This window comes from Vibrio sp. YT-19(2023) (assembly GCF_033337395.1).
This window is the reverse complement of record NZ_JAWOQN010000028.1, coordinates 1-56,465: the sequence shown is the minus strand read 5'-3', so window position 1 is coordinate 56,465 and position 56,465 is coordinate 1. Positions and strand designations below refer to the sequence as shown.

General features: G+C 46.5%; 57 protein-coding genes, 3 pseudogenes and 1 riboswitch (1 of these 61 running past the window's edge). Of the genes and pseudogenes, 36 read left to right on the top strand and 24 right to left on the bottom strand.

All coding sequences use genetic code 11. The features are described from left to right. Both R7E78_RS18620 and R7E78_RS18615 read right to left on the bottom strand, forming a co-directional pair. Positions 1-1,125 carry the 5' portion of a TldD/PmbA family protein gene (locus tag R7E78_RS18620; protein WP_318058128.1) on the bottom strand. It extends 219 nt beyond the left edge of the window, so only the first 1,125 of its 1,344 coding nucleotides appear in the window; its start codon is at positions 1,123-1,125; its stop codon lies off the left edge, out of view. Continuing rightward, on the bottom strand, positions 1,125-2,510 hold the full coding sequence (locus R7E78_RS18615; RefSeq protein WP_054702131.1) for a TldD/PmbA family protein: 1,386 nt from the start codon (positions 2,508-2,510) through the stop codon (positions 1,125-1,127). The genes R7E78_RS18620 and R7E78_RS18615 overlap by 1 nt, the downstream gene beginning before the upstream one ends. A gap of 311 nt (positions 2,511-2,821) precedes the next feature. Beyond that, positions 2,822-2,929: riboswitch (TPP riboswitch) on the top strand. Between the two features lie 97 nt (positions 2,930-3,026). Here R7E78_RS18615 and thiD point away from each other — a divergent pair. The 8 genes from thiD to R7E78_RS18575 all read left to right on the top strand — a co-directional run bounded on the left by thiD (position 3,027) and on the right by R7E78_RS18575 (position 9,559). After that, entirely contained in the window at positions 3,027-3,884 is an 858-nt protein-coding gene (thiD, locus tag R7E78_RS18610; RefSeq protein ID WP_047102518.1) for a bifunctional hydroxymethylpyrimidine kinase/phosphomethylpyrimidine kinase, read from the top strand. Then, positions 3,874-4,629: an ABC transporter ATP-binding protein gene (locus tag R7E78_RS18605; protein ID WP_017634350.1), complete on the top strand. Its 756-nt coding sequence runs from the start codon at positions 3,874-3,876 to the stop codon at positions 4,627-4,629. The genes thiD and R7E78_RS18605 overlap by 11 nt, the downstream gene beginning before the upstream one ends. Beyond that, on the top strand, positions 4,622-5,422 hold the full coding sequence (locus R7E78_RS18600) for an ABC transporter permease (RefSeq protein WP_047102517.1): 801 nt from the start codon (positions 4,622-4,624) through the stop codon (positions 5,420-5,422). The genes R7E78_RS18605 and R7E78_RS18600 overlap by 8 nt, the downstream gene beginning before the upstream one ends. Before the next feature lie 47 nt (positions 5,423-5,469). After that, positions 5,470-6,420 carry an ABC transporter substrate-binding protein gene (locus tag R7E78_RS18595; RefSeq protein ID WP_005374293.1) on the top strand — a complete coding sequence of 317 codons (951 nt, stop codon included), beginning with the start codon at positions 5,470-5,472 and terminating at the stop codon, positions 6,418-6,420. A gap of 54 nt (positions 6,421-6,474) precedes the next feature. Continuing rightward, complete coding sequence (gene tenA / locus R7E78_RS18590) at positions 6,475-7,143, top strand: thiaminase II (protein WP_053304011.1); 669 nt, start codon at positions 6,475-6,477, stop codon at positions 7,141-7,143. Positions 7,144-7,155: 12 nt separating this feature from the next. Next, positions 7,156-7,947 (top strand): hydroxyethylthiazole kinase, encoded by a 792-nt coding sequence (gene thiM / locus R7E78_RS18585; protein ID WP_005374295.1) that lies wholly within the window; start codon positions 7,156-7,158, stop codon positions 7,945-7,947. A 61-nt stretch (positions 7,948-8,008) separates the two neighbouring features. Continuing rightward, on the top strand, positions 8,009-8,623 hold the full coding sequence (gene thiE / locus R7E78_RS18580; protein ID WP_005374296.1) for a thiamine phosphate synthase: 615 nt from the start codon (positions 8,009-8,011) through the stop codon (positions 8,621-8,623). Between the two features lie 210 nt (positions 8,624-8,833). Beyond that, entirely contained in the window at positions 8,834-9,559 is a 726-nt protein-coding gene (locus tag R7E78_RS18575; protein ID WP_005374297.1) for a phosphatase PAP2 family protein, read from the top strand. Between the two features lie 70 nt (positions 9,560-9,629). On the opposite strand, the gene R7E78_RS18570 is transcribed toward R7E78_RS18575, so the two are convergent. Then, positions 9,630-12,077, bottom strand: a complete 2,448-nt coding sequence (locus tag R7E78_RS18570) for a trimethylamine-N-oxide reductase 2 (RefSeq protein ID WP_203345500.1) — start codon at positions 12,075-12,077, stop codon at positions 9,630-9,632. Positions 12,078-12,099: 22 nt separating this feature from the next. Then, positions 12,100-13,194, bottom strand: a complete 1,095-nt coding sequence (locus R7E78_RS18565) for a NapC/NirT family cytochrome c (protein WP_318058127.1) — start codon at positions 13,192-13,194, stop codon at positions 12,100-12,102. 270 nt (positions 13,195-13,464) lie between these two features. Here R7E78_RS18565 and R7E78_RS18560 point away from each other — a divergent pair. From R7E78_RS18560 to R7E78_RS18540, 5 genes and pseudogenes are all read left to right on the top strand, one after another. Next, positions 13,465-13,980 (top strand): annotated as a pseudogene (locus tag R7E78_RS18560) (GNAT family N-acetyltransferase). Positions 13,981-13,989: 9 nt separating this feature from the next. Beyond that, a complete protein-coding gene (locus R7E78_RS18555; protein WP_017821007.1) occupies positions 13,990-14,721 on the top strand; it encodes a glucose 1-dehydrogenase in 732 nt (243 codons plus the stop codon). Between the two features lies 1 nt (position 14,722). Then, complete coding sequence (locus R7E78_RS18550) at positions 14,723-15,193, top strand: GNAT family N-acetyltransferase (RefSeq protein WP_318058126.1); 471 nt, start codon at positions 14,723-14,725, stop codon at positions 15,191-15,193. Positions 15,194-15,312: 119 nt separating this feature from the next. Next, positions 15,313-15,780 (top strand): HAD family hydrolase, encoded by a 468-nt coding sequence (locus R7E78_RS18545; protein ID WP_017821009.1) that lies wholly within the window; start codon positions 15,313-15,315, stop codon positions 15,778-15,780. 33 nt (positions 15,781-15,813) lie between these two features. Next, on the top strand, positions 15,814-16,341 hold the full coding sequence (locus R7E78_RS18540; RefSeq protein WP_005374314.1) for a GNAT family N-acetyltransferase: 528 nt from the start codon (positions 15,814-15,816) through the stop codon (positions 16,339-16,341). Between the two features lie 37 nt (positions 16,342-16,378). Here R7E78_RS18540 and R7E78_RS18535 read toward each other — a convergent pair whose 3' ends face one another. From R7E78_RS18535 to R7E78_RS18525, 3 genes are all read right to left on the bottom strand, one after another. Next, positions 16,379-16,969 (bottom strand): prepilin-type N-terminal cleavage/methylation domain-containing protein, encoded by a 591-nt coding sequence (locus tag R7E78_RS18535; protein ID WP_318058125.1) that lies wholly within the window; start codon positions 16,967-16,969, stop codon positions 16,379-16,381. A gap of 153 nt (positions 16,970-17,122) precedes the next feature. Next, positions 17,123-17,410, bottom strand: a complete 288-nt coding sequence (locus R7E78_RS18530) for a hypothetical protein (RefSeq protein WP_005374318.1) — start codon at positions 17,408-17,410, stop codon at positions 17,123-17,125. Between the two features lie 66 nt (positions 17,411-17,476). Continuing rightward, positions 17,477-18,376 carry a DMT family transporter gene (locus tag R7E78_RS18525; RefSeq protein WP_017634359.1) on the bottom strand — a complete coding sequence of 300 codons (900 nt, stop codon included), beginning with the start codon at positions 18,374-18,376 and terminating at the stop codon, positions 17,477-17,479. A gap of 92 nt (positions 18,377-18,468) precedes the next feature. On the opposite strand from R7E78_RS18525, the gene R7E78_RS18520 reads away from it, so the two are divergent. After that, entirely contained in the window at positions 18,469-19,905 is a 1,437-nt protein-coding gene (locus R7E78_RS18520) for a PLP-dependent aminotransferase family protein (protein ID WP_213880280.1), read from the top strand. 95 nt (positions 19,906-20,000) lie between these two features. On the opposite strand, the gene R7E78_RS18515 is transcribed toward R7E78_RS18520, so the two are convergent. The 3 genes from R7E78_RS18515 to R7E78_RS18505 form a co-directional block, all read right to left on the bottom strand. Then, a complete protein-coding gene (locus R7E78_RS18515; protein WP_042522351.1) occupies positions 20,001-21,137 on the bottom strand; it encodes a glycerate kinase in 1,137 nt (378 codons plus the stop codon). 16 nt (positions 21,138-21,153) lie between these two features. Then, positions 21,154-22,506, bottom strand: a complete 1,353-nt coding sequence (locus tag R7E78_RS18510; RefSeq protein ID WP_262682319.1) for a GntP family permease — start codon at positions 22,504-22,506, stop codon at positions 21,154-21,156. 158 nt (positions 22,507-22,664) lie between these two features. Beyond that, positions 22,665-23,807, bottom strand: coding sequence for a sugar diacid recognition domain-containing protein (locus tag R7E78_RS18505; RefSeq protein WP_213880277.1), 1,143 nt, complete (start codon positions 23,805-23,807; stop codon positions 22,665-22,667). 234 nt (positions 23,808-24,041) lie between these two features. On the opposite strand from R7E78_RS18505, the gene R7E78_RS18500 reads away from it, so the two are divergent. Then, positions 24,042-24,215, top strand: a complete 174-nt coding sequence (locus R7E78_RS18500; protein WP_202600834.1) for a hypothetical protein — start codon at positions 24,042-24,044, stop codon at positions 24,213-24,215. Between the two features lie 70 nt (positions 24,216-24,285). Here R7E78_RS18500 and R7E78_RS18495 read toward each other — a convergent pair whose 3' ends face one another. Next, a complete protein-coding gene (locus tag R7E78_RS18495) occupies positions 24,286-24,648 on the bottom strand; it encodes a hypothetical protein (RefSeq protein WP_017634365.1) in 363 nt (120 codons plus the stop codon). A gap of 276 nt (positions 24,649-24,924) precedes the next feature. On the opposite strand from R7E78_RS18495, the gene R7E78_RS18490 reads away from it, so the two are divergent. From R7E78_RS18490 to R7E78_RS18470, 5 genes are all read left to right on the top strand, one after another. After that, on the top strand, positions 24,925-26,772 hold the full coding sequence (locus R7E78_RS18490) for a M3 family metallopeptidase (RefSeq protein ID WP_318058124.1): 1,848 nt from the start codon (positions 24,925-24,927) through the stop codon (positions 26,770-26,772). Positions 26,773-26,841: 69 nt separating this feature from the next. Beyond that, positions 26,842-27,378, top strand: a complete 537-nt coding sequence (locus tag R7E78_RS18485) for a DUF924 family protein (protein WP_033907197.1) — start codon at positions 26,842-26,844, stop codon at positions 27,376-27,378. A gap of 24 nt (positions 27,379-27,402) precedes the next feature. Beyond that, the gene (locus R7E78_RS18480) at positions 27,403-27,732 is read left to right on the top strand and encodes a DUF4144 domain-containing protein (protein WP_033907198.1); all 330 of its coding nucleotides are present in this window, start codon (positions 27,403-27,405) and stop codon (positions 27,730-27,732) included. A gap of 139 nt (positions 27,733-27,871) precedes the next feature. Beyond that, positions 27,872-28,357, top strand: coding sequence for a VOC family protein (locus R7E78_RS18475; RefSeq protein WP_025768760.1), 486 nt, complete (start codon positions 27,872-27,874; stop codon positions 28,355-28,357). Between the two features lie 174 nt (positions 28,358-28,531). After that, entirely contained in the window at positions 28,532-28,957 is a 426-nt protein-coding gene (locus tag R7E78_RS18470) for a VOC family protein (protein ID WP_017634369.1), read from the top strand. A gap of 77 nt (positions 28,958-29,034) precedes the next feature. On the opposite strand, the pseudogene R7E78_RS18465 reads toward R7E78_RS18470, so the two are convergent. Then, positions 29,035-30,170: pseudogene (locus R7E78_RS18465) on the bottom strand (MBL fold metallo-hydrolase). A gap of 180 nt (positions 30,171-30,350) precedes the next feature. On the opposite strand from R7E78_RS18465, the gene R7E78_RS18460 reads away from it, so the two are divergent. After that, positions 30,351-30,596 carry a Rho-binding antiterminator gene (locus R7E78_RS18460; protein WP_005460845.1) on the top strand — a complete coding sequence of 82 codons (246 nt, stop codon included), beginning with the start codon at positions 30,351-30,353 and terminating at the stop codon, positions 30,594-30,596. A 96-nt stretch (positions 30,597-30,692) separates the two neighbouring features. Here the strand turns inward: R7E78_RS18460 and R7E78_RS18455 are convergent, their stop codons facing one another. From R7E78_RS18455 to ompW, 3 genes are all read right to left on the bottom strand, one after another. Further along, a complete protein-coding gene (locus R7E78_RS18455; RefSeq protein ID WP_069543312.1) occupies positions 30,693-32,183 on the bottom strand; it encodes an MDR family MFS transporter in 1,491 nt (496 codons plus the stop codon). Beyond that, complete coding sequence (locus R7E78_RS18450) at positions 32,180-33,205, bottom strand: HlyD family secretion protein (protein ID WP_318058123.1); 1,026 nt, start codon at positions 33,203-33,205, stop codon at positions 32,180-32,182. Before R7E78_RS18450 ends, R7E78_RS18455 begins: the two co-directional genes overlap by 4 nt. Positions 33,206-33,419: 214 nt before the next feature. Next, positions 33,420-34,064 (bottom strand): outer membrane protein OmpW, encoded by a 645-nt coding sequence (ompW, locus tag R7E78_RS18445; protein ID WP_167427163.1) that lies wholly within the window; start codon positions 34,062-34,064, stop codon positions 33,420-33,422. A 496-nt stretch (positions 34,065-34,560) separates the two neighbouring features. On the opposite strand from ompW, the gene R7E78_RS18440 reads away from it, so the two are divergent. From R7E78_RS18440 to R7E78_RS18430, 3 genes are read left to right on the top strand one after another with little or no spacing between them, the layout of a single operon-like run. Beyond that, positions 34,561-35,211 carry a Qnr family pentapeptide repeat protein gene (locus R7E78_RS18440; RefSeq protein ID WP_085344443.1) on the top strand — a complete coding sequence of 217 codons (651 nt, stop codon included), beginning with the start codon at positions 34,561-34,563 and terminating at the stop codon, positions 35,209-35,211. 9 nt (positions 35,212-35,220) lie between these two features. Continuing rightward, the gene (locus R7E78_RS18435; protein WP_085344444.1) at positions 35,221-35,532 is read left to right on the top strand and encodes a cupin domain-containing protein; all 312 of its coding nucleotides are present in this window, start codon (positions 35,221-35,223) and stop codon (positions 35,530-35,532) included. Between the two features lie 38 nt (positions 35,533-35,570). Further along, positions 35,571-36,191, top strand: coding sequence for an HAD-IB family hydrolase (locus R7E78_RS18430; protein WP_046875594.1), 621 nt, complete (start codon positions 35,571-35,573; stop codon positions 36,189-36,191). Positions 36,192-36,307: 116 nt separating this feature from the next. Here R7E78_RS18430 and R7E78_RS18425 read toward each other — a convergent pair. After that, positions 36,308-37,486 (bottom strand): annotated as a pseudogene (locus R7E78_RS18425) (lytic polysaccharide monooxygenase). A gap of 213 nt (positions 37,487-37,699) precedes the next feature. After that, positions 37,700-38,140 carry an Lrp/AsnC family transcriptional regulator gene (locus tag R7E78_RS18420; protein WP_213965778.1) on the bottom strand — a complete coding sequence of 147 codons (441 nt, stop codon included), beginning with the start codon at positions 38,138-38,140 and terminating at the stop codon, positions 37,700-37,702. Between the two features lie 114 nt (positions 38,141-38,254). On the opposite strand from R7E78_RS18420, the gene R7E78_RS18415 reads away from it, so the two are divergent. Both R7E78_RS18415 and R7E78_RS18410 read left to right on the top strand, forming a co-directional pair. Further along, complete coding sequence (locus R7E78_RS18415; protein ID WP_318058122.1) at positions 38,255-38,839, top strand: LysE family translocator; 585 nt, start codon at positions 38,255-38,257, stop codon at positions 38,837-38,839. 179 nt (positions 38,840-39,018) lie between these two features. Then, the gene (locus tag R7E78_RS18410; protein ID WP_206957596.1) at positions 39,019-39,792 is read left to right on the top strand and encodes a siderophore-interacting protein; all 774 of its coding nucleotides are present in this window, start codon (positions 39,019-39,021) and stop codon (positions 39,790-39,792) included. A gap of 99 nt (positions 39,793-39,891) precedes the next feature. Here R7E78_RS18410 and R7E78_RS18405 read toward each other — a convergent pair whose 3' ends face one another. After that, positions 39,892-40,764 (bottom strand): LysR family transcriptional regulator, encoded by an 873-nt coding sequence (locus tag R7E78_RS18405; RefSeq protein ID WP_017633836.1) that lies wholly within the window; start codon positions 40,762-40,764, stop codon positions 39,892-39,894. Between the two features lie 80 nt (positions 40,765-40,844). Beyond that, complete coding sequence (locus R7E78_RS18400) at positions 40,845-41,651, bottom strand: arylamine N-acetyltransferase family protein (RefSeq protein WP_115386898.1); 807 nt, start codon at positions 41,649-41,651, stop codon at positions 40,845-40,847. Positions 41,652-41,944: 293 nt separating this feature from the next. On the opposite strand from R7E78_RS18400, the gene R7E78_RS18395 reads away from it, so the two are divergent. From R7E78_RS18395 to R7E78_RS18375, 5 genes are all read left to right on the top strand, one after another. Further along, positions 41,945-43,093, top strand: a complete 1,149-nt coding sequence (locus R7E78_RS18395; RefSeq protein ID WP_017821027.1) for an S-(hydroxymethyl)glutathione dehydrogenase/class III alcohol dehydrogenase — start codon at positions 41,945-41,947, stop codon at positions 43,091-43,093. 62 nt (positions 43,094-43,155) lie between these two features. Further along, positions 43,156-43,995, top strand: a complete 840-nt coding sequence (gene fghA / locus R7E78_RS18390; protein ID WP_005374382.1) for an S-formylglutathione hydrolase — start codon at positions 43,156-43,158, stop codon at positions 43,993-43,995. 444 nt (positions 43,996-44,439) lie between these two features. Next, entirely contained in the window at positions 44,440-44,895 is a 456-nt protein-coding gene (locus R7E78_RS18385; RefSeq protein ID WP_158173505.1) for an oxidoreductase, read from the top strand. A gap of 5 nt (positions 44,896-44,900) precedes the next feature. Then, the gene (locus R7E78_RS18380; protein ID WP_318058121.1) at positions 44,901-45,998 is read left to right on the top strand and encodes a GGDEF domain-containing protein; all 1,098 of its coding nucleotides are present in this window, start codon (positions 44,901-44,903) and stop codon (positions 45,996-45,998) included. Positions 45,999-46,022: 24 nt separating this feature from the next. Next, positions 46,023-46,412, top strand: a complete 390-nt coding sequence (locus tag R7E78_RS18375; protein WP_017633832.1) for a hypothetical protein — start codon at positions 46,023-46,025, stop codon at positions 46,410-46,412. Between the two features lie 92 nt (positions 46,413-46,504). Here the strand turns inward: R7E78_RS18375 and R7E78_RS18370 are convergent, their stop codons facing one another. Both R7E78_RS18370 and R7E78_RS18365 read right to left on the bottom strand, forming a co-directional pair. Continuing rightward, a complete protein-coding gene (locus R7E78_RS18370) occupies positions 46,505-47,308 on the bottom strand; it encodes a Cof-type HAD-IIB family hydrolase (protein ID WP_053303993.1) in 804 nt (267 codons plus the stop codon). Positions 47,309-47,402: 94 nt separating this feature from the next. Then, the gene (locus tag R7E78_RS18365) at positions 47,403-48,290 is read right to left on the bottom strand and encodes a LysR family transcriptional regulator (RefSeq protein ID WP_054702100.1); all 888 of its coding nucleotides are present in this window, start codon (positions 48,288-48,290) and stop codon (positions 47,403-47,405) included. A gap of 126 nt (positions 48,291-48,416) precedes the next feature. Here R7E78_RS18365 and R7E78_RS18360 point away from each other — a divergent pair, with 126 nt between their 5' ends. From R7E78_RS18360 to R7E78_RS18350, 3 genes are all read left to right on the top strand, one after another. Then, positions 48,417-49,283 (top strand): MBL fold metallo-hydrolase, encoded by an 867-nt coding sequence (locus R7E78_RS18360; RefSeq protein WP_006740944.1) that lies wholly within the window; start codon positions 48,417-48,419, stop codon positions 49,281-49,283. Continuing rightward, complete coding sequence (locus R7E78_RS18355; protein WP_132936195.1) at positions 49,277-49,897, top strand: DsbA family protein; 621 nt, start codon at positions 49,277-49,279, stop codon at positions 49,895-49,897. Before R7E78_RS18360 ends, R7E78_RS18355 begins: the two co-directional genes overlap by 7 nt. A gap of 117 nt (positions 49,898-50,014) precedes the next feature. Further along, entirely contained in the window at positions 50,015-51,694 is a 1,680-nt protein-coding gene (locus R7E78_RS18350) for an RluA family pseudouridine synthase (RefSeq protein WP_132936196.1), read from the top strand. Positions 51,695-51,791: 97 nt separating this feature from the next. Here R7E78_RS18350 and R7E78_RS18345 read toward each other — a convergent pair whose 3' ends face one another. Further along, a complete protein-coding gene (locus R7E78_RS18345) occupies positions 51,792-53,132 on the bottom strand; it encodes an MATE family efflux transporter (protein ID WP_318058120.1) in 1,341 nt (446 codons plus the stop codon). A gap of 506 nt (positions 53,133-53,638) precedes the next feature. Here R7E78_RS18345 and R7E78_RS18340 point away from each other — a divergent pair. After that, entirely contained in the window at positions 53,639-54,787 is a 1,149-nt protein-coding gene (locus R7E78_RS18340; RefSeq protein ID WP_054700526.1) for a GGDEF domain-containing protein, read from the top strand. 3 nt (positions 54,788-54,790) lie between these two features. Here R7E78_RS18340 and R7E78_RS18335 read toward each other — a convergent pair whose 3' ends face one another. Both R7E78_RS18335 and R7E78_RS18330 read right to left on the bottom strand, forming a co-directional pair. Further along, positions 54,791-55,072: a hypothetical protein gene (locus R7E78_RS18335; protein ID WP_005374405.1), complete on the bottom strand. Its 282-nt coding sequence runs from the start codon at positions 55,070-55,072 to the stop codon at positions 54,791-54,793. 132 nt (positions 55,073-55,204) lie between these two features. After that, positions 55,205-55,489, bottom strand: coding sequence for a pyrimidine/purine nucleoside phosphorylase (locus tag R7E78_RS18330; RefSeq protein ID WP_005383244.1), 285 nt, complete (start codon positions 55,487-55,489; stop codon positions 55,205-55,207). A 328-nt stretch (positions 55,490-55,817) separates the two neighbouring features. On the opposite strand from R7E78_RS18330, the gene R7E78_RS18325 reads away from it, so the two are divergent. Next, complete coding sequence (locus R7E78_RS18325; RefSeq protein ID WP_171344999.1) at positions 55,818-56,321, top strand: DUF2850 domain-containing protein; 504 nt, start codon at positions 55,818-55,820, stop codon at positions 56,319-56,321. Positions 56,322-56,465: the final 144 nt, after the last annotated feature.

Sequence of the window (56,465 nt, the reverse complement as noted above, 5' to 3'; positions counted from 1 at the left end):
ACCAGAATGGACACCTTGAAGTTCGACTAACTCTAGGTACTCACCCGCTTTTACTTCTGACGCACTGCTGTTACCCGTCGCAATCACTTTGTGATTCGCTGATACGTCTAGGCTCGATTTTGCACCGCGAGCGGCACTTGCTGTCGAGACTGCGCCCAAGTAACTTGCGGTCTGGCTGTTGTGTAGCAAGGTTTTCAACTCACCATTAGCAATCATGACATTATCTTGAGTAGCGAAGCCTTCACTATCAAAACTCGCGATTGCCATACCATTTGGCATGTAAGCCGTATCAGTAAAGGTAATTAAATCAGTCGCAACACGTTGACCAAGCTTGTCACCCAGTGGCGTAATGCCTTTCATCGCGCTTACGCCAGAGAAAGCACTGCCGAAAGCACCGAATAAACTTGCTAGCGCATTGATGTGGAAGATAGCAGGGTAGTTACCCGTCGCAACCGGTGCGCCTTCAAGAAGATCGCGAGCAAGGTTGTAGCCACCCTCGATACAGTAAGCTGGATTCAACTCATCAAAACGGCGACCCAGTGACATTCTACCCGCCATTGACTGTTTGCCGTCTTTTTCAAACAAGGTATACGCGTAACAAGTGAACGAGCGCTCGAAGTGTTGACACAATGTGCCTTGAGTATTGGCAATGATCAGTTGTGTTTCGCCATCGCTGTAACCATTGTAAGGTGCGCTAGAGGCGTGAGGCAGAGCCACTACGCCTTGCTCAAGAGCGAGAGACAGTTCGATTTTTTCGTCAACAGAAGTTGTATCTTCTTGCGCAATCTCAGCAACATCAGTCGCGATTTGACTGTTCACGCAACTAATCGTCTGATGTTCATCTTGCTTGGAAAAGCGAGCGCTTTGCAGTGCGTTGGTCAGCATCAAATCCAAGCTTGGTTGCTCTAACGACTCAGAATAGCTTGTTGCAACACGCGCATCTTTCACAACACGAACACCCAGAACTTGGCTTGAGCTTACTTTGTACTCATCCAGCTTTCCTTGGTTCGCTTTCAAAGAAAAGCTACTGTTACGGTTTACAATGACGTCCGCTTCTGCACCTTGGCGTTTTGCTTCTGATAGGACGTAATCAACCGCATTAAGAAGTTGTTGTTCTTGGCTCATTAGTTACCGCCTCCTACCAGAATGTTATCTACTTTCAGCGTTGGCTGACCGACAGTTGTTGGTACTGAACCACTCACGGAACCACACATGCCCGGCGCAAGCGCCATGTCTTTGCCGACCATGCTGATTTCTTTCAACACTTTTGGACCCGTGCTGATCAGCGTTGCTGTTTTCAGAGGCTTGGTGATTTTGCCATTTTCAATGAGGTAGGCTTCACGAACAGCAAAGTTAAACTCACCCGTACCCGGTTGAACAGAGCCACCGCCCATCTTCTTCGCATAGATACCACGTTCGATGCCTGCCAGCATGTCATTAAGTGAATGCTCGCCCTCTTCGATAAAGGTGTTACGCATGCGCGAGGTTGGTGCGAACTTGTAATTTTGACGACGACCAGAACCCGTAGGCTCATAACCTGTCTTCATGCCACCCATTTTATCGACCATGAAGCTGGTTAGCTTACCGTCTTTGATCAGTTGAGTGCGCTGAGTCTTCATACCTTCATCATCAATGTGAATCGAGCCCCATTCGTTGGTCATGGTGCCATCATCGACTGCATTCACTGCGGTGTGAGCAACCATTTCGCCCATCTTGTCGTGGAAGACTGATGCTTTCTTCGCAACTGAAGTGGTTTCTAGCAAGTGACCACATGCTTCATGGAAGATAACGCCGCCAAAGCCGTTACCAATCACCACCGGCATTTCACCCGATGGACAAGCATCCGCGCCAAGTTTTACTAACGCTTGCTGCGCGATAGTTTGACCTAGCTCTTTGGCATCAAGCTGTTCACTGAATTCCCAACCAGCAAGAGCGCCAGGACCTTCCATACCAGAAGACTGCTCATTACCTTTTTGCGCGACAGTGTTACCAGCAACACGAATGTAGTGGCGAGTATCGTCAACGTGTAGGCCTTCTGAGTTGAAGATAGACACTTGCTGTTCGCGCTGAAGCACGCTGCCAATAAACTGGCTGATATGTTCACTCTCTGCACGTGCTGCTTGGTCAACTTTCAATAGAAACGCGATTTTTGAATCTAGGTTAGCATCCTTACCTAGCGGCATGCGGCAACCATGTTGTATTGGGTAGCGGTTCAGATTGAGAGAACCTGCTGACGCGATTTGCTCACGCTTATCTTTTGCAGCAAGCAGTGAGGTTACGCGTTTAAGTTCAGTTTCATCTGTGCTGTTGGTGTAACCGTAAAGCACTTTATGACCGAAGAAGAGACGAATACCGATACCAAAATCGATACCCGAGTTAACCTTGTCCACCTCACCAGATGCGATCTGGACAGTGTTGGTTTGGTGATGTTCAACGAATAGTTCAGCGAAATCAGCCCCCAAAAAGAGCGCATGATCGATCACTGACTTCGCTGTTACAGAATTAAGCATGAAGTCTCCTTGCTCGATGATCGTCTTAGCCTTCCTAATTAACTGTGAAAAAGTTCAACAAAGTTAAATTGGCAACACGTTAAATTTTAACAGTTTTTTAACCTTGTTTTGTGCTAATCCTTGCTTAACGAGACCACGATTATTTATTAAATATTCCAGGTTCTGCTCATTCACCAGAGCGTTGCACTAGTAAATTCCACCCAGCAAACCATTTAGGTGCTTACTTTATCACTCACCTCGCATAATTGAATACTCATTATAATGACGCTCAAAAAACGTATCCCTTCCGCAATGGTCCTGCTATCATCCGAACGAAATAGTCGGGGGGCCACACGACAAGTGTTGGCTGAGATCGAAATTCGAGACCCGTTGAACCTGATTCAGTTAGCACTGACGTAGGGAACTATGCACACTTTGCCTTTCGTCGCCCCTCTTAGGTAAGCGATAGCGATCGAAAAATCGATCTATCTGCAATGGTCAAAGTCAGTTCCTATACGTCTTGTAGTAGGAGCGACCATGACGCAGCAATCACAACCTCATTCACATCAAACGCCAGCCTTGCCTACCCCTATCGTATTGACCATCGCGGGCTCAGACAGTGGTGGCGGTGCAGGTATTCAAGCTGACATCAAAGCGATGTCCGCAACTGGTAGCTTTGCCTGCTCAGTGATTACCGCCATCACCTCACAAAACACTCAAGGCGTCTCTGCGATTTTCCCAATTCCTCTCGACCATGTAGAGAGTCAACTCGATGCGGTATTCACCGACCTCAACATCGTTGCAGTAAAAGTGGGCATGCTGGCCGATTCCAACATCATCAAAGTCGTTGCTGACAAAATTAAACAATACCAGCCAAAACACCTCGTGATTGACCCTGTAATGGTGGCCACCAGCGGCGATCTATTACTGGAACAGTCGGCAATCAGCACTTTAAAAGAAGAATTGATTCCGCTCGCAGACATCATTACCCCTAACCTACCCGAAGGCGCAGCATTGACGGGTAAGCCAATGCCTCAATCAGAATCTGAAATGAACGATATGATTACCGACCTTCGTGCGCTTGGCGCCAAAGCTATTCTGCTCAAAGGCGGTCACCTTGAAGAAAATGAAAACAGCAACGATCTGCTTATCATGCAAGACAGTGCCGAGTTAATTAGCGCCAAGCGATTTCCAACCAAAAACACCCATGGCACAGGCTGTACACTTTCTTCCGCCATTGCGTCTTATCTTGGCCAAGGCAACAACCTACACAAAGCGGTGCACCTGGGTAAGCAGTACATCAGCCAAGCTATCGCGCACGCTGATGAATTGGATGTAGGTAAAGGCCATGGCCCTGTGAACCACTTTTTTGCGGGTCATACTTATGTTCGCTAACGCGATTGGCATTCAGCTTTCCGATGCTAGTCTGCGATACAAAGACAGCCAAACACCAACGCTAGCAGGGTTGAGTATGACTATTCCTGCTAATCAATGGACAGTGTTACTTGGTCGCAGTGGCTGCGGAAAAACGACGATCCTTCGTTATCTAGCGGGTTTGTTAGACGACAAAGTCGAATGGCATGGCGAGTTAACGACCACGGATGGCATCACCTTACACAAGCGTATTGCCTACATGGCGCAGCAAGACTTGTTGCTGCCGTGGTTGAATGTGTTAGACAACGTCTGCCTCAGTTCTCGATTTTCTCAAGAGCAAGCACCAGAACAAAATAAACAACGTGCACTGACTTTACTCAGCCAAGTGGGACTCGCCGATTACCCGGATGCTAAGCCAGCTCAGCTCTCTGGCGGCATGAGACAACGTGTTGCCCTTGCTCGCACTCTGATGCAAGACAAGCCTCTGGTTCTGATGGATGAGCCTTTCTCTGCGTTGGACGCGGTTACTCGCCATAAGTTGCAAACCTTGTCTGCCGAGTTACTGAAAGATAAAACCGTTGTTCTTATTACCCACGACCCACAAGAAGCGGTGCGATTAGCTCACCAACTCTATGTACTGCAAGGCACGCCTGCGCAAGCTCAGCACTTGGTTGTTCCGGATTCCAAGCCACCACGAGTTCTCGATGGAGAGTGCGCCGCGCTTCAACAAGCGATTTTGGATCAATTGGAGAAAGACTATGAGTGATATGACTCAGTACAACTCCGTTTCGGCACGTATTGGTAAAAAAGAACGCGTGACCCATCCAGCTCTGCGCTTGGTAATCAGCACTGCGGTGATCTTGGGATTGTGGCAGTTGGTTGTGGTGGTATTCGACATGCCAGGCTTCATCTTACCTTCACCAATTGAAGTGCTGGATAGATTGGTCACTCGTTACGATGTCTTGCTCAAACATACTTGGGTTACCGCGCAAGAGATCTTACTTGGCTTGGCGCTTGGATTATCGATGGGTTTGCTGTTCGCATTGCAAATGCTGATGTTCGAGCCGCTGAAGCGTTGGTTATTGCCTATTCTGATTGCTAGCCAAGCGATCCCTGTGTTCGCCATCGCGCCAGTGCTCATGCTTTGGCTGGGTTACGGTATTGCATCGAAAGTCGTCATGGCAGCGATCATCATCTTTTTCCCCATCACGACATGTTGCTATGACGGCTTACGCAATACACCAACAGGTTACCTCGATCTTGCCAAGACCATGGGCGCGTCTAAATGGCAGCTACTTCGTCATATTCAATTGCCAGCCGCCCTACCAACTTTAGCCTCAGGTATTCGTGTTGCCGTCGTTATTGCGCCAATTGGAGCAGTGGTCGGTGAGTGGGTAGGTTCAAGTGAAGGCTTGGGTTATCTGATGCTCCAAGCCAACGCTCGCATGATCATTGATGAGATGTTTGCGGCGCTGTTTATCCTAGCCGTGCTGTCTATCTCACTCTACTTCATCACCGATAAATTATTGAAAAAAGCCATCCCTTGGGAAAGCAAATAATTACAGAAAATAACCAAAGAAAATTGGGAAAGAAAAGGAAGAACCCCGTGAATAAAAACAAACTTATGAGCGCTGCTGCTCTACTCGCTTCAGTGGTATCAACCAATGTGCTTGCAGCAGAAAAAGAGATGACACTGATGTTGGATTGGTTCGTCAACCCAAATCATGGTCCTATCGTGATTGCCAAAGAGCGTGGTTACTTCAAAGAACAAGGTTTGAAGGTCAACATTCAAGAGCCGGCAGATCCAAGCACGCCACCTAAGTTGGTCGCGGCGGGTAAAGTCGACATGGCGATTTCTTACCAACCAAGCCTAACTATCGATGTCGCGGCGGGTTTGCCACTAATCCGCTCTGCGACTTTGATTGCTACGCCACTCAACACGTTGATGGTGCTGGATAACGGTAAGAATGAAAACCTTGGCGACTTGAAAGGCAAGAAGATCGGTATTGCGATCGCAGGCAACGAAGAAGCGACAATCGGCACCATGCTAGCGCAAGAAAACGTGAAGTTTTCTGACGTACAAATCATCAACGTAGGTTGGGCGCTGTCTTCGTCTCTTGCGTCTGGCAAGGTGGATGCGATTTGGGGCGGTCTACGTAACTTCGAAACCAACCAACTGGCACTAGAAGGTTATAAAGCTAAGGCCTTCTTCCCTGAAGAACACGGCGTGCCAGCGTATGACGAGTTAGTCTTCGTAGCCAATGCAAAAAACTACGACAAAGAAGCCATCAAGGCATTCAACAAAGCACTAGAGCAAGCGACCACTTACATCGTTAACCATCCAAAAGAGTCGTGGAAAGAGTTCGTGGCTTATTCACCAGACACGCTCAACAACGAGCTTAACCAACGCGCTTGGAACGACACGCTAACTCGTTTCGCTCTTCGTCCATCCGCAGTAGATCTGAAACGCTACGATGATTATGCGCAGTTCATGTATTCACAAAACATCATCGAAACACTGCCAAAAGCGAAAGATTACGTACCGAGCTTTGACTAATTCTACTGACCTTAGGACCTAAGCCTAGGGTCTTTTGATAACGAGATACTCATAATGAAATACCAAGATTTGATCGACGCTTGCCGCCAAGATTGGCAAGAATACACTGAGCATGCTTTCGTGCAGCAATTGGCGCAAGGCACTCTGGCTCAGCCTTGTTTTCTGCATTACCTAAAGCAGGATTTTCTTTTCCTAAAGCAGTACGCACGAGCTTACGCATTAGCGATCTACAAAGCACGTACTTTGGATGACATGCGCCGTGCCCTACCAAGCGTACACGCATTGCTCGATTCTGAAATCGCCCACCACGTGACTTACTGTGAGCAATGGGGACTGACAGAATCCGACTTAGAAAACGAGCCAGAAGATTTCGGCACTGTGGCTTACACCCGTTACGTATTAGATGCTGGCATGACGGGCGATCTTGTTGATCTATACGCGGCACTAGCACCATGCTCTATCGGTTATGCCGTAATCGGTAAGATGCTGATTGAAGACGAAAGCACTGTGCTCGAAGGTAACCCATACGCAAGTTGGATCAACCTCTACGGTGGTGAGGAATTCCAATCTGGTGTCGCAAAAGGTGCAGAACACTTTAATCAGTTATTGGCGGAAATCGATATCAATAGTCAGCGTGGTCAAAACCTGATTCAGGTATTCAAAACTGCAACGCGTATGGAAGTGGCATTCTGGCAACAAGGTCTAAACGCTCAGCAAGATTAATCGGAGAGTCTCATGTTAATTGAACAAATCACCCAAGCATTAACCGCAGTACGCCAGCAAAAGCCGTTAGTCGTCAACATCACTAACTACGTGGTGATGAATAACACAGCAAACGCACTATTAGCGATCGGCGCTTCTCCAATCATGGCGCACTCCAAACAAGAGATGGCAGAGATGATGTCGTTCGCTGGCGCACTGGTTATCAACATCGGTACCCTAGACAGCGTTTGGACACCGCGCATGAGCTATGCCGTAGAGCAAGCCAATGCCAACGGTAAAATCGTTGTACTCGACCCTGTCGGTTGCGGAGCAAGCTCACTACGTACCGAGACATCACGGGAGATCGCACGCCTTGCCGACAAGTTGATCATTCGTGGTAACGCCTCAGAAATCATCGGTCTCGCTGGCGAACAAGCACAAAGCAAAGGCGTCGATGCGTTAGACAGCAGCGACGCAGCACTTGGCGCAGCGAACTTCTTAGTTTCAGAGTATGGTGCAAGTGTGGTGATTTCTGGCGAGACTGATTACATCATCACGAAAGAGCAAACTGTGCAGCTAAACAACGGTCACGAGATGATGCCATACGTAACCGGAATGGGCTGCACACTAACGGCACTGACGGGTGCTTTCGCTGCTGTTGGTGATCACTCCGGACTTGCTGCCGCGGCGGTACTGGGCGTTGTGGGTGAAATTGCGGCTGAGCAAGCGCGAGGGCCAGGCAGTCTGCAAATGAACCTGTTGGATGAGCTTTACCAACTGGATGAAGAAACACTGGCAAAACGCCTAAAACTCCAAGTGAGTTAAGCTTTCTCTAACAAATACCGGCCTCTCACTCCCTGTAGATGAGAGGCCCAAAGGAAACAAAATGAACGCCTATCGTTTATATTTGGTCACCGATGACCAACAAGATTTAGCCACACTAAAGCGTGTTGTGAGAAAAGCCGTGGAAGGTGGCGTGACCATGGTACAAGTCCGCGAAAAACACGGCGATGTGCGTGCGTTTATCGAACGTGCTCAAGCCGTGAAAGACATCCTTAAAGATACCAATGTGCCTTTGATCATCAATGACCGCGTTGATGTTGCACTGGCAGTTGATGCCGATGGGGTTCACCTCGGGCAATCAGACATGCCCGCAACTATCGCTCGTGAGTTGATTGGACCAAACAAAATCCTCGGCTTATCCATCGAAAATGAAGAGCAGCTTGCAGAAGCGGACTCTCTTCCGATTGATTACATCGGCTTGAGCGCAATCTTCGCGACGCCGACCAAAACCAACACCAAGAAGTTCTGGGGTATTGATGGCTTGAAGATGGCGTTAGAGACGACTTCACTGCCGATTGTTGCCATTGGCGGCATTAACGAAAGTAACATTCCGCAACTCAGCGCCACTGGTGTTCATGGCTTAGCTTTGGTTTCAGCGATTTGCCACGCAGAAGATCCAAAAGCCGCATCGGAATATTTATTAGGGTTGATGAGCTAACCTTGCTCACGCCTGAACAAAGCGCTTATGGATGAGCGCGTTTGCCTTTCAGTACTTTCAACAACCTCTCCTTTCACAACGAAGAGCTGCAATGTCACTTTCACGCTCGAATTGACAGAGCGTTGATAAGTTTTTCACGCCAGATAACGTAAGATAAGCCCCTTATTTTCACGTGGTTGAATAACCCTCAATAAAAACAAAACGCTCTCAATGAAAACCAAAAAATATGGATTGATGATGCTCGCCTTGTTTGTTCTTGGCATCATCCCAATGTCGCTGTTTGGCTCTTATCACAATCTCACTTCACAGGTGCCGGAAAGTCTGGGTATTACTTTTACTTTGCTCACAGATTCTGCTGGTAGCAAAGGCTTTTTAATTACGTTAACACTGCTACTGCTTTCTTTATTTCGCTTTAAACCAAGTCGCATTGAGTGGATACAAAAACTCTCAATGTTAGGGTTGTTACTGGTGATTGGTTTTGCCAGCAAAACGGGGCTAAAACTGATGACAGAAAGCCCGCGTCCCTACACGGAATTGCTCGCAGCAGAACAATTGATTGAGCACCCAGACGCGTTTTATCAGTTGGATACAAAGCAGCAAGCCAACGTAATTAACCAGATTTCTGAACACGTCAGTGATTGGCGAACGCGCCATTGGCAAGGCGAGAAAGACTATTCTTTCCCATCCGGCCATACGATTTTCGTTTCGATTTGTTTGGCTTTCTTTGGCGGGTTGTTCTTACAGAACAAGTGCTATATCTCTGCACTGTCATTATGGATGTGGGGAATGAGCGTCGCATATAGCCGCTTATGGCTGGGGATGCATCGCCCTGAAGATTTAATAGGCTCAGTCTTGTTTGTCGCGATTGTATTTACTTTACTCCCGACATTTCAAATTAAGAAACAGATGCCATTTGTTTCTCTCGCTTCGCGCTAATGTGAACGATTACTAGATAAAAAAGAAGCCAGCGATTCGCTGGCTTCTTGCTTTAAAACGCTACTTTTTTCTAACCATTTCTTGGTGGTTCAAACGCTGTTAGTTCTAATTCTGGGCCAGTGTATTTTTCAATACGAACCAGTGCCGAGTTCGCCGCACAGCCGTTTGCAAGTCGAGAGGTCGGAATATCCAACGTTAACACGTTACAACCGCCGTTCTTACAAATGCCGGTTTTCGGATCCAGATCCGGCCAGCCGCCTTCATGAATACACACTGAACCTTGCTTGATTCGGTCAGTCACTTCTGCACCAACCAATACTTGGCCACGGTTGTTAAACGCACGAACTAAATCGCCCGTTTTAATACCACGCGCTTTCGCATCTTCAGGGTGAATCCAAATAGGTTCACGGTTTGCAATTGCGTACTCTTCGCGAATCTTCGCGTAGTTAAACTGGCTGTGTAGACGATGCGCTGCGTGCGCGGTCATTAGCTGCAACTCGCCGTCTTTTGCATTGCCAGTGTACTCGGTTGGTGCCATCCACGTTGGGTGTGGAGGACAGTCTTCCAACTGATAACCTTCAATGGTTTTCGAGAAGATTTCGATCTTACCACTTGGTGTACCGAGTGGATTCATGATCGGGTCTTCACGGAAATCTGCGTAACGAACAAACTGTGCGTTCTTCTCGTTCCACTTCATCTCGATCAGTTGGTTATCTTCCCAGAACTTGCTGAAGTTCGGCATTGCTACGCGAGAGCCACGGCCACCGTGTTGCGCCGCCTTGTAGAAGCCGTACAGCCATTCCATTTCAGTTTTGCCTTCGGTGTATACGTCACGGCCACCCGGAGCTAGCATCTCGGCCATGTCCGCGAATACATCGAAGTCATTACGCGCTTCACCTTGCGGCTCAACCACTTGCTTCATTGGCACCAAGTGTTGGTTACTGTAGTCACCCGTCATCGTTAAGTCGTTACGCTCGAACGATGTGGTGATTGGCAGAACAATGTCCGCGTGCTTCGCAGCCGCCGTCCAGTAAGGCTCTGAAATCACGATCAGCTCAGGCTTTTGCCACGCTTTGATCAGACGGTTGGTGTCTTGGTGGTGAGTAAAGTTCGCACCACCTGCCCACCAAATCATCTTGATGTCCGGGAACGTCAGTTCATGACCGTTATGATGGTAGGATTGACCTGGGTTTTCCAACGCCTCGACAATACGCGCCACAGGGAAGCTTTGCACCGCGCCAGACACCGCCCAGTCGTTCCCCGCAGAAGAGCCGCCACCCAGCGATGCCGAAATCGCAGGAAGTACGCCAGCATCACGAGCAGGGTTACCACCGTTTGAGTAGTGGTAAGAGAAACCAAAACCACCGCCCGGTAAACCGATTTGACCCAACATTGTTGCCAGTGTAACCAGCATCCAGTGACGCTGCTCACCGTATTGTTGGCGCTGCATGCCCCAACCAGCCATCAGCATGGTGCGGTTTTTACTGAAGATATCAGCCAGTAGCTCAAGTTGCTTCGCAGGTACGCCACAGATTTGTGATGCCCATTCTGCTGATTTTTCTACGCCGTCTTCTTCGCCCATCAGGTACGCTTCAAACTTGTCGTAACCTGCGGTGTATTTATCGAGGAAGGCTTTATCGTGCTTACCTTGTTTCACTAAGGTGTGTGCGATACCCATCATCATTGCCACGTCGGTCATTGGGTGAGGAGCAATCCACTCCGCATTCTCGCCAAAGAACTCGATGGTTTCAGAACGAATTGGGTCAATCGCAATGATCGTCTTGCCTGATTTTTTCAATTGATGGAAGAATTCAAGACCAGCACAGTCTGTTGAGCTCCACGCGATTTTTAGGGTGTTGATTGGGTTTAAGCCCCAAAGCACAACCACATCACTGTGCTCTAGTACCACTGGGTACGTGGTTTGTTGCTCGTACACTTCGATAGAGCCCACAACGTGCGGCATGATGATCTGCGCAGCACCCGTTGAGTAGTCACCCAAGTGGCCTGAATAACCGCCCGCCATGCTCATGTAACGTTGCAGCAAGGTTTGTGCTTTGTGCAGCACGCCACTTGAACGCCAGCCGTAAGAACCAGCAAACACAGAAGCCGGGCCATATTCTTTGCGAATTCGCATGTGCTGTTCGTGGATCAGCTTGTAAGCCTCATCCCAAGACACACGCACAAACTCATCACTACCGCGCACACCTTCTGGCGACGATGGGTTTGCCAAGTAACCTTTGCGAACCATTGGGTACTTAACACGCGCTTTAGTGTGCACTTGGTCAGGACCGGTGCTTTGTAGGCTGTTTGGTACCGTTTGTGGCAATGCGTTCGTGGTTGAAACCAGCTTACCGTCTTGCACTTCACACAGCATTGGGCCCATGCGGCCCGCCGTTAGAATGCCTTTGCCGCGAGCATTAGAAGAAGCAACAGACATAGGTGCAAATGAAGTGAATGCCATTGCACCAGCCGCCATACCAGTGCCTTTTAGAAATCCGCGACGGGTCATATTAGTCATAATCTTATCCTTCTATTTATCGTTAGTGACCAACCACATCTTTCGCGTGGTGCTGGAAGAACTTGGTTAGAATTTCTAGGTTCTCGGCTGAAATATCAGTTCGATCACCCATACTTTTCGCTACCGGTCCCCATGCATTCACTGTGAAGTGATTTGAAGGAATTTTCGCGTGACAAGTTGCACAGTAAACGTTGTCCAACTCTTCTGCGTATGACCATACTGGTTCAAGCGTGTCAACAACTGGAGAATCAATAGCGCCAGTTAGAGAAACCGCGCGCCATTCGTTGCCGTAAACATCTGCCTCAAATTCACCAGTTTCAAGCGCTTGTTGGCCTTGCTCTGTTAGCGTTGCAACGATGGCACGTTGACCTTCTCCCATGTAAAGCACTTGCTCTGCGCCTTTCATTTGGAATGCGTTCAACTTAACAGTGCGGTTGTCGCCTTCAGAGCTGATTACTTCCAACTTCGTCGTTGGGTTAATTTTACCCATCTCACCCATTGCGATTTCAGTCACAGGGTAAACAACCTTGGCATTAGGTGATGTTTTTGTGGTGAAGCTCATCAACGTTTCAAATGCCTTGCTGTCTAGCTCTGCTTCTGGTGCAAAGTGCGCCACACCTTTATGACAATCGATACACGTTTGATCGTTTGCTTTCGCGTAAGCGTGCATCTTCGCCGCATCACGTGATTGCTCAAACTCTTCCATTGCATCGAAATCATGACACGAACGACACGTCGCTGAATCATTTTCACGGAACTGAGCCCATACCGTTTCAGCCATATCTTTACGATGTGCTTTATATTTCTCTGGCGTATCGATCTTACCTGTCACAAATTCATGGTAGATGTCTTTCGACGCGCGAATTTTGGTGATCAGGTAATCCATTGGTTCTTGAGGAATATGACAGTCAGAACATTCCGCGCGAATGCCTTTCGCATTACTGAAGTGCACTGAGCCTTGGTACTCTTTGTAAGGGGTTTCCATAGAGTGGCACGAGAGACAAAATTCAGTATCTGAGGTGTAATGCATTACTGCCGCACTCCCCCCCAAAGTTAACCAGCCCACACCAATGCCGGCAGCAACCAGCAGTGCAACATATCGTTTTTTTATTGACATAATTAGCAACACTTCCAAATAAAATGTAATTATAGGTCGCAAATTACTACTTTATGGGTAGTTCTCTCTTGATCCACATCATTTCCGTGTTGCTCTGTATGCCTCAAGTATGAAATTTTGTTATTTGCATCTCAAAGATGAATATATGGCAATAATCCATTACCCAGCCAACTATTCACCACATAAATCACTTTTATGAATGCAACTATTTGATTAAACAGATAAGAGGATGAGAGACTGAATCTCCACATTGATGCAGTAAGGACACGCATGTCAGTTTACATCGAGACGCACAGAAGCCAATTAAGACCCATCAAAGCCAGTGACTGGGAACTCTTTCAACGATTACTTTCCGAACAAGAGGTTATTGCGCTCTGTTTCGAGCGTCCCAGCGAAACAGAAATAAGAGAAAAATTTGCTTCGCGATTATTACCATGGACCCCAAATTGCCAGCATTGACTTTGCCTTGTAATACTCGATAAGCAATCTGAACAACCCATCGGCATCACTGGCTTTGCTATTGAAAACGGTAAGGCAGAGGTAGGTTACTTACTTTTGCCGGAATTTCATGGCCAACAGTTTGGAACAGAAACTCTTCAAGCGCTTCTATACTGGGCAACCTCGACACATAACATCAACCACTTTTCCGCGACGGTCACTGAAGGCAATATTGCATCAGAGCGTGTCCTGATAAAATGTGGTTTCGAACTCATTGAGGTCATTCCAGACGCATACCAAATTGGTGGCAAACCCTACGCCGATAAAATCTACTCACTACATAAATAAGGACGTATTTTGAATAAAGTAGTCATCATTACCGGCGCAAGCCGAGGCATTGGAGCCGCAGCGGCAAAAAAGCTGGCCGAGCAAGGCTATCGCGTTTGCGTTAATTACCGCACTCAGCAAGAGGCCGCCGACCAAGTTGTGGCAGAAATACAAGCAAACGGTGGAAAAGCGATTGCCATCGCCGCAGACGTAGCCGATGAGAAGCAAGTGCTCTCCTTGTTTGATGAAACAGAACGTGAATTTGGTGCAGTGACGCACTTGGTCAACAACGTTGGCATCCTATTTACTCAATCGCCTTTGTCTGAAATCAGCTTGGAACGCTTTCAGAAAGTAATGAACACCAATGTGAATAGCTGTTTCCTCTGCTGTCGAGAAGCGGCGAGGCGATTCAGTGCAGGCGGTGCAATTGTGAATGTCTCCTCTGGAGCGTCGCGCTCAGGCGCGCCATTTGAGTATGTCGATTACGCCACATCAAAAGGCGCGATGGATACCTTAACTAAAGGGCTCTCGCTAGAGTTGGCAGAGCGCAATATTCGCGTCAATGGCGTTCGACCTGGTTTCATTTACACTGATATGCATGCCGACGGCGGAGAACCAAACCGAGTAGATAGACTCAGCCCTCAAATTCCTCTTAAACGCGGTGGCACGGTAGAAGAAGTGGCAAATGCGATCGCTTGGCTATTAAGTGACGAAGCCTCTTATGTCACGGGATCATTTATCGATATTGCAGGGGGCAGATAGAATGCAAGTCCATATCCGACAAGCAACTCCCGATGATTTAGACGAAATTTTTCAGCTTAATTTTCAAATTAATTCACTGCATTTTGCAAATGCGCCAGAAGCCTTTGTTGCGCCTTCAGAAGCTGACCGCGAATTTCTTGCACAAGCACTAGAGAACAAAGAGCGACTCTTTTTGATTGCCGAACGCGAACAGCAAATTCTCGGCTTCTTAACCGCGATGATCACCCAAAACGACACCGTCAGTTTTCTGATCAAAGACCCAATTTGTCGCGTGGGAAAAATTGTTGTCGATGAAGCGCAAAAGCAGCAAGGAATCGGCCGCCAACTGCTCCAAACCTGTGAGCAATGGGCGCGCGATGCCAATGCCACACAAGTTCGATTGGAAGTGATGGAATTCAATCAGCCAGCACAGCGCTTTTACGATAATCAAGGTTTTAAAACTAACTCACGCATTATGCTGAAACATTTGTAACGATAACGACAATTAAGCGCTTTTCACGACTAAACCCACCTAAATCGCATTTATCGATGCAATTTACCCCCCTGATTTTAGAAAAAGACGATATGATGTGCGGATAAGGAGATTCGAACATGATTTATCTTTTCGATTGGGGGAACACCTTGATGGTAGATTTCCCTCACGCACAAGGAAAAATGTGCGATTGGGAACACGTAGAAGCTGTTCCTCAAGCCAGAGAAACACTGGCAATACTTTCCCAAAATCATCCCATCTACATTGCGACCAGTGCATCTGATTCCAACATGGAAGAGGTTCAGCGTGCATTTGTTCGCGTCGACTTAGACCAATACTTAAATGGCTATTTTTGTTTTGCCAACCTCGGTATCGCTAAAAACCTACCTGAGTTTTATCTAGCCATCGCAAAACAGTTAGGGGTTAACGTGAGTGGAATAACCATGGTTGGCGATTTACCTCACAAAGATATTTACCCTGCGATGAAAGCGGGCGTAAACACAATTTGGTTTAACCCAACGGGCGCTGATGCACCAGCCGAAGCCATTCCTAACCAAATTCGTTGTTTATCTGAGCTTATCCCCTAACCGTTACTAACCTGCACTAATCAAGGAAGATGAATGCAAATCAGATCCATCAAGGTGAGCGATATCGCGCGCTTCACCGCGCTGTGGAATCGAGTGTACTCCGAAGGGGAATTTTTGATTTCTCCTGCACCCGATAACGCAACGCTTCGCAGAATCCTGCAACGTGTGGAAAACGAGTCCATCCCTCAGTTTGTCGCGTTTGACCGCCAAAAACTTATCGGTAGTGTTGAAATCTACCCAGCTGAGATGTGCGGTTACGAAAGAGGGCAACGCCTTCGCGTCGGTATTCTTGGTATTCACATCGACAAAAACTACCGAGGCAAAGGATTGGGGCGGAAACTATTGGCAGTCGCGATCGCACGTGGTTGGGAATTTGGTTACGACCAAATCGCACTCTACGTATACACAACCAACACACCAGCGATTGCTTTGTATGAACGGTTTGGATTTGAACATCAGGGGGAACTTGGGGAAGTGACCTTGCCAAATGGTAAAGTCTTGATGAGTCAAAAAATGGTATTGTATAAAGCGCAAAGCCCTTCGAAAAACCCCGATTTGTAGAGTCACGATAACCGTTGTTCGCAACACTTATTCGGGATTAACACCCTTGCGTCATATACCCTCGAACAATTGAATCGTTAGAGGCTTGATTCACGTAGTAGAAATAGCATGCCTCTTCTGCCAGTGTGTAACCTTGCGGCCAAATGTACACAACGCGATCAACTCCCGATTTATCTAAGAACTGATAATCAGGAATCGCGACAAAATGAGCACTGTTTGGGTGCTGCTGACCGATGATGCAAAAATCACTGCCTTTGCACGGCACGTCAATTTTCGAATAACCTCTGGCTGGTAGATCGATTTCTAACAAAGCTCGAATACTATCGGCACTCGCTTCTGGCATGCCTTTGCGTGTTTTGACATGTCGGTCAATGTAGTGAACGTGCTCTTGGCCGTAAGCGTTATCAATCACTGATTGAGCATGGAAGAACTTGAGAGCCGTACCCAAAGAAGACTGAGAACTGTGCAGCATCGCAGCGTATGCTTGGCGATGAATATCGAGTAGTACTGGTAAAGCAGCTAATGCGATGAAAGCCAAAGTGGTAAGCACTATGGTGATTTCCATCAGCGTAAATCCCTTTGATTTCACGTTTCTTATCTCAACTAGCCCAAGACAATAGCCCCACATCCATGTGAGACCGAGCCAATATATCGCCAATTTCTTACGATTAAAGGCTTAAGGGGTAAGAAGAGACAAACACCACGCAAACTTGAGAACAGCAGCCAAAGAGCAGTGTAACAAAACGACGCTATGTGTCAGATATTAGACGGTTTTTACTCTCTAGTTACTGAGTAAAGGCACATTATTTCGCACCAGACCACGACGAACATTCGTGCACATTTTGCCAAAACGACGAATCTCATCGAACTGCGGAACAATGCCGCGCTCCATGGCTGACTCCCAATAAGTGACTTCTGAATCGACCATTTCCAACAATTTCTTCGGACAGCCAATGCACTGCCCTTCTGGTCCACATACAAACGTTTCTGGTTCATAAATTGGTAGTTCCGCTTTTACTTGCTCGATGATGCTACGCATGGCGGTCATTCGATCTGGCTTTACCTTCATCATTCTGCTCCACGGATTAAGATGAAGCAGATTGTACCCACTGATACGCAAATGTCCCTAGCCAATTTAGGTATATTCTGTTTGAATCGATTTCTTTATCGTCAGATCCGGCTTTTTAACCACCAAATACACCGCCGTAGCTGCCAGTACGAAACCAGAAATCCCCATCCAATCAAATGACTCTCCAAACGCGAGCCAAGCCTGAATCGCCGTCGTTGGCGGCACTAGGTAGAATACAGAAGCTACGCTCGATGCAGCACCGTTCTTAACCATGTACAGCAGCAGTAAAATAGCTACACAAGAGAGCACGACGACCAACCACAACACAGTCAAAATAAACTCCAGTTCCCACTGCACTTGCATGGTTTCAAACTGCATCGCAACGGGCAGAAACATGACGAGCGCGGCCAAATATTGCACCGTCGCACCACCCACCATATCCACTTGTTGGCAATGTTTTTTCTGATACAGCGTCCCTAGCGTGATACCAACCAAAGCCAACAAACACAAACCAATGGCCAACACTTTATGCTGCTCGGATTGCCACTCCATTTTGCCCATCAACACCATAGCGATACCGACAAAACCAAGAGCCAAACCCAACCATTGCGAGGGTTTAAATTCCTCACGAACAAACGCCACCAGTAAAGCCGCGGTTAAAATCGGTTGAATACCCACCAGCAACGAACTCAACCCAGCAGGCATACCCAAGGCGATAGCGAAATAAGTACCGCCCAGATAGAAACCGTGGATCAACGCACCAACTACACAGCTGTGCCAAAAATCTTTTCCTGTCGGCAACCTTCTACGCAATACCGCCACAAGAACCAGAAACAATAAGACATTGAATGCCATACGGATAGAAAGTAGTGTCGCTGGCTCGGCATATTGCAAACCAAAACGCGCACCAACGAATCCAGAAGCCCAAAGGATGACAAATACAAAAGGGATGGCTCGGATTAACATGATCGCCTCACTCACGCTTGTTTTATGTTTTGAGATACTGCTAATGTAATTAGGTACAGTGTTTTCAAAAAGTGACAGATGGAAGTGTTTTTATGGGTACAGATTTATTGGAAAGCGGTGAAGGGAATAAGTACCTCGTGGTGGAAAAACACCTCAAACAAGCCATCAATGGTGGCGTTTATCAGGCGGATGATCGACTGCCCTCCATTCGCTCGTTGAGCCAAGAATTAAACGTCAGTAAAAATACCGTGATTCGTGCGTATCAAGAGCTGGAAGCACAAAACTTGGTGTACTCGGTTCCCAAATCGGGTTATCGAGTTAAAGTCGCTTTGCCGACCTCTCGCTCAATTCCGGATCCGACTCGCGTGGATTTGCTCTCGATCTGCAAAGAAATCCTTACTTATCCTGAATACCAAGAGCGTTTGCCTACCGGTTCTGCCCACCCAAACATTGACTCTCCCGCGATCAAAAGCTTGTACGCCGAGATCGGCCGCCACAGCCGCCAGCAAACGCATGTACCGAGCCATTACCAATTACCACCCGGTGATCACCTCTTAATCAAACAACTAGCGAAAATCACACAAGATTTGGGCACGCCAGCCAAGTTGGATGAGATCATGGTGACGCACGGCGCGCAACAAGCCATTAGCCTAGCGCTGCGCGCAACGACACAAAAAGGCGATATCGTCGCGGTGGAGTCCCCTTGCTATTTTGGCAACTTATTGATGCTAGAATCACTCGGCCTCAAAGTGGTGGAAATTCCGAGTTGCCCACGCGACGGTATGTGCCCCGAAGCCTTAGCAAAAGCAATGGCGACATGGGACATAAAAGCGATCATCGTAACGCCAAACTTCACCAATCCAACTGGTGCCATGATGCCGCTAGAAAAGCGTCAACAATTACTATTGGCGTCCGGCAATATTCCTATTATCGAAGACGATGTGTTTGGCGGGTTAAGTTATGATAAGCCGTTGCCAAGCTTGAGATTGCTCGATGACAAGCAACGCGTAATTTACGTGAATTCGTTATCCAAAACGCTCGATTCGCGTTTGAGAATTGGTTGGATGTTGGCGGGGCGATATCGAGACCAAATTGAACAATATCTACTGTGTGAGAACATGGGCAGTTTGAACCTGATGCAATCCGCCGTGGCAACGTTTCTAACGTCAGGCAAGTATCGAACGCATACTGCGCGAATGGGTCGGGTTTATCAAAACAACATGCGACGATTTATCCAGATGCTTCATCAATACTTGGATGAATACGAACCTCTAAAAAATCGATACCAGATCAACGCCGTACAAGGCTCGTTCTTACTTTGGTTGCGACTGCCCGAAGACACGGACAGCTATGCGTTGTATCAAGCATGCAATAAGCACAGAATCAGCCTACTTCCCGGAACCGTATTTGGCACTCAAGGGCAATATCGGCATTGCGTACGCCTCAGCGTGGCAAACTTTGGTCATGAAACCGATTGGAGTCAAGCGATGCAAACACTGGCAAAATTGATAGCAAAGCATGCCTGTTAACTCGCTCTTGCTAAATGAACTTATGCCTACACACGCAAACACGTAACAACAAAAAACTTCACGCAAAGGTGGAGTTTTTCATATCGTCATCGCCTTCAGTGCGACTTAATTTGCCACATTCTCGCGACGTTTTCGGCTAAGTTAGCAACGTTGACGTCGGCCTCTTTCATGGCCTCAGGTAAGCTCATCGCCCTTGGTACACAAGCAAACACCGCATCAATGCCGCACTCATAAACCGCCTGATAGTTGTCGCCCACACAGCCTGCTAATGCAATGACTGGTAAATTACACTGCTTGGCGACCTGAGCAACGCCCATCGGCGTTTTGCCATGTGCGGTTTGATGATCGATTCGACCCTCGCCTGTAAATACGATATCCGCATCCGCAACATGCTGAGCAAGTTTGACCGTTTCAAGCACAATCTCAATTCCCGGTTGCAAACGTGCTGGCGTGTACCCGAGCAAGGCCGCGCCCATACCACCAGCAGCACCCGCCCCTTCACGAGTCAGTACATGCTTACCCGTCGCTTGTTCCGTCAACTCGCCAAACTTGCGCAATGCGTTATCGAGCAGAGTAACGTCTGATACGGTCGCTCCCTTTTGCGGGCCAAAGATAGCCGACGCGCCTTTGTCACCACAGAGTGGGTTATCAACATCGCACGCTACCAACACTTCGCAAGTTGCTAAACGAGGGTCAAGACCAGAAATATCGATGGACGCAAGCGCCGCTAACCCGCCTCCATTTGGGGTAATTGCATGACCAGATTCATCAAGAAACGCCACCCCCAACGCGGTCAACATGCCCACGCCACCATCATTGGTAGCGCTGCCGCCCAAACCAATGATTAAGCGTTGAATACCTCTATCTAGCGCGTGTTTGATCAGCTGTCCAGTACCAATGCTACTGGTCAGTTTTGGGTCGCGAGCATCACTCGGCACAAGGTGCAGACCACTGGCCTCCGCCATTTCAATAACCGCGGTTTCGCCGTCGCCGAGGATGCCATAAAACGCTTCAACATCATTCCCTAATGGCGCGGTCACCGTTGTGAAGACTTGTTCGCCTTGAGTTGCATCTATCAAAGATTGAACCGTGCCTTCGCCACCGTCTGCGACCGGAACCGTAACAAACTCGGCATCATGCCATACGCGAGCAAGACCCGTTTTGATCGCCTCGCTCACTTGTTTGGCGGTTAAGCTTTCTTTAAATGAATCAGGTGCAATTACCACTTTCATACGTATTTCCAGAGACTTATAAGAGAACGAGGCTCAAAATGTACACTAATGCCATTGCCGTGACACCTTGAGCGAGCGTAGCCATGGTTTGCGCGCGGTACGCTAAGCCCACCGACATGCGGCTAAACTGCGAAACTACCCAGAAGAAACTGTCGTTTGCATGAGAAACCGTCATCGCACCAGCACCGATCGCCATCACCGTTAATACGCGGCCCATTTCTGAATCGAGCCCCAATTGCGTAAGCATAGGCGCAACCAAAGCCGATGTGGTCACCAATGCAACCGTTGATGAACCTTGCGCCGACTTTAGCGCAGCCGCAACGATAAATGGCATGAAAATACCCACGCCCAGCGCCGATAGCGTCGTACCTAAGTATTCACCTAGCGGCGTGGCTTTTAATACCGCGCCAAATGCGCCACCAGCACCAGTAATCAAAAGAATAGGCGCAGCAGCCGTAATACCTTGGCTGATTCGCTCGCCAAATTCTTCAATCTTGTTGTCTGATTTGAGTAGGCGAACAGAAAGGAACAGGCCAATCACCAATGCCGTTAGTGGCTGCCCTAAGAAAGTCAGAACATCAAACACAAAACCTTCGCCCAGCGGTAGGCTTGGGAATTTCGCGATAGAGCCAAAACAGATCAATAAGATAGGAACAAAAATAGGAGCGAATGCTTGGCTCGCCGTTGGCAATTTGCCGTAAGACGCTTTGAGTGCTTGCCAGTCTTGCTGAATTTCTTCTGCGGCTTCAATGCCATCTGGTTCAACATGTTGGAATCGGTTCGCCCACAACATCCCCGCTAACGCCGCAACCGCTGCAACAAACACACCCACACCAATCACTAAACCAAGGTTAGATTCCAGGCCTAAGTTACCCGCAGCGGCAATCGGGCCAGGAGTTGGCGGCACAAACGTGTGCGTTGCGTATAGGCCAGTTGCCAACGCCACACTCATCGCAACGCTTGAGGTTTTTAAACGCTTAGCGAGTGATTCTTTGAGCGAGTTCAGAATGACAAAGCCTGAATCACAAAATACTGGAACAGAAACGATGTAACCGATGATGCTCATGGTCAATGTTGGGAAACGCTCACCCAACACTTTGATGACCGTATCGGCCATGGTGATCGCCGCACCACTTTTTTCCAAAATAACACCAATGATGGTACCCAAAACGATAACCAAACCAATGTAACCAAGGATGCCGCCAAAGCCAGAAGCAATGGTTTTGGCAATGCTATCTGCCGGTAAGCCGTAAGCAAATGCCGCAAGGAACGCCGCGATGATCAGCGCTAAAAAGGGATGTAATTTGAGTTTGGTGGTCGTGAGCACAATAAATGCGATCACCCCAAGCAGGATTAATATAAGGTTCATGATAACTCCATTTATTCTTATTTTGCTGAGCGAGTCCGTGTTGGCTCACTCAACATGTAGGGACGCATGAATTATTAATCGTTTGCTTTCGAATTCCTTTAGGCGGAGTGACAAATGATGTGGTCAAAAAATAACGCGTATTGTGCAAATGCACAACATCACGACATTTTTGAGAGCCGAGTCGCAATATAAAGCTCCGCTAACCCCACAAAATTGGTAGTTGGTAGCCCTGTTATCTCGGTGATTTTCTCTAACCGATAGCGCAGAGTGTTCCGGTGAATAAACAGCATTTTAGAGCATTCTGTTACATTGCCATTGCATTCAAACAGTGCATCTAGGGTTTTCAATAATTGCCCAGATTTGTCTTTCTCTTTCAACCGTTTCACACCATCAATAATTTGTTCACCTTGCCAAATATCCGCCAACGGCGCTAACAAAACAGGCAAACGAAGTTCATCGAACAGGTACTTACGTTTCTCTGGGTAGAACTGCTTGCCAATGGCTAATACCTGCTTCGCGCTTTGGTATGACAACGCGACATCTTTAGGCTCATTAAACAGCTGCCCTAGCGCAATGTGAAACGTATGCGAATCGTGATCGCTTAAACGCGACATCAACTTATCAATGCGCTCACTTTCAACTTGGCTATCCCACTGCTTGGCGGAATGACACGGTTTCAACACCACAATTTCATTCACCGAGACAATCGCAACTAGGTTGTTACGCTCTGGGTATTCAAGCAGTTCAACAATATTGCGCACACTCTTCATGCTTTTTGAGGCCGACGGCGTCGAGACTTCAATCACCGTTGCCACCCGTGGTTGAGTCACATCGATAGAAAGACGCATCGCCCAATCTTTCAGCTCTTCATCGGTCAATTTGCCATTGATCCAAGCCAGAATAAACTCTTCGCGATGACGTCTGTCCCACTGAAATTTTTCCACCAGTGCAGCTTGCTCGATTGTCAATTCAGCGGTCATTTTGACCAGTTTGGCGAAATCTCGGATTTTCTCTGGCTCGCCTGTCACACCAACAATACCGACCACGTCACCATGCAATTTCAACAGCATATTGATTCCGGGTTTGACACCCTGCAACGTCAAACATTGCTGCTCATTCAGCTCTAGTGAATCGCCATGATTCAACGCCAATACCGCGCCATCATGCACTAGCCCAACGCGTTTGGGATCGCCACTGCCAATAATGATGCCTGCTGAGTTCATCACATTCACATTGTGACCAATGATGGACATGGTTCGATCAACAATTTGTTGTGCTAAAGCGTGGTCGAGAATCACCATTTCGAGTTTCCAAATTGACCGTTTAATCACTCAATAAATCACAAATGGCAAACTATCGCGATGCTGCGGTTCTAAATAACGGAAGCAGCTCAAAGCATTATCCAATTAACCATGTTTAAAAAGTGGATTAAACCTTCATTTTTAGCAGCGGGTTATATACTTAGAACAAAGGTTACCAATGCATTCTTCACTGTGCATTGATGCCACTCGTCTACCTACAGAGGAGAGATCAACATGGAGTTACGGAATAAATCGGGTGAAGTCGCAAAAATTGCAGATAACCTCACTTTGAAGGAAATCACAGAAATGGGCTACACCGTAGATTTATGCGATGAAGCATTTGCCCCTGGAGAGCATTGGAAAGCGGAAGGTAAAACGCAAGGTATGGGCGAGTATCCAGAGGAGTAAACGTCCTGACGAACCAGCGCAAAAAAGCGTTCCACAAACAGAAAAGCCGAGCGACTTAACGCTCGGTTTTTTACTTCTGAACTTCTTGAATAAACAAGCTCATCTCTTCTAGATAATTGCCGTTTGAGCATCCCCAGTCGGTGACCTCAATCAACTCTGTAACTAACTGTCCAGACTCATCATCTTGCACTCTCTGCACAAACGCTTCAAAACGTTCCAGTTGCGCCTGACTCTTAACGCCATGCACGGCATATTCTACAAGCAAGCCGTTGTACGTCTGCCAGCGCTGGTCGCCCGCAACATCATTGCTTAAAATCACAGAACACTTTTGTTGAATGCTTTCAACCGCATCATTTCTTGGTGGCGCGACTGTGGAACATCCAACTAAAATCGTACCTACCGCCAATAACGTAACTTTTGTCTTATTTATCATATCGTTTCCAACTGTATCGCAACGATATGGAAATCTTATTACACCTGATAAGGATCATCGATAGCGCACCGCAGATTAATTACTTAATAAACTGTAAACTCCATACCAGTCTTAACACTGCAAGCTCAGAACTCCTATTAACCCACCCAAATGTAAACAAATAGTAAAATCACCTTTACGCGATGCAAAATCGACAAATGAGATTAGCGTTCCTTTCTCGCGACCAAGCGTGCAATAATCAACTGTCTACATAACGAAACCATTTGAAGGATCAAAATGACCGCAACGGATTATCTCAACGACCTCAATCAACGTTACCTTGCGATTCACCGCACCAAAGAAGATTTCTTTTGGGAAACTTACATGGGGATCAGCGATGACCATGATGGCTCGACGCAAGCACAAACGGCATGGACAAGCTTTTTAAGCAACGCCGAGCAAATTACTGCCATCAAACAACAGCTTGAAGCCGCGGACTCAATTACCGACCCACAAGAGAAACAACAAACCATTACGGGTCTATCTGGTTGGCTGGCGATGTTTGAATCTCACGCTATCGAGGGCGAAAAAGCACAAGCGTTGAAAAATCAGCTCATTGCCTTTGAAGCTGAGCTCTTCGAGAAAAAACAGAACCACGTACAAACATTTACCGATGAGAACAGCGAGCAAGTAGAAGGTTCACTGCCCGTATTAAGCTCAACCATTCGCACCAGCAATCATGAAGAAGTTCGCCAATCGGCTCATCAAGCGTTGCTGAACCTTGAACAATGGCTACTGCAAAACGGTTTTATAGAGCTGATCAAACTGCGCAACCAGTTCGCTCGCTCACTGGGTTATGCGACTTTCTTTGATTACTCCGTGCAAAAAACGGAAAAGATGAGCTCTGAACAGCTATTCGAAATTTTGGAAGATTTCGAACAACGCACGCGAGATGCGCATCTAAACAGCTTAGAAAACTTGGCGAAAGAGAAAGGCGCAAGCGCACTAGCAAGCTACAACTTTGTTTACTCATTCGCGGGTGACGTTATGCGTGACCTTGACCCATATGTGCCGTTCTCAAAATCTCTGAGACGCTGGGTAGAATCATTTGGTCGCCTAAATATTGATTACTCTGGCGCGACGCTAACGCTGGATTTACTAGATCGCAAAGGTAAGTACCCGAATGGGTTCTGCCACGGCCCTATTCCTTCTTTCTATAACCAAGGCGAATGGGTCGCAGCGCAGGTGAACTTCACCAGTAATGCCAAACCAGACCAAGTGGGCAGCGGCTACGATGGCATTAACACGCTGTTCCACGAAGGTGGCCACGCAGCACACTTTGCGAACGTAAAAATGAACGCACCTTGTTTCTCGCAGGAGTTTGCGCCGACGTCAATGGCTTATGCTGAAACTCAGTCGATGTTCTGTGACAGCCTGTTAACCGATGCCGATTGGCTAAAACAATACGCACTGGATGATGAAGGGAATCCGGTTCCTGATGAGATCATTCAAGCGATGATCAACAGTCGTCAGCCATTCAAAGCTTATGAAGAACGTAGCATCTTGGTTGTGCCGTACTTTGAACGCGCGTTATATCAACTGAGCGATGACGAGTTAACGCCAGAACGCATCACTAAGCTGGCTCGCGACTGTGAAAAACAGATCCTTGGTTTGGAATGCAGCCCTCGCCCACTGATGGCGATTCCACATTTGCTATCCGACGAAGCAGCTTGTGCGTATCAAGGTTATCTACTCGCGCACATGGCGGTGTATCAGACCCGAGCATACTTCCTTGAGAAGTTTGGTTACCTGACGGATAACCCAGAAATTGGCCCACTGCTGGCAAAACACTACTGGCACGCAGGCAATCACTTGTCGCACAACGAAACCATTGTCAGCCTGACTGGCGAAGGCTTCAATGCCAAATACCTTGCAGACGTGTGTAACCTGTCGCCAGAACAGGCATGGGAAGTGCAGCAGAAGAAAATCGACTCACTTGCGACGCGAGAGCGAGCATCAGTCGCTTCACTGAACGCCGCGATTAAAGTCGTCGACGGCAGTAAAGAGCTGGCAAGCAACGCCATCTCTGACGAACAAATGTGTGACGATTTTGAACATTACATCATAGAGACTTACGGTCGATAACACGCAGAAAGCCAGGAGCTCGCCTTCTGGCTTTTTATTCTTTAGCTAATGCAATAGGAAGGAAGATCCATGTACCAAGAAGTCATCAAATTTTGGTTCGAGGAGCTATCGCCCAAAAATTGGTTTGAAAACAACCCAGAACTGGACAAGCGTATTACATCGCGATTTGCCTCGGTATTAGAACAAGCGGCTCGTTGTGAACTGTTTAATTGGCGTGACAGCGCACAAGGACGATTGGCCGAAATCATCGTCCTCGACCAGTTTTCACGTAATGTGTATCGCAACACCCCAAAAGCGTTTGCACAAGACCCACTCGCATTAGCATTGGCTCAAGAGGCAATTCGGTTAGGTCACGACAAAGAATTAGCGCCCGAGCAGCTAAGCTTTTTGTACATGCCGTTTATGCACAGCGAATCTCGCCTCATTCATGTCCAAGCTGAAAAATTGTTTCGCGCATCAGGGCTTGAAAATAACTACGATTTTGAGCTAAAACACAAAGCCATCATCGACCAGTTTGGGCGCTATCCTCATCGCAATGCGATACTGGGAAGAAAGAGCACTCCCGAAGAGTTAGCGTTTTTGCAACAACCAGGGTCAAGTTTCTAAATAACAATGAATAATGAGTTAACCATGAGAGATCACGCAGTATGCTGGCCATGCTTGCTAAAACTAGACGGCGACGATGAGCTGATCTACACGCATTCCCAGTCCGACTTAGACTCTGAATGCGAAGCCCTCATTTTTGGGCAAGATGATTACGTTATCGACTCAAATGGCAACACGTTTGAATTGAAAAACAATGGTTCGAACACCACTCTTTTACATCCAAAAGAACGAACGCTGTCCGTAGAAGAGGTTACGTCATTAATCCAATCGCATGAATTCAGCCTCGCGCAACGGTGCATTATCAAGATTCATTTCACCTCGGTGAGGCAAGCTGTTGAGGCCTTAGCTCACTAAATCAATCCCAATACGCACATCATTAAATAAAATTATCATTTTTATAATTTATGATAATTTCATGTAATCAATATCACACCATATACTCTCCCACATCGAAACAAGACAACGTTCAAACACACATGTTGGGAGCAAACAAATGAAAATGAATCATGTCGGTATTATGGTCGGAGATATGGACAAAGCGGTTGAGTTTTACACGCAAGCGCTAGGTCTAAAAGTCGTTATGGGCAACACGAAAGTGATTGAAGAACGCGAAACGGCAATTGGCAGAATGTGTATTGCGGTCTTTGGGGAAGGCTTTAAAGGCTTCAACATTGCGCACCTTGTGACAAGTGATGGCATCGGCCTTGAATTATTCGAAATGAAAGAGCGTCAAGAGCGCCATGAAGTGGATTTTTCTCGCATCGGTATCTTCCATTTCTGTTTGCAGACAGACGATTTTGAAGGTGCTATCAAACGCACCGAAGCACTAGGTGGCAAAGTGCGCATGGACATCATGCGTTACCACCCAGAAGACGATAATAAGCCTGCGAAAATGGTTTACCTAGAAGACCCATTCGGCAACCTATTCGAGCTTTACTCACATTCATACGAAGAAACTTACGCTTCTGATTACGAGTAATAGCCCCATCCATATTCCAAAAGGCTAGCAATACGCTAGCCTTTTTTGTTTGCTTTGAGTTGCAGTGTTTCTGCACTCGCTCTAGCAAAAAAACATCTGGAATTTGATCATTTCTCTCACCACTTTTAAGGTCACTTTATACTTACCTCAACACAATGCAAAAAGGAGTGAAGCATGCCCACCAAAAATCCAATCGCCATCAAAGCGCTTGATCATGTTGTTTTAAGGACCTGTAACCTCGATGCTATGTTGCATTTCTATCGAGACATTTTGGGCTGCCCTGTCGAACGCGAAGTAACGGAACTTGGTTTAACTCAACTTAGGGCAGGTAACGCATTGATTGATGTGGTGACGGTGGACAGCGAGTTAGGGCAACTTGGCGGTAAGCCACCAGTTCAAAATGGTCGTAATATTGACCATTTTTGCCTGCAATTGGCGCCTTTTTCCGAGGATGAATTACTGGAATATCTGCGTGCGCGCGGCATTGAAACCGAAGAGTTTGCGAAGCGGTATGGCGCACAAGGGTTCGGTAGATCACTCTATATACATGATCCGGAAGGAAATGTCGTCGAGTTAAAACCTCAAGTGATTGATGAGTAAGCGAGTAAAAAACCTTGTTATATTCTGAAAATAACAAGGTTAATTTCTAAAATAATTATTGAAGTAAGATCATATTATTAAGTCAAAATTCCAGCTGGATCACATATTTCTTTTTCTCGCCACCATTGTTTATTTATATGTTCTTGATGAACGTAAAAACTTTCCCCCGGCATTGGCGTCAGCAGCGTTATATGTTCTTTTTGACAATGGGCAAGCAAATCTAAAATCGGTTCGTCCCAGCGGTGAGTAAATAGCTCGTATGTAGCCCAATGTACTGGCAACAGTTTTTTCGCATTTAAATCGCGAAACGCTTGCACGGTATGATGAGCCTGCATGTGCCCCCAGTTTTCGACCGGATAACCTTGGCCTTTCACATCGGCAGCCACTTCCAAACAGGCAATGTCGATTGGTCCACATCGCTGTGCGATCTCGGAAAAGTGCGAATCGTAAGCTGAATCGCCACTAAAATAGAGCGTCTCTTCTTTGCCTTTGATGACCCAAGAAGCCCACAGGGTCGCGTTTTTATCGAAATAAGTACGACCCGAATTATGGTTAGCAGGCGTACAAATCAGTTCGATTCCAGCATAGTGCACGCTATCCCACCAATCGAATTCCACGATGTTGTCTGCGTAAACGCCCCACTTTATCAGATGCTTGCCAACCCCTAAGGGTACATAAAACGTCACGGGTTTATCGGCGTAAAAACGTATGGTCGATGCTTCTAAATGGTCGTAATGATCGTGCGAAATCACAATAATTTCAGGAATCGGCAAACGATCTCTGGCATGGGTATTGGGAATATTGCGTTCAAACCACGCTTTTGCGATGAACGGAGAAGCGTAATCAAATAACGGATCGGTCAGAATTCGAATGCCATCGACCTCCACCAGCATGGTGGAATGGCCCAGCCAAGTAACGCGCATCGATTCACTTCGCTGCGCAAACTGCGTAGGTTGAATTGGGAAATGTGGCAGATGTTCGTTAGGACTCAATGGCGTTCTACCACCAAGATAGCTCCAACACACCTGCCAGAATGATTGCGGGCTAGGGACATTTGGCATCTCGTTTTTAACGCGGCCGTTTTCAAATTGAGGCGAGTGGTGAACACGGTGCGCCAACTGCGCATCGTAGGTTTGAGGGGAATCAGTGAACTTGGCTTTTGTGTCTTTTGTTCACTCGTTAGGTATGTGCGCTTAAGTATCGTTTCAGACATATCGTAGTTTTGTCTCGCTTGCGAACGCTCAACAGTAGGTTTATTAAAACGTGCGTGTATGTCTATTTCGTGACCAAAATGAGGTGTAAGATGAAGATTCAGTTTCAATCAAACGTCTTCTATTTAAGGATACGGTTCTCAAACCTTCTGAATACTGCGTCGGTTTGAAAGGAGAAAACTATGGTGACTTGCAGCCAATACGATTTTATTGAAATCGCCTGTATGTTTAAGCTCCCTATCGAGATCACACTAAAAAATGGTGAAACTCATCAGGGCAACGCGTTCGACACAGGCTACGACATGCAGCGACAAGAGTGTTTGTTTTTAGATATGGATGGAGAGCACACCGCCTTCCCGACTGAACAATTAGTCGCAATGCGCGCGCTCAAAGCCAATCCGCATTTTGACGAAGTGACGTTTGAGTAAACGTCCTTCTTTCACTGACACCGTCCAATAAAAAACGCCTCTCAAGCTGACACAACTTGAGAGGCGTTCTCTTACACTATTCACCGGAACTTCATGTTATTCACGCGACCGAATGAAAACCAGCATCGGCATCATGATCACGAACATCACTCCCACAAGCTGGAAGGTGTGCACAAAGGCGACCATTTGCGATTGCTGCTGCAACATCTGTTGGTATTGGTCTAACGCAACCGGGTCGGTAATAGAAAGCCCCTGATTGGCCGCCCAGTCATGCAAGTTAGGATTATAAGGATTAATACCCTCTCCCAGCGCATGCCATTGCTGCTGACTATCACGATATTGGAACGTGGTTGCGATAGAGATACCAAACGAACTACCAATGGTACGGAACAGATTGTAAATACTCGCCGCCGCAACAGATTGCTCTTTCGGAATCGTTAAATACGCCAAGGTGGATAGCGTCGAGAAGGTTAAACCAAGCCCCATCCCCTGAATCATACTCGGCATCACAATCCAAAATGTATCGATCTGCAGTGAGTACTGCGTCATCAAATAGCTACCAATCCCGATGCAGCTCAAGCCAAAGACTATTTTGATTCTGGGATCGAATTGCGGATTGAGCTTAATCACCAAAATCAACATCGCCGCTGACGCCAACCCACGCGGTGCCATTAATAAACCAGTGGTTGAGACCGGATAATCCAGCAAGCTTTCCAACAGCATTGGTTGTTGAGTCGTCAGACCAAACATCGCCATCGACACCACGGCAATCATCAATGACGAGACCATAAGGTTTCGGTCTTTCAGTAGCCACAATGGCGCTATTGGACTTTTGGTTTTCCAACTGCGATATATCCACATCACCAATCCCATGACTGCGAGCAATATCGCCGTCTGAATCATACGTGAGTCGAGCCAGTCGTCTTCATTCCCTTTATCCAACACAAACTGCAACGCGCCCACACCTAACGCCATGTAACCGATGATCCACCAGTCAAAGTTAGGTTTGGATTTGTTGTCGATATGGATATAGCGATAAATCAAAGAGGTACAGATCAAACCGAATGGCAAGTTGATGTAAAAAATCCAGCGCCAGTTAATGTTGTCGGTGATCACACCACCCACAACTGGGCCCAAAATAGGACCAAGCAAAATGCCGATGGAGAAAATCGCCATCGCTTTGCCTTTTTGCTCATACGGATAAATCTGCACTAACGTCGACTGCGCCAATGGAATCACCGACGCGCCGAAAGCGCCTTGGATAATGCGAAATAGCACCATCTCTTCAAGAGACTGTGCTTGCCCACAAAGCGCACTGGCAATCACAAAACCGATCACAGCAACCAGCATGACTTTGCGTTCACCAAAGCGCGACACCCAGAAACTGGTCATCGGAATGAAGATCGCTTCCGCCATGCTGTAACCCGTCAGCACCCAAGTAATTTGGTCTGCTGTTGCGCCCAACGCGCCCATCATGTGCGATAGCGACACGTTCGCAACGGTCATATCGATTAACACCATGATGGCAGAAAGCATCACGGCGACGGTGGCAATTCCCCGTTTGTCTGCCGTAATTTGATGGTTCATTGCATGCTACTTTGCAAATCAATGGTGACTTCTGAGCTCGCACCCACGCGAAGTTGCGGCGCATCGGCTGGTACTTCTAATGCCAAACGTACAGGGAAACGCTGTTTGATTTTGACCCAGTTACCCGTTGCGTTTTCTGGTGGCATCAAAGAGAACGATGTACCACTCGCAGGCGACAGCTGCTCTACCGTTGCTTTCCACACCACGTCTGGGTACATATCAATCACCACATCCGCATGCATGCCAGGTTTAATATGAGTAAGATCGGTTTCTTTAAAGTTCGCGCGTACCCAATAGCTGTCTTTTAAAATCACAGGGAACAGCGTTTGACCCACGCTAACGACCGAGCCTACGTGCGTATTGATTTCACCGACAATGCCATCCACTGGTGACGTAATGTCGGTGTAGCTCAAGTTCAGCTCCGCTTGCGCTAACTGTGCTGCCGCTTGTTGAACGACCGCAGCCTCTGCACCTTCTTCACCACGGTTCGCAATGGCTTTTTCTACCGTCGCGCGCGCTTGTTCTAGGCTCGCTTGGGCATTGGCTAGTTTGTTTTTCGCCGTATCTAAATCTTGGTCTGACGCCAGTTTGCGTTTCACCAGGGAATCCGTACGTTTGTACTCTACTTGCGCTTCTGTCAGGTTAGAACGCGCCGCATCTAAGCCCGCAACGGCTTCAGTTACCTGCTTATCGGCAACGTCATGTTGCTGGACCGCCAATTGGTATGCCGCTTTGGCTTGCTTCACTGCCAACAAATATGGGCGTGAATCTATCTTCAGCAGTAGGTCACCTTTGTTAACAGATTGGAAATCTTTGACATCTACAGAAACCACTTGGCCTTTTACTTGAGGCGCTACCGACAAAATTTTTGCCCTAACGTAGGCATCTTCCGTGCTTGGATGACTGTCTGAATACTGCCAAGACCAATACATCGCACCAAATGCGATAACACAGAGAGTAAAGAAGAGAGTTTTTACCAGCTTAGATCTGGAGGAAGAATGCTTCGCGATGTCGCCGCTCATTTATATTGTCCACTTGTTCAATTATGTGATCAGTGTAGGACTTTTCGATCTTCCGACAATAAAATGATCTGCAAGGTAAAGATCCAATTTTACGTGTTGCTAAGTTGAGTAAATGATGTGCAAGCAAAACGAGAATAAAAAAGAGGGGCAGTCCCCGTAACCGCCCCCAAAGTCATGCCAATAATAGTAATGTGCGTGTAACTACTGGTTTTTCTTAGAACTTGTAACCGCCGCTGATCATAAATACCCAAGGGTTAATTTTGACGTCGGTTTTTTGCTTCGCTCCACCTGCTTTGTAAGTTGCTTCTGTTTCAATGTTTGCGTACCACGCAGCAGCGTTGAGGAACCATTGATCGTTAATCATGTAGTCCACACCAATATTCGCTGCTAGACCGAATGAGTCCTCCAACTTAAGATCTGAAAGGCCAGCGCCTTTACCCGTGCTATTGAAACCCTCATCAAAGAACATGGTGTAGTTGAGACCTGCACCAACATATGGACGGAATTTACTTTGTGGCTCGCCAAAGTAGTACTGAACCATAAGCGTTGGTGGAAGATGTTTGGTGTCCGCGATATCACCAAGACCTAACAAATCTGTTGAGATATCGTGGCTGAATGGTGTTGCTGCTAGAAGCTCTAGGCTGATGTTATCTGTGAACATGTAGCCAAACGTCAAACCAAGCTGCGTATTTGAATCCACTTTCAATTCTTCTTGAGAACCAAGAATCTTATCGCTGCTGTCATTTGGAACGACAGACGCCGCACCAACACGAAGGACGAAGTCACCTTGTTTATGAGCGAAAACACTTGGTGACACGAGTGCAGCAACCACTGCTAGACTGCAGATTGTTTTTTTCATTTTTTATTTCCTTTTATAGGGCTTCGTTATGTCGTACCCAAAGGTGTGCCTGCTGACTGGCCTTAGATTTCAAGTAAACTCAGCGCCTTGAAGCACACGGGCATCTATATTTTTTTGAGCTGCGCGCAATCTAGCACATAGAAACCCTACTATTTTGATGGAAATCAATTTGTGAAAAATATAGGTTTTTTGTATAGAGAAACGCCATACCGATCAACAAATTATGCAAATCGGATACAATTCTGTAATGCAAACTGTGCGTGTGAGAAGCTATGCATGCTCAAAAACACGAATCCTCTCGCTAAGGTCCGTAGCCAGCAAAAACTTTTTTCTTCCTCTACGTCTTCTATTTTCAAAAAATAACCCACTTAAAACGCTCGTTTGACCCCTTAAAATCGCGATTTGAGGGGTTTGTAAAACACTGAAATACAAGAAGTTATTTTTCTGGAAAATCAGTTACTTGGAGTGCTAGTCTGCTCGCAGCTAAGGAGAAGACATGTTAAAAACCGATCTCATTTTTGAACGAGAAAACTTTTCTCACCACGATTTTCAGAATGCCACCTTTAAAAACTGCCACTTTTATATGTGCAGTTTCGACCATGCCGATCTGCGCGATGCTAAGTTCATCGACTGTCGCTTTATCGAATCCAAAGCGCTAGAAGGGTGTAGTTTTCGCTTCGCGAACTTAAAAGATGCCAGCTTTACGAACTGTATGTTGGCGATGAGCCTGTTTAACGGCGCAAATTGTATGGGCTTGGAGCTGCGTAAGTGCGATCTCAAAGGGGCAAACTTCCAAGGTGCGAACTTTGCTAATCGCGTCAGTAACACCATGTTTTTCTGTTCTGCTTTTATTACTGGCTGCAACCTTACCTACTGTAACTTCGAGCGAGCGTTACTAGAAAAATGTGACCTCTTTGAAAACCGTTGGAACGGTGCAAACCTCGCAGGGGCAACTCTTAAAGGCTCGGATTTATCTCGCTGCGAATTCTCGCCAGAACAATGGGGAACCTTTAACGTTGAGCAGTGTGATCTGACTCATGTCGAACTAGACGGGCTAGATGTTCGCCGCGTTTCTCTGTTTGGTGTTAAAATTTGTGATTGGCAACAAGAGCAATTGCTTGCGCCTTTTGGACTGATCATTATCTAAGGAAAGGCCATGAACCTGTTTAAAGACTTACCGAATAACCTCGACGAGGAAGTGTTCGAAGACCTGCTGACCCACAAAAACCTGCGTATAGAACGCATTGTCTCAACAGGGCAAACCTCGCCCAAAAGTGGCTGGTACGATCAAGAAGAACATGAATGGGTATTGGTTCTTAAAGGAGCTGGAGAGCTGACTTTTGAATCAGGTGTAGTGAAACGACTTGAGGCAGGCGATCACGTGACAATTCCGGCTCATACCAAACACAAAGTGAGCTGGACTGACCCAACGCAAGAAACCATTTGGTTGGCAGTGTTTTATCAATAAACACAAAACGATTTTAAATCGAAAAATAGGCGCTGAATTTGCTCGATACTACCAAGCCGTCACTGGCACTGTTTGATTTTGATGGCACCATTACCCGAGAGGATATGTTTAGCCTTTTCCTCCACTATTCTGCTTATGGCCTGCGCAAGCGAGTAGGAAAGGTCGCTATCATGCCATTTTATGCGCTGTACAAACTCGGAGTGTTACCCGCTCGTCTTATGCGTCCGCTCAGCAGTTTTATTGCATTTTCAGGGAAAGAAAAGCAGCAAATTGAAGCGATTGGCGCTCAGTTTGCCCATGAAGTGATCCCGCTGTACTTACGGCCAGAAGCGATGGAAAGGTTGGCGTGGCATCAACACAGAGGCGATACCATTGTGGTGGTGTCGGCATCACTCAATGCGTATCTCAAGCCTTGGTGTGAAGCGAACGGTTACCGCTTGCTGTGCAGTGAACTGATCTCAGAACAGCCAAAACTGAGTGGCTTTTACCAGCAAGGTGATTGCAGTTTAGAAAGAAAAGTCTCGCGCGTTAAGGCGGCGTTTTCGCTCGACGAGTTTGAGTCTATTTATGCCTACGGTGATACACACGAAGACATTCCGATGCTCAAACTGGCAGACTACGCGATGCTCAACTGGATCGAGTGGAGAGCAAGCGAATAACGATATGTGCTCTGATTTTCAAGACAACCACTCGACCAAAGTGGTCGTTTTAGACTGAAAAAACAAACCCTTCTCACATGAGAAGGGTTTTATTGATCAGGGCCCGAATAAATGGCTTAACGCCATACCCCCCATTGACCCGTTGTGCCTGGTTCCTCACCAGACGTCCACCACTGAGCGGTCCATTCTTTACCGTTGTGCGTCACCACATCACCTTGGTCGTAAACAGCCGTCTTGTCCCACAAGTTGGTTGGTTCAACTGGTGGCGGTACATCCGCTTTGATCAGTGACAACGCATAACTGAAGTCTGCGCTTGGCGCTAATACTTGGTTCGCATTCACGTTCTTACTATCGAACATGTAGTGGTTCATCTCTTGATGCCAAATGCCCACATACCAATCGCCCGTTTGCTGCGCGTTAAATTGATCTGCTATTTCTGCCGCCCAAGTCGCCGTATTGTTCGCACTGATTGGTAGTGAAATATCGACAATTTCATTGCCTGTCGCATTAAACGTACGAAAACGGATGGTGTCACCCGCTTCTACTGGTCCGAAACCTTGCTGAACAAAGTAGCCTAGAGATGTCAGATTATTGCCCGGTTCGGTTGGATCAACAGGGTCAGTCGGTGGCGTCGTGCCTGTTCCGTTTAACGTAATGTCACTACAGTTGTAGAAACCTTCCCCAGCGACATCAATACGCTGCCAACGAGTGTAAAGTACCGCATCGCCCGAACGATCAGCAGGGAAAGTCACCTGAATACGGTAGCGTTTTTCCGCATCAACATACACATCACCTGCGGTGTCGATCAGCTCTAAATCACTCCAAGTAAGAGGTTTTGAATCATCATAAGTTGGCTTGGTGAGATAGAGTTCCCAGTACGATGGGTTGTGCGGCGCTTTGCCGTAAAACACCAATTCAATCTGGTTATTTGCATCTGGCGTAACATTGGTGCGCTGCCAGTTTGGAGAAGGAATGTTCAAGCCTTTCTTAGCTGCATCGCCAGCAGAACATAGCTCACCGTCGCGAACCACGGCTTTCACATGCTCCATATCTCGGTAATTTGGTACGTTTGCTGCAATTTCGCTACGCTACACAAACGGATACGCGCCAGATTCTTCAAAAGCCGCTTTACACGCTTGGTTAGGGATCTCGTTGGTCCAAAAACCACCGTCTAAATAACACGTATTCTGACGAGCACTTGGAAATTCTACCCAGCCGTGGGCGTTGACGTTAAATGAGCTCAATGCGGCAACAGCGCTTAAGCTCAAAAGAGGAAGTGTTACATGTGATTTCATCGTTCATCCTTAATTTTGCTGACTCGCCGCTCTGAAACACAAGCGGTTTAAGCAAAACTAGCAGGATGGGATTATTTAGAAGGTGAGAATAAATATGGAAATTGTAAGAGTGCCATCTGCTTTCCAGCATTTGTTGTGAACCATTCTCATACTCGACTGACTCTTTCGAGTCACTTCAAATTCGTGCGCAACAAAACTGTCACTCTTGACCGACTAACGTTCGTCTTTTGGTGTGTCCATCACCACCATGGTTGTGATCGACTTGACGTGTTCGCACTCACCCAACACATCAGCATGGAACGCTTTATAAGCGGCGAGATCTCGCGTCTCTACGCGTATGAGATATTCGTTAGATCCCGTAATGTTGTGACATTCCACCACCTCGTTTACAAAACGCACATGCTCTTCGAAACCCAGCTGTGCCTGCTTAGAGTGCGAGGCCAAACCAATCGACACATAAGCGACAAAACCCACGCCAAGTTGCTGATTATCCAGTACTGCTCGGTAGCCTTTGATCACGCCTTTACGCTCTAAATCTTGCACTCGGCGTAAGGTTGCAGACGGAGATAAACCAACGCGTTCCGACAGCTCCACATTGGAGATTCTTCCGTCTCGTTTGAGCACTTGCAATATTCTTTCGTCAAATCTATCCATGATGATGTTTCATTGCTTATTTAGTTTCTAATCATCAAATAAAAGCACAATATTGACCTCAGTTCTACTTATAGTTGTTCTCAACTTATCGAGAACTGATTCAAGGAACAATCTATGGAATATCATCAACTGGGCGCTTTGGCGTTGTTCGCTTTTGTCTCCACTTTTACGCCGGGTCCCAATAACATTATGTTGATGACCTCAGGGGCAAATGTCGGCTTTAAACGCACTATCCCACACATGTTGGGCATTACCTTTGGCTTTGGTGCCATGCTAATTTTGGTGGGTATTGGCTTGATGAGCCTGTTCCACGCATATCCAATTACACACTCCATTTTGAAAGTGTTGAGCTTGAGTTATTTGCTGTACTTGACGTACAAAATCGCCACCAGCGACAAAACCGAAGCAAAACACGATTTTCGCCCAATGTCTTTTTTAGGGGCGGTGGCATTCCAATGGGTGAACCCAAAAGGTTGGTCGATGGCGTTGACGGCCATTACGGTATACACCAGTGGCGGTGCATGGCTCGAACTGACTTTTATCGCCGGTATCTTCTGTTTAGCCAACTTGCCATCGGTAACATTTTGGACGGCGGCAGGTATGCAATTGCAGCGTTGGTTGACCACCGATAAACGCGTTAAGGGGTTCAACTACAGCATGGCTGCGCTGTTGCTTTTGTCTACGATTCCAATGATATAAGTCCATTTATGGTTAAAAAACGACTCACTTTACGTGGTTAGAGAAAGGATAGAGGTAATATTTTTCTTGAAGCTTTGGCGTTAATTCACAGTGTAAATTTGTTTAAAGACGCTACCCTCTTGTTAGGGAACTTGATAATCTTTAAATGAGAAAGAGAATAATTATCGAGTAAAGTAACAATGAAAAAGAAGCCTCAACCTAAAACGCTTGTTGTCACAGACACAGAAACCATCACTCCAAACATGCAGCGCATTACCTTGCAAGGTGAGGCGCTGAGCCACTTTCCTCGTGACTGCGAAGGCAGTTACATCAAATTACTGTTTAACGATATGGGCGGCGCGGATCTGAGCATCCTGTCAGAAGACGACCGACCAATCATGCGCACCTACACTATTCGACGCTTTCATCCAGAAACCAGTTCAATCGAAGTGGATTTCGTCCGACACGTAACGCAAGATCTGCAATGCGGATTTGCAGCGCGTTGGGCAATGGCCGCGCAAAAAGGCGACACGATCAGCATTGTTGGGCCAGGTAGCATCTCCAACTTAAATACGGAGGCGGATTGGTTCTTCATGGCTGCCGATATGACGGCACTTCCAGCGCTTTCTGCGAAAATTCGTACGCTGCCAGAAGAGACCAAAGGCTACGCTGTGATCAGCGTGATGTCTCCAGACGACATCCAACCCCTACACGCGCCAGCAGGCATGGAGTTGATTTGGCTAACTGAACAGCAAACCTTGGCTGATAGCGTTCGCGAACTGGAATGGTTAGATGGTAACGCTTCGGTATGGTGTGCGTGTGAGTTCGATTCAATGCGTGCGCTGCGCCAATATTTCCGCAACGAAAAAGAAGTCGATCGCGAGAATATCTACATCAGCAGCTATTGGAAGCAAGGCGTATCTGAAGATGGGCACAAAGTGATTAAACGTGAAGACGCGGAATCCAACCAATAGTGATTCATGTCTTTTCGATTCCAGCTCTCATCCTAATAAAAACGCCCGGCATCACCGGGCGTTTTAGCAACTTCAGTTGTATTAAAGTTCATGAAAACTCTAATCCGCTAGTTCCTGCGCTAAAAAGTCGATCAACAACCTCACTTTGGGCGATAAATTTCGGCTTTGTGGATACAGTGCCCAAATGCCTTCACGGTCGTCTCGGTAATCGGTCAGCACCTCGACTAGCTCACCGTTATCTAGAGCTTCTTGAACGTAATAGTCCGGCAACTGCACTAAACCCAAACCACGTTTGGCGGCGCCCATTAGCGCAAAACCACTATTGCATTTAATTCTCCCCGATACGCGCAAAGACTTATCACGTTTATTTTCCTTAAAATGCCAATAATCGACCGAACCAACTAGGCACTGATGTCGAGCCAGTTCGGATAATGTGTGAGGCTCGCCAAATCGCTCCAAATACATAGGGCTAGCACACACGTAATTTTGACGCGACGAAAGACGCTTTGCGATCATGCTGGAATCTTGCAGGCGGCCAAGACGAATCGCCACGTCTACCCCTTGCTCTATCAAATCCAGTTTTTGATTGGTCAGAACTAAATCGAGATCCACACGCGGGTACTTCTCCAAAAACTGATGCAAGAGCGGTGCGAGGTTCATTTCCCCATAGGTCACAGGCGCTGTCACACGCAGCAAACCTCGCGGTTCGGTTTGCATTTGCGTTACAGCAAGCTCAGCTAGTTCTAGCCCTTCGACCAAGTGTTTGCACTGCTGATAATAAAGCTGTCCAGCTTCAGACAGAGAAACTTTTCGCGTCGTGCGATGCAGTAACTTAACCGCAAGACGCTCTTCAAGTGCCGATACGCGGCGACTGATTTGTGCCACTGACGTTTTCAGTTTAGCCGCGGCAGCTGTAAAGCTGTTAGTTTCCGCTACGGCAACAAACTCGCTGACTCCTTCCCAATTCGCCATGCTGTATTCCTGTCGACCTCTTCTAGACAAATAGTGATTACATTGTTCTCGTCGCGCTACGCTTTGAAAACTGGAAAACTTTACGCGTCAGGTAACGGACGAAGATCGTCGTATTGCGCATCAAGCTCAATGCCAAAATATTCTTTCAACGCATCCAGGTAGGTTTGACCTGGCTCTAGCTCTATTTCTGTTAGCTCTTCATGATTGGTGCATCTGAGTGTGTAGTTAAACAGCGTCACCAACCCACTTTCTGTCGCTCTAGCAGCGACTCTTGCGCTAGTAAAACGTGAATTAGGCGAAGTCGAGGTAAAGAAGTTGCTACATGCAATGTCACCAGCAAACACAAACTCTAGGTCAAAGCTGTATAGATTGTTCCACGTGTCCGTTCCATCGGTTGAAAGCACTTGGAGGAAATAACCAAACTGAGCATCTTTGACAAAACGGAAGGTTTGTAAATCCGTCTGAATCACTTGGTCAAGGATAAATGGCAATGGCGCTCGAGGGGTATTGGAGCCAAAACCTACATCGACAATCCATGTTTGTTCCTCTAACGTCACTAACGTGATTTGATGACTACGACCTGTTGGTGTACCAGACACATGTACACGCCCTAGCAAACTTCGCGCTTCAAACCCAAGAGTGTTGAGCACATCAAGCATTAAACCATTTAATTCAAAGCAGTAACCACCGCGAGAGTGGTACACGGTTTTTTGAATAATATCTTCAATCTCAACAGAGACGCCTCGCTGCAATGCGATGTCAAAATTCTCAAACGGCAGGCAACGATGCTGCGCCACGTGAATTCTGTGCAATGACTCCAAATCGGCGGGCAATTCACTAGGCAAGCCTAGCTTGGTTAAATAGGCACTCAGATCCGTCTTATTCATAATCACTCTTACTTAGCTGATGGTTTGACAGTTTTCTACTTTAGCCCCTCTATCTAACTTCAGGTCAATCACCTTTTCCATTTCCCTTCCGCTTTAAGGAGGCATCGCACTCTTTTTACACGCTCACCTTATCATTATTACGCATATGTAAAAATCATTTTCAAAATGGACGGATTATCATTTTTACTGAAACACCTAAAATGAGCACCAACAAAACGACGAAGCGCGGTAAGCAAACCTTAACTACGCTTATTACGTCACTCCATATACTGAAAATATAAAGGAAACATCCAATGTCGCTTGAAATCAAACCTGGTCAAACTCACATAAAATCAAAAGCAATGGTCGCTTGGGCTGCAGGTGAGCCGCTTAAAATGGAAGAAGTGGATGTACAACTTCCAAAAGCCGGCGAAGTGCTAGTACGCATCGTAGCAACTGGTGTTTGTCACACTGACGCATTCACACTATCAGGTGACGATCCAGAAGGTATCTTCCCTTCAATCCTTGGTCACGAAGGTGGCGGTATCGTTGAAATGGTTGGCGAAGGCGTAACAAGCGTTGAAGTTGGCGACCACGTTATCCCACTTTACACTGCTGAATGTGGTGAGTGTAAGTTCTGTAAATCTGGCAAAACGAACCTATGTCAGGCCGTTCGTGAAACGCAAGGTAAAGGCCTAATGCCAGATGGCACAAGCCGATTCTCTATCAACGGCGAAACTATCTTCCACTACATGGGTTGTTCTACTTTCTCTGAGTACACGGTTCTTCCAGAAATCTCACTAGCGAAAGTAAACAAAGAAGCACCACTTGAAGAAGTTTGTCTTCTAGGTTGTGGCGTAACCACTGGTATGGGTGCGGTATTAAACACAGCTAAAGTTGAAAAAGGCGACACAGTGGCAATCTTTGGTCTCGGCGGTATCGGTCTTTCTGCAATCATCGGTGCTCGCATGGCTGGTGCCAGCCGCATCATCGGTGTAGACATCAACGAAAGCAAATTCGACCTAGCGAAACAACTTGGTGCAACTGATTGCATCAACCCACAAAAATTCGACAAGCCAATTCAAGAAGTGATTGTTGAAATGACAGACGGTGGTGTTGACTACTCATTCGAATGTATCGGTAACGTAAACGTGATGCGCCAAGCACTTGAGTGCTGTCACAAAGGTTGGGGTGAGTCAGTCATCATTGGTGTTGCTGGTGCAGGTCAAGAGATCTCAACTCGTCCATTCCAACTGGTAACTGGTCGTGTATGGCGTGGCAGCGCTTTCGGTGGCGTTAAAGGTCGCTCTGAGCTTCCAGAAATCGTAAACCGTTACATGGCTGGTGAATTCGGCTTACAGGAGTTCATTACCCACACAATGGGATTAGCAGACGTCAACAAAGCGTTTGATCTGATGCATGAAGGTAAGAGCATCCGAACAGTTATCCATATGGATCAATAATGCTGCCTCAGGCTCTCCTTTTGGGGAGCCTGAATTCCTTCTGCTAATTAGAGAGTTTATTCATGACCATTGAAAATGTAAGCCAAGCCAAAGTGTTTGGCGGTTGGCACAAGCAATATACACACGAATCCAATGCCCTAAACTGCACCATGCGCTTCGCGATATTCTTGCCACCTAACGCAACGAAATCGAATCCCGTACCCGCGCTATACTGGCTCTCTGGTTTAACGTGTACCGATGAAAACTTTATGCAGAAAGCGGGCGCATTTCGTATGGCGGCCGAGCTTGGCATTGCGATCATTGCACCAGACACAAGTCCGAGAGGCGAAGGTATCGCTGACGACGAAAGCTATGACCTAGGAAAAGGAGCTGGCTTTTACCTTAATGCGACGCAAGCACCTTGGTCACTGCATTACTGTATGTACGACTATGTGACTGAGGAGTTGCCTGCGATCATCGAAAGTAACTTCCCAGTCTCTGACGTGAAGTCAATTTCCGGTCACAGTATGGGCGGCCACGGAGCGCTCACCATTGGTCTGAAAAATTCAGAACAGTACCGTTCTATTTCAGCGTTCAGTCCAATCAGTAACCCAATGCAATGCCCTTGGGGACAAAAAGCCTTTACTGCTTACTTAGGCAAGGAGCTTGAAAGCTGGAAGCAATACGATGCAAGTGAACTTCTAAAACAACAACAATCACCATTACCAATTTTGGTTGATCAAGGTGATGCTGATGGCTTCTTAAATGAGCAGCTTAGACCGGAAGCGCTGATTGCTGCGGCAAAAATACACGATTCAAACCTGACCTTGAGAATGCAACCAGGCTATGACCATAGCTATTACTTCATCTCAAGCTTTATTGAAGAGCACCTCAACTTCCATGCAAAATATTTGTTTGCATAGTTAAATTAAGTAAGCTCATGAAATAAAAAATAAAGTCACCAAAACTAGGTGACTTTATTTTCTTTACGTACTAACAAATACATATCTGAATATCGATGATTTAAATATGTAAAATAATGTAACTTAAGAACAAATTCGACGTCCATTTCTCGCCTTATTAAATTCTCATTTCCGACACAGTATCTTTATTAAAAATGAAACAAAGTTGCACTAAAAACCAATTAAATACCGCGAAATCATTACGAAACTCTACCATCATCCCAATACTCTGAGCTTTTAATTAAGAAGCAACTTAATAACCTTGACGTGACGTAAACCGACAGTTATTTTTGAAACATAACGTATTATAAAATCTCATCCGGTTGGCTCTATAATTATAAATAAATTACCGCTAGCACCTTTGTCCTAGCTAAGAAAAAAGAATAAAACTCAAAAGGGCATATGATGAAAAAGATAGTCGCGCTAGGTCTGTTTTTTGTTGCGCCATTCTTGTCTGCAAATACGATCGTATTTAGTAGTAGCCAACAGCCTAGTGTCATACTGGAACTGGAAGAGATCCAAGCTTTACCTGCCACTAGCTACACGATGACATTGCCTTGGCTTCCTGCCTCGTCAGAGTTTTTAGGCGTTAAACTCAGCACGCTTCTTACACACGTCTACGGAAAGGTACCAGAGCAGGTTGATATCAGCAGCTTAAACGACTACCACTCGACATTGTCCCGACAAGATATTCTTCGATATCAACCAATACTGGCTTATCAACAAGATCAGAACTACATAAAAGTCAGGAATAAAGGCCCTTTCTGGGTGATATATCCACTCAATCTCTATCCAGAGCTAAACTACAATAAATATCATGCGCAAATGGTATGGCAAGTAAATGAAATAAAAGAAAAATAATAAGAATGAAGTTATCAGAACCCTATTCTAAGAAACAAAGAATATTGCAATATTCTACCACCAGCAAAATGCTGCTGGTGGTGTTTGCCGTTTCTTTGCTTCTCGCGAATGTCGTGCTTTTACAGCAAACACATTCACTCTCACAAAATTTTAATAACGAACAAAAACAAGCGACTTGGTTTTTATTCCAACTCTCCAAAGAACTATCAGAACTTGTCGGCGAGGCCAGACGGTTAGATGAAAACGTATTGAATATTAACGGTGCAGAGCTTCAATACGAGTTAGCGTGGAGTCGCTTTGACTTATTGACCAGTAGCACGAAAGCCAATAAGTTCTTTTCTCGGAACAACATGCACCTTTACTTCATTAACCTTTTTGAAGAGTTCAAAGAGCTAGAAAAACAACTAGTAGAAGCTAGAACAGGTGATAGCCAAGCTGCTGCTGCATTTTATCGTTCAACTCAAACACTATATTTAGGCTTAATAGACTTCGTTAATCAAAACTTCCGTCTAAGTAGTAAAGCTTATGAAGCACAAAAAGGTCAAACCCAGCGCTTAATGCAAGCACAATATATGTTGTTTGCGACGTTCGTTTTGTCGATTATCTCTCTAACTTATTTCTTTTATCGTGAATCCCATTTTCATAGAAAATTGGCGCTAAGCGACCCTTTGACGAACCTAGGGAACCGCAATGCACTATTCATTACCCTAAACAAATTTACTCAAGAAAAAAGGCCCTTTTCTCTCTGGATTCTAGATTTAAATGGTTTTAAAGAAGTCAACGACACACACGGACACCAAGTTGGCGACACTGTACTGCGGGAAATCGCTAGGCGGCTTAATTCTATGACACTCAATGATTTTACTGTTTATCGCATGGGAGGAGATGAGTTCGCGGTTATACTTGAAGGTGAACATCTCAATGAAGAGAACGTACGTGAGCAGATAAATACCGTCTTTGATGCACAAATATTAAACTCCGATAAAGTCTCAACACTTTCAACGAGCATGGGCTTAGCGCAATACCCTAAAGACAGTGACAATGTTGACTTTCTTATCAGCATAGCGGATAAGCGCATGTACAAAATGAAATTTCAACGTTAAACGGTATATATGATGAGAAAGTTCATGCAAGTACTGCTTCTACTGGCAGTCATTGCGGCAGGTGTGTTGGCTTGGGTATTTATTCCATCGCACGAAACCATCGGGCAAAAAACGCTTGAGCAGGCACTCAACGACGACTACAGCCTAGTTGGGCATCGAATCTACTCAACCGATCCGGATGCTGGCAACCGATTCGGCTACTTCGTATTGGCAACGGGCCAGAGCATTGAAGAGCAAGAGCCGTTTTTGGTCACTTCGGATCAGTTTATTCGCATGGAACAAACGGGTGATAATACCTTGTCTGTGACCATAAATGGCCGTATTTACCATTATCATAACGACTTGTGGGTGCCAAAATCAGACGGGAAATTGCAACACTTTTTAGTCAGCGCAACCGCCAAGTACGTACGCTAAAACGGGAACCTTACTCCCCCCAAAAAAACAAAGCCCCGCAGTGTATGCGGGGCTTTTTACGTGAAGAAGAAAATAACATCGAAAAATGAGCGTTACTTCGCTAACACTTTCTCTTTAATCACTTTGAGTACCCCAGCCTCTTGGTTGCTTGGCGCAGAATAACGAGCAATTTTCTTAATCTCTTCGTGCGCGTTGGCAACCGCGTACGAATGCTCACTGACTTGCAGCATTTCGAGGTCATTGAGGTAATCACCAAACGTCATGGTTTCTGCCGGAGTAAAATTCATCGTCTCTTGAAGATGCTGAATGGCCGCACCTTTAGAGGCCTCGGCATTCATCACATCCAGCCAGATTTTTGCACTCACCACGACTTTATGCGTTGCGCCAAACTTCGCGTTCATGGTCGGAAACAGGAGCTCTTCCGAACCGTCAAAGTGACAAATTGCTACCTTAATAAACTCGTCTTCGACCTCAAGCAAATCCGGCACATATTCACAGCGGTGGTAGTACTTTTGAAATTCTTCCAGCGATTGCTGATCATGCGTTTCGATGTACGCCGAGCGCTTGCCACACAATACGATGTTCGCCCCGTCAATCTCACGAGCCGCTTTCACAATCTCCAACACTTCCGCTTTAGGAATGGTACAACTGTAGAGCTCTTTGTCTTGGTACATCACTAAGGTGCCGTTTTCAGCCACATACAACAGTCTGTCTTTGATTGGCGCGAACGTGTCTCGCAGACTGTAATACTGACGACCAGACGCAGCGGAGAACAAAATACCTTGCTCTTCCAGTTGCAAAAACAGATCGAAAAACTCCGGATCCAAACGACCGTATTGGTCAAGCAATGTGCCATCCATATCGGAAGCAATAAATTTGATGCGAACTTGTGACATTAACTAAAACTCTAAATGACGCTGCGAAAATATATCCATGTAAGGTACAGGATCTTGTATGAATCTCAAGTCGGGATGACGACGCCTTTCGCTATTACCAAGGATGCTGTTTAAAGTAATCTTCACTGTGATCGATGAAAGCTCTCACCGCAGGAGACAAGTGTTTACGTGATGAATACAGCGCGTAAATGTTGAGACCATTTGGCTTCCAATCCGGCAACACCGACTCAAGCTGACCCGATTTGAGATAGATATTGCTCAAGTAAGTTGGCAACATCGAAATACCCATGCCTTGTAAAGCGCCATGCAATAACGCCGTGGCCTCATTGCTGGTTAGGCGACACTCAATTCCCACCGATTCGAACTGGTCGCCCTGAGACAAATGCCACACGTGACGCTCAAAGTTTTTGTATCCCAAACAGTCGTGTGAAGATAAATCTCGCGGATGCGCGATCGCGTGGTGAGTTTGTAAATATTGCGGTGATGCTACCAACACCGATTCGCACACCGCAATCGGCTTACCAATCAAAGAAGGATCGGGATCTGACGCAATTCGGATCGCCAGATCGATACGTTGTTCGGTTAGATCACTCACTGAATCTTGCAGATCTATGTCGATATGCACTTTGGGGTGCTTTTGCATAAAACGGTTTACTACGGGGATCAACTGTGAGAATCCAAATGAAGTACTAGACGCAAGACGGATTTTTCCGGACAGCTCACCATCAGCGGCAATGTTCGACGTTAATGTATCGGCCTGTTTTAACCAGCGCTCAATCTGAGGCAAGCTGCGCTCCCCTGCGGTGGTGAGGGACACCTTGCGCGTGGTGCGGTGTAATAAACGAGTTTGCAGCCAGTTCTCCATCGCCTCTACATAACGAGTTACCATTGGTCGAGACATGTCTAACCGTTCTGCGGTCGCGGTAAAACTGCCAGAATACACCACATCTACAAATACTTTTGCTGCCGTTACTCTATCCATACATTTGCTCGAAATAAGAAATAGTGATGCACATTATTGTGTATTTTTCCGAGCGTATCAATTTCCTAATATAGCTCCCGTTCCCAAGCCATCGTCGCTTGGCCCCAAATTCTTTAGGAGCTTATTATGAAAAAATTCACTTTGATTGCTGCATCCATTTTAATGGCAAGCCCTGTTCTAGCGGCAAACCACTCTCCCCTTACTCTTGAGGTTTACAACGCCGACGGTAACAGCTTCCACGTAAACTCAACCTTGGTATACGGTGAGACTGACGCCATGGTTATCGACACTGGCTTCACCAAAGCTGACGCGATGCGCATTGCCGCTAAAGTGCTGGACTCAGGCAAAACGCTTAAAACCATTTTTATCAGCCAAGCGGACCCAGACTACTACTTTGGCGCAGAGGCCTTACACCAACAGTTCCCTGATGCGCAGATCATCACAACGCCTGCGGTTCAAAAAATTATTAAAGAGAAATTGGCTGGAAAGCTGGCGTACTGGGGACCAAAGCTTGGCGCAAACGCACCGGTAAAACCAGTGATCCCTGTCGCGTACGATAAAGCATCATTAGAGCTAGAAGGTCATAAGATTGAAATTCGTGGTAACCATGGCACATCAGCACACCGCCCTTACCTATGGATTCCAGATAACAAAGCGATTCTAGGTAACGTAGCCGTGTACTCAAACGTACATTTGTGGATGGCAGATGCCGCTGACCAAACCGCCATCAATGCTTGGGAGCAGCAACTTAGCGAGATGCTTGCGCTTAAACCTCAAGTGGTCATTCCTGGTCACATGAAAGCAGGCACAAAGCTGAACGCAGACACCATTCGCTACTCGCAACAATACTTGCAGGATTTTCAGCAAGCGAAAAAACACAGCAATAACAGCGCTCAACTCATTGACACCATGTCAGCGAAATACCCAGAAGCTCAATTGCCAATCGCGCTAGAAATCGGTGCAAAAGTGCATACTGGTGAAATGTCATGGTAATCGTGCATTACTTCTTCGATCCCATGTGTGGTTGGTGCTACGGGGCATCACCACTCATCGAAGCCTTGATGGACACCTCTCAATTTAAGGTAGAGCTTCATCCCGGCGGTATGATTGAGAAACGCGCGATTGAATCTGAATTTCGTCAGCACATCATCAACAGTGACGCTCGTATCGCAACCGAAACCGGAGCAACGTTTGGTGAAGCATATCTGCAACGCGTGAAAAGCGAAGATGCGTTTGTTCTTGATTCTTATCTACCCACACAAGCGATCTTGAGTGCGGAGAAAATGGGGCTGAATCCATGGCACATGCTAAAGGCCATCCAATCTGCGCATTATCAGCTCGGGTTAAAAGTGAATGAAGCATCGACGCTCAAAGCCATTGCAGAATCGCTAGGTTTAACAAGTGATGCGTGGGAGCAAAACATGGCGTTAAGCGAAGCCGAACTAGATGAGAGAATTCGCTCTAGCCGACAATTGATGCGACAGTTACACGTTGGTGGTTATCCAACCCTGATTGCAGAAGTAAATGGCGAGTACTTGACCTTGCCGCACTCGGCCTACTACGACAAACCGGCACAGTGGAAGCTTGCATTACAAAAACTGCAATAAACTCTTCCCCACTCGCTCTTGTCCTTAATCCAAGAGCGAGTGCACACACCGACATGGCAATCCTGACTCAAACAGGTACAATCCTCGCTCGAATTTTTACTCGCGCGGATACCCACCATGCACTCGCCTGAACATTGTTTTACACGTTTTACTGCTGATACTTCTGACTATGAATTACCAACGCAGTTTACGTTTCCGTTCTACTACACGCCGCATCCTCTTTGCGTTATGGCCGCAAAGCAATTGCAACAGCACTTATTAGCGCAAACCGACTTCGAACACGATTTTGGTTTGGTTAATGAAGAAACGGGGCGAGGCAAAATGTTTGGCGTATTGCTGGTAAAAAGCCCTCAAGGCGAGCTCGGCTTTTTAAGTGCGTTTTCTGGCAAAATTGCCGACCAAAACTTGATTCCAAGATTTGTCCCTCCTGTGTACGACATGCTGACCGATGAAGGCTTCTTCCGCGCAGAAACGGATGCCATCAACGCCGCCAATGCGGAGTACAAAACCTGTGCTGCGAATCCGGAATTGGCAGATCTTAAAGCGCAAATCCAAGCCGACCGAGCCGCTTATCAGCAAGAGGAGCAAACACAGCGCCAAGTGATGATTGATGGCCGCGCCGCACGCAAACGACAGCGCCAACAGGGCGAGCAAACGCTCAATGCCGATGATCTCAAAATCTTGTTGGATGAGTTGGGTAAGCAAAGTGTCGCCGAGAAAAATGTTCTCAAATACTTAAAGCAAGCGTGGGATGAAAAGCTTGCAACCAAAGAAGCACGATTGGCCGAGTTAGAGCAGCAACTTGCTCACCTGAAAGAGCAGCGCAAGACGCTCTCCAACGCTTTACAGCACAAACTGCATAAACAATACCGCTTCCTAAACAACCATGGCGAAGCACGCGACTTGGTGGACATTTTTGCAGACACCACAAACCCAATCCCACCGGCAGGTGCGGGGGAATGTGCTGCGCCAAAACTGCTTCAATACGCGTTTAAACACGGATTCAAACCGCTGGCGCTGGCAGAATTTTGGTGGGGTGTGTCGCCAAAGTCTGAAGTTCGCCAACACAAAAAATTCTACCCATCGTGCAACAGCAAATGTCAGCCGATTTTGGGCCATATGATGCAAGGGCTGGATGTCGAACCTAATCCATTGGCGGAGAATTGGGCAGAAGACAAAGAACTAGAGATAATCTACCAAGACGACGCTATGGTCGTCGTCAACAAGCCCTCGGGCTTACTTTCAGTGCCTGGTAAAACTATCAAGGACTCTGCTTATACGCGCCTACAAGCGATGTACCCTGATGTGGAAGGGCCGTTTGTGATTCATCGCCTCGACATGGCGACCTCTGGCATTTTGGTGTTTGCCTTAACCAAGCGCGCGAACAAAAGTCTGCAAAAACAGTTTATGGCTCGCGGCGTAAAAAAACGTTATATGGCACTGCTCGAAGGCGTATTAAACGAGCCTGAAGGGGAAATTTCACTGCCAATGCGTGGTGACCCCGACGACCGCCCACGTCAACTGGTGTGTTTTGAACACGGGAAACATGCAGAAACCTACTGGCAACTGATTGAAGTCAAAGATGGACGCAGCAAGGTATACATGTATCCGAAAACAGGGAGAACTCACCAACTACGTGTACACAGTGCTCATCACATGGGGTTAAACATGCCGATGGTTGGTGATGGTTTATACGGCGAAAAAGCGAATCGCTTGCACCTGCATGCTGAGATGCTAGAGCTGGATCATCCATACAGCAAAGAGCGCATGGTGTTCAAAGCTGAGTGCGAATTCTAACGTCTTCCCGATTTTAAATAACAAAAAGGCACTGACTAACAGTGCCTTTTTTGTTTTCTAACAACAGAATAAGCGTGATGCGCAATACCGAAAACCGTTAGCTCACCTTAAACTTGGTCCACACCTGAGAGCGCCAACGTCTTGCCATGATGATACCACGTACCCATTCATCGAGTGCGATTGCCATCCAAGCCCCTAAAACGCCATAACCCAAGTGGATGCCAAAGATGTAAGAGAAAAGCACGCCTAATCCCCACATACTCAAAATCCCCATTTGCACTGGGAACTTGATGTCACCCGCGCCTTTGAGCCCCGCGATAAAAATCAGGTTAAACACACGTCCGGCTTCGAGCAAAATTGAGCCCATGACTAACGAGCTTGCCAATGCGAGTATTTCCGGTTGATCGGTAAACACGCGTAGAATCTCTTCTCTAAACAGGTAAATCAGTGTGGTTGCCGCCGTTGATGCCACAAACCCCACTAAGAAGTAGATTTGTACGCGTTTTAAAATGCTACTCACCCAACCTTTACCGATGTAGTAACCGGTCTGAATTTGCGCAGCCTGACCAATTGCCAGCGCGAAAGCAAACGAGAAACGGGCAATGTTTTGCGCATAAGTGAAAGCCGCTAACGATGCCGTCCCCATTTGCACCACAAAGTACACAATGCAGATTTGCGCCACGTTGTAAGACAGCACTTCACCCGCGTTCATACCGCCGATTTTTAAGATTTTTTTGTAAATCTCTGCCGGTACTTGTTTCATAGTCGACATTGGTAGTTCAATGCTACTGCGAGCGAGAATAAACCATAACATTAACGTACCGATGACTTGGCTGACGACGGTTGCTATTGCCACGCCTTGCACACCATACACAGGTAAACCGAATGGCTGGTAAAGCGCAATATAGTTACCAATGATGTTGAACACACCCGAGATCAAATTCACCACCATTGGGGAACGTGAATAACCATGACTACGCAGAATAGTTGTAAAAACAACGCCAATCGTAACGTTAAACGTCACCGCACCGCTTATCAGCAGATATTCATGAGCGTACTGCTCGACTTGCGCTTCCAAGCCGTAATACGGGAGTAGATATATCGCACCAAGCACGGCAATCACACTCAATAGCACACCGACGAGCACAGACAACGCAATACTCGCAACACCAACGCTCACTGACTCTTGCTCGCGTCCAGCGCCATTGTATTGGGCAATCAAAATCCCCGTACCGCTACTGACAAACGTCGAAACGATGATTAAAAAGAAGGTAATCTGCGTGATCACACCAACAGCGGATACGGCTTTGTCTGAGTAGCCACTCAGCATGAACACGTCACTGGTTCCTAAAGCCGTCCGTAGCAAAATTTCGACAAGAATTGGCCAAGCTAATGCCACGATGGACATTCGTTGGTTGATGTTTTGGCTTTTAGGCATGCTTGTAACCTTTCCTACAACTAAAAACTGCCTCACAATTTTGTGAAGCAGTTTAAAAATAGTGACTCGAACGAAGCTCGATATGAGGTTGTGATTTAGCGCGGATTCTAGTCGCATATTGGTAATAACTACAACAATATTTCGCCCTGTTTCGGAAAAATATTTCTAATGCATTTTCGAAACGACATATGCCTTGACGATACGTAGAGCAGAGATTGGTGAACAATACTCTCAATCAACGAGCACCGAACAGAATTAGGATAATCAATATAAATGCGTCTAACTAGATGCATTACTTTGAGTTATCAGTCCAACCATATAGAGCTATGAAGAACCGTCATGAAAACCTGCATGCGCCACCATTCCTCTTTGAACACTCGCACCAAATCACACTGATGGCTTTGCACTAAAAATGACTGATATCACATTTGGAAACTTTGTTGTTCTATTTATCGCGAAAATACCGCCTAGAATAAGCGTACACGTTAATTAAGCAAGGATACGTAATGTCGACATTGGCTGGGGCGCGCTTAGAAGAAATGGCGGACATCCGTTCAACAAGAAAAAAGAAAATTGTCTTTTTATGCTCCAGTATCGCCGCTGCCTGTTTAACTTATGGTTTCATTGCTCAATCACTTGAGAATAACTGGGGTTTAAGCTTTTTCCATGCTTTGTGTGCCTTGGCATGCTTAGCAATCAGTTATGTAATAAAAGTCCAGCGGCACCATCAATACGCCGACTTATGGCTAAGTGCTGTCTTAATGTTCGAAGGGTTATTGTTACTTCTGTATAACGACGCTCCGTCAGGCAAGATGCTATGGCTATATCCTATTGTCGCCACTCTGGTATTAATTAATGAGTTTAAGGTCGGTCTGTTGTTCAGTGGCACCTACATTTTACTGATCTTTTTTGGGGTCGCTTTTTTAGATCGACTGCCAACAGCCACAGAAATCATAGAGCGGAGATTGATGCTGACCCTGATAGCGACCGCGTTTGTGTGTCACACGTTCTCGTATTACTACACGAAAGTCCTCAATTACATTCAAACACTGTATCGTGAGGGGATTGAGGAGTTAGCATATTTTGACCAGCTCACTGGGCTTGCCAATCGCTGGAGCTTTGAGACTTGGGCGCGCGCAAAGCTCGATGAAATCAAGCACTCATCTGATGACAGCATCACCGCATTGGTCTTTCTCGATATCGATAACTTCAAGCACATCAACGACACCTACGGGCACGATATTGGTGACCAAGTACTTCAAGCCTTCGCCACTCGATTAAAAAATAACATTCGCAACAAAGACAGAAAAACCGATAAACATGACTACTCCATCGCTCGATTTGCGGGCGACGAGTTTGTAATCATGCTTTACGATGTAAAAAGTAAAGATGACCTCGACAGCATCCTAAAACGGATCGTGAATCTGTTTCCGACAGGTTACCGAAGCTACGATATGATTAACGAGTTAACGATGAGTGTAGGTGCTGCTATCTATAAGCAAGATGCAAAGGATTTGTCTGAATTGACTCGATGTGCAGATAAAGCAATGTACGCAGCTAAACATACTGGTAAAAACCAGTACGCCTTTTATGAGCACTGCAATACGGAAGAACAGTCAACATCTGATGCACCAGCGGTACCAGAAGCTTGCTAATGACTAAGCGAACACATGCATCACCCAAAGCCCCACAACGAGGAATACGATTAACCACACTACTTGCAACGTTCTGTTCGGCTTGTCTTGCTGACGAGTGGGGTGATCTTTAAACGCACGGCCCTTCATTTTGCCCATTAAGCTCTTTCCTAGAGCACGTCGATAAAATTCACGTCTCTTATGAGCGGCATTGGCAACTTCGGTAAAGCGCTGTCTTTGCTCATTGGTGAGATCTTTGTCCTCGTAACGAGGAGGGAGATCAGAATGCTTGCGTTGTACTGCCATCACTTCCTCCCTGGTCGATGGGTACATTTTTATTAAGTATATACCCAAATAACCAAAAAGATGCGTTATAAGCGAAGCACATAGACGAAAAAACCACCCGAAGGTGGTTTTATGACGAGCAACAAATGAACGCTAGAAGTACTCACATAAATACGCAGTCGCTTCTTTCACTTGAAGCTCAAATGAAGAATTACCTTCCACTTCAAAAAACTCACCACTTTGATAAGTCGTCCAATCGCTCTCGCCAACACGCTTGACCACAAGCGCACCTTTTACAACCGTCATACGCTCTGGTGCTTGAGTACCAAAAGTGTACTCACCAGGAAGCATCACACCAACGCTAACATCCTGATCTTTCTGGTTAAAGCCCAGTGATTTTACACTACCAGCAAAATAGCTATTTTCCTTAATATTCATTATTGGTTTCCTTATCAAAAGTCCGCTCTTTTTTACCTTGTTTCTTTCCGTTACTCAAGCTTTGAAAGCCATTAAACTCAACGTAATAACGCACATCCTTTGCTACTGAGCGAGAACCTCTTTTCACGAGGATTAATCAGGCGACCTAAACCGAGCAAGAAAAACTGCGAAGTAATGAATGTGAGCAAACAACAAAACCATCAATAAGATGTGTATCTGAATGTAAAAGTGGACATTAGATCATAGTTTCGTCGTCTCAATGGCGGGATTGTTTGTTTTTAAAAAGGAAGGTTTCCACCATGTTAAAAAAGTGGAGAAAATTAGATCTATGACGGACTCGACTCGCCGAAGGCGAAAAGCACGACAAGAACCAAAACTTTCATTTTTGGCTCGCCACCAATCCAAAATCTTCAAGAGTACATTTGTCTGCTTCGGGATGGGTCTGTTGACGTTTTTTGGCTATCAAATCCACCTATCCTATCAAGACCACATTGATCCGAAAAAGGTGTACGGCGAATGGATTGAGATTGGCGCGCCACCCTACCAAACAGAACGTCTCGTTTTCACTGAAGATGGGGTATACCGAAACCATCGACTTATTACGACGGAATTTGAATTCGATGGCAAGGTCATCACGTTGAATACCGGATTAGGAAAGACCGCGTATCAGATCTCAGGCTCTCATCTTTCACCTCAAATACGCCGTATTGAGCCTCTTATTCCAGATCAGCGATTCATTCGTAAAGGATTTGAGCATACCGTTCAGGGCTCAGAAACCGGCGCAGCCTCTAAACGTCGTGCCGCGTTGAGTGAACACTTCAGCCGTGACTAGTACGTCTTCACGGCTATTTTTCCTTTCAATTCTCTTTCTATATCAATGAAACAAAACCTTAATAAACGGCTTTGTTGCGTAATTCAGACGAGAAACCAAACCTCCTAAAGTTGAGCGACTTTTATACAATATACTGAGTTTCAG

Excerpts from the sequence above, each read along its gene's own strand:
- R7E78_RS18615 (WP_054702131.1), bottom strand. The coding sequence starts at position 2,510 with ATGCTTAATTCTGTAACAGCGAAGTCAGTGATCGATCATGCGCTCTTT.
- thiD (WP_047102518.1), top strand. The coding sequence starts at position 3,027 with ATGACGCAGCAATCACAACCTCATTCACATCAAACGCCAGCCTTGCCT.
- R7E78_RS18605 (WP_017634350.1), top strand. The coding sequence starts at position 3,874 with ATGTTCGCTAACGCGATTGGCATTCAGCTTTCCGATGCTAGTCTGCGA.
- R7E78_RS18600 (WP_047102517.1), top strand. The coding sequence starts at position 4,622 with ATGAGTGATATGACTCAGTACAACTCCGTTTCGGCACGTATTGGTAAA.
- tenA (WP_053304011.1), top strand. The coding sequence starts at position 6,475 with ATGAAATACCAAGATTTGATCGACGCTTGCCGCCAAGATTGGCAAGAA.
- thiM (WP_005374295.1), top strand. The coding sequence starts at position 7,156 with ATGTTAATTGAACAAATCACCCAAGCATTAACCGCAGTACGCCAGCAA.
- thiE (WP_005374296.1), top strand. The coding sequence starts at position 8,009 with ATGAACGCCTATCGTTTATATTTGGTCACCGATGACCAACAAGATTTA.
- R7E78_RS18575 (WP_005374297.1), top strand. The coding sequence starts at position 8,834 with ATGAAAACCAAAAAATATGGATTGATGATGCTCGCCTTGTTTGTTCTT.
- R7E78_RS18570 (WP_203345500.1), bottom strand. The coding sequence starts at position 12,077 with ATGACTAATATGACCCGTCGCGGATTTCTAAAAGGCACTGGTATGGCG.
- R7E78_RS18565 (WP_318058127.1), bottom strand. The coding sequence starts at position 13,194 with ATGTCAATAAAAAAACGATATGTTGCACTGCTGGTTGCTGCCGGCATT.
- R7E78_RS18550 (WP_318058126.1), top strand. The coding sequence starts at position 14,723 with ATGCAAGTCCATATCCGACAAGCAACTCCCGATGATTTAGACGAAATT.
- R7E78_RS18545 (WP_017821009.1), top strand. The coding sequence starts at position 15,313 with ATGATTTATCTTTTCGATTGGGGGAACACCTTGATGGTAGATTTCCCT.
- R7E78_RS18540 (WP_005374314.1), top strand. The coding sequence starts at position 15,814 with ATGCAAATCAGATCCATCAAGGTGAGCGATATCGCGCGCTTCACCGCG.
- R7E78_RS18535 (WP_318058125.1), bottom strand. The coding sequence starts at position 16,969 with ATGTGGGGCTATTGTCTTGGGCTAGTTGAGATAAGAAACGTGAAATCA.
- R7E78_RS18530 (WP_005374318.1), bottom strand. The coding sequence starts at position 17,410 with ATGAAGGTAAAGCCAGATCGAATGACCGCCATGCGTAGCATCATCGAG.
- R7E78_RS18525 (WP_017634359.1), bottom strand. The coding sequence starts at position 18,376 with ATGTTAATCCGAGCCATCCCTTTTGTATTTGTCATCCTTTGGGCTTCT.
- R7E78_RS18520 (WP_213880280.1), top strand. The coding sequence starts at position 18,469 with ATGGGTACAGATTTATTGGAAAGCGGTGAAGGGAATAAGTACCTCGTG.
- R7E78_RS18515 (WP_042522351.1), bottom strand. The coding sequence starts at position 21,137 with ATGAAAGTGGTAATTGCACCTGATTCATTTAAAGAAAGCTTAACCGCC.
- R7E78_RS18510 (WP_262682319.1), bottom strand. The coding sequence starts at position 22,506 with ATGAACCTTATATTAATCCTGCTTGGGGTGATCGCATTTATTGTGCTC.
- R7E78_RS18505 (WP_213880277.1), bottom strand. The coding sequence starts at position 23,807 with ATGGTGATTCTCGACCACGCTTTAGCACAACAAATTGTTGATCGAACC.
- R7E78_RS18500 (WP_202600834.1), top strand. The coding sequence starts at position 24,042 with ATGGAGTTACGGAATAAATCGGGTGAAGTCGCAAAAATTGCAGATAAC.
- R7E78_RS18495 (WP_017634365.1), bottom strand. The coding sequence starts at position 24,648 with ATGATAAATAAGACAAAAGTTACGTTATTGGCGGTAGGTACGATTTTA.
- R7E78_RS18490 (WP_318058124.1), top strand. The coding sequence starts at position 24,925 with ATGACCGCAACGGATTATCTCAACGACCTCAATCAACGTTACCTTGCG.
- R7E78_RS18485 (WP_033907197.1), top strand. The coding sequence starts at position 26,842 with ATGTACCAAGAAGTCATCAAATTTTGGTTCGAGGAGCTATCGCCCAAA.
- R7E78_RS18480 (WP_033907198.1), top strand. The coding sequence starts at position 27,403 with ATGAGAGATCACGCAGTATGCTGGCCATGCTTGCTAAAACTAGACGGC.
- R7E78_RS18475 (WP_025768760.1), top strand. The coding sequence starts at position 27,872 with ATGAAAATGAATCATGTCGGTATTATGGTCGGAGATATGGACAAAGCG.
- R7E78_RS18470 (WP_017634369.1), top strand. The coding sequence starts at position 28,532 with ATGCCCACCAAAAATCCAATCGCCATCAAAGCGCTTGATCATGTTGTT.
- R7E78_RS18460 (WP_005460845.1), top strand. The coding sequence starts at position 30,351 with ATGGTGACTTGCAGCCAATACGATTTTATTGAAATCGCCTGTATGTTT.
- R7E78_RS18455 (WP_069543312.1), bottom strand. The coding sequence starts at position 32,183 with ATGAACCATCAAATTACGGCAGACAAACGGGGAATTGCCACCGTCGCC.
- R7E78_RS18450 (WP_318058123.1), bottom strand. The coding sequence starts at position 33,205 with ATGAGCGGCGACATCGCGAAGCATTCTTCCTCCAGATCTAAGCTGGTA.
- ompW (WP_167427163.1), bottom strand. The coding sequence starts at position 34,064 with ATGAAAAAAACAATCTGCAGTCTAGCAGTGGTTGCTGCACTCGTGTCA.
- R7E78_RS18440 (WP_085344443.1), top strand. The coding sequence starts at position 34,561 with ATGTTAAAAACCGATCTCATTTTTGAACGAGAAAACTTTTCTCACCAC.
- R7E78_RS18435 (WP_085344444.1), top strand. The coding sequence starts at position 35,221 with ATGAACCTGTTTAAAGACTTACCGAATAACCTCGACGAGGAAGTGTTC.
- R7E78_RS18420 (WP_213965778.1), bottom strand. The coding sequence starts at position 38,140 with ATGGATAGATTTGACGAAAGAATATTGCAAGTGCTCAAACGAGACGGA.
- R7E78_RS18415 (WP_318058122.1), top strand. The coding sequence starts at position 38,255 with ATGGAATATCATCAACTGGGCGCTTTGGCGTTGTTCGCTTTTGTCTCC.
- R7E78_RS18410 (WP_206957596.1), top strand. The coding sequence starts at position 39,019 with ATGAAAAAGAAGCCTCAACCTAAAACGCTTGTTGTCACAGACACAGAA.
- R7E78_RS18405 (WP_017633836.1), bottom strand. The coding sequence starts at position 40,764 with ATGGCGAATTGGGAAGGAGTCAGCGAGTTTGTTGCCGTAGCGGAAACT.
- R7E78_RS18400 (WP_115386898.1), bottom strand. The coding sequence starts at position 41,651 with ATGAATAAGACGGATCTGAGTGCCTATTTAACCAAGCTAGGCTTGCCT.
- R7E78_RS18395 (WP_017821027.1), top strand. The coding sequence starts at position 41,945 with ATGTCGCTTGAAATCAAACCTGGTCAAACTCACATAAAATCAAAAGCA.
- fghA (WP_005374382.1), top strand. The coding sequence starts at position 43,156 with ATGACCATTGAAAATGTAAGCCAAGCCAAAGTGTTTGGCGGTTGGCAC.
- R7E78_RS18385 (WP_158173505.1), top strand. The coding sequence starts at position 44,440 with ATGAAAAAGATAGTCGCGCTAGGTCTGTTTTTTGTTGCGCCATTCTTG.
- R7E78_RS18380 (WP_318058121.1), top strand. The coding sequence starts at position 44,901 with ATGAAGTTATCAGAACCCTATTCTAAGAAACAAAGAATATTGCAATAT.
- R7E78_RS18375 (WP_017633832.1), top strand. The coding sequence starts at position 46,023 with ATGCAAGTACTGCTTCTACTGGCAGTCATTGCGGCAGGTGTGTTGGCT.
- R7E78_RS18370 (WP_053303993.1), bottom strand. The coding sequence starts at position 47,308 with ATGTCACAAGTTCGCATCAAATTTATTGCTTCCGATATGGATGGCACA.
- R7E78_RS18365 (WP_054702100.1), bottom strand. The coding sequence starts at position 48,290 with ATGGATAGAGTAACGGCAGCAAAAGTATTTGTAGATGTGGTGTATTCT.
- R7E78_RS18360 (WP_006740944.1), top strand. The coding sequence starts at position 48,417 with ATGAAAAAATTCACTTTGATTGCTGCATCCATTTTAATGGCAAGCCCT.
- R7E78_RS18355 (WP_132936195.1), top strand. The coding sequence starts at position 49,277 with ATGGTAATCGTGCATTACTTCTTCGATCCCATGTGTGGTTGGTGCTAC.
- R7E78_RS18350 (WP_132936196.1), top strand. The coding sequence starts at position 50,015 with ATGCACTCGCCTGAACATTGTTTTACACGTTTTACTGCTGATACTTCT.
- R7E78_RS18345 (WP_318058120.1), bottom strand. The coding sequence starts at position 53,132 with ATGCCTAAAAGCCAAAACATCAACCAACGAATGTCCATCGTGGCATTA.
- R7E78_RS18340 (WP_054700526.1), top strand. The coding sequence starts at position 53,639 with ATGTCGACATTGGCTGGGGCGCGCTTAGAAGAAATGGCGGACATCCGT.
- R7E78_RS18335 (WP_005374405.1), bottom strand. The coding sequence starts at position 55,072 with ATGGCAGTACAACGCAAGCATTCTGATCTCCCTCCTCGTTACGAGGAC.
- R7E78_RS18330 (WP_005383244.1), bottom strand. The coding sequence starts at position 55,489 with ATGAATATTAAGGAAAATAGCTATTTTGCTGGTAGTGTAAAATCACTG.
- R7E78_RS18325 (WP_171344999.1), top strand. The coding sequence starts at position 55,818 with ATGACGGACTCGACTCGCCGAAGGCGAAAAGCACGACAAGAACCAAAA.